The sequence below is a fragment of the Massilia sp. IC2-278 genome (genome assembly GCF_020708045.1).
Taxonomy (GTDB): domain Bacteria; phylum Pseudomonadota; class Gammaproteobacteria; order Burkholderiales; family Burkholderiaceae_D; genus Telluria.
In genome coordinates, this window is record NZ_JAJFES010000013.1 from 1 (window position 1) to 57,671 (window position 57,671).

The 57,671-nt window shown below is 68.0% G+C and carries 45 protein-coding genes (1 of these 45 running past the window's edge); 14 read left to right on the forward strand and 31 right to left on the reverse strand.

The features are described 5' to 3' along the window. Positions 1-193: 193 nt before the first annotated feature. The 5 genes from LK540_RS19530 to garD all read right to left on the reverse strand — a co-directional run bounded on the left by LK540_RS19530 (position 194) and on the right by garD (position 6,476). Entirely contained in the window at positions 194-646 is a 453-nt protein-coding gene (locus LK540_RS19530; protein WP_229438983.1) for an FKBP-type peptidyl-prolyl cis-trans isomerase, read from the reverse strand. Between the two features lie 80 nt (positions 647-726). Next, on the reverse strand, positions 727-3,210 hold the full coding sequence (locus LK540_RS19535) for an alpha/beta fold hydrolase (protein ID WP_229438984.1): 2,484 nt from the start codon (positions 3,208-3,210) through the stop codon (positions 727-729). Beyond that, positions 3,207-4,082 (reverse strand): aldose 1-epimerase, encoded by an 876-nt coding sequence (locus LK540_RS19540; protein ID WP_229438985.1) that lies wholly within the window; start codon positions 4,080-4,082, stop codon positions 3,207-3,209. The genes LK540_RS19535 and LK540_RS19540 overlap by 4 nt, the downstream gene beginning before the upstream one ends. A gap of 7 nt (positions 4,083-4,089) precedes the next feature. Further along, positions 4,090-4,914 (reverse strand): NAD(P)-dependent oxidoreductase, encoded by an 825-nt coding sequence (locus tag LK540_RS19545; RefSeq protein WP_229438986.1) that lies wholly within the window; start codon positions 4,912-4,914, stop codon positions 4,090-4,092. A 20-nt stretch (positions 4,915-4,934) separates the two neighbouring features. Beyond that, positions 4,935-6,476, reverse strand: coding sequence for a galactarate dehydratase (gene garD / locus LK540_RS19550; RefSeq protein ID WP_229438987.1), 1,542 nt, complete (start codon positions 6,474-6,476; stop codon positions 4,935-4,937). A gap of 204 nt (positions 6,477-6,680) precedes the next feature. Here garD and LK540_RS19555 point away from each other — a divergent pair, with 204 nt between their 5' ends. The 3 genes from LK540_RS19555 (at position 6,681) to LK540_RS19565 (ending at position 12,633) form a co-directional block, all read left to right on the forward strand. Further along, entirely contained in the window at positions 6,681-8,090 is a 1,410-nt protein-coding gene (locus LK540_RS19555) for a glycoside hydrolase family 105 protein (protein ID WP_229438988.1), read from the forward strand. A gap of 10 nt (positions 8,091-8,100) precedes the next feature. Further along, positions 8,101-9,315: a DUF4861 family protein gene (locus LK540_RS19560; RefSeq protein ID WP_229438989.1), complete on the forward strand. Its 1,215-nt coding sequence runs from the start codon at positions 8,101-8,103 to the stop codon at positions 9,313-9,315. A gap of 321 nt (positions 9,316-9,636) precedes the next feature. After that, positions 9,637-12,633: a TonB-dependent receptor gene (locus LK540_RS19565; RefSeq protein ID WP_229438990.1), complete on the forward strand. Its 2,997-nt coding sequence runs from the start codon at positions 9,637-9,639 to the stop codon at positions 12,631-12,633. Between the two features lie 77 nt (positions 12,634-12,710). Here LK540_RS19565 and LK540_RS19570 read toward each other — a convergent pair whose 3' ends face one another. The 10 genes from LK540_RS19570 to LK540_RS19615 all read right to left on the reverse strand — a co-directional run bounded on the left by LK540_RS19570 (position 12,711) and on the right by LK540_RS19615 (position 25,241). Then, a complete protein-coding gene (locus LK540_RS19570; RefSeq protein WP_229438991.1) occupies positions 12,711-13,670 on the reverse strand; it encodes a glycoside hydrolase family 43 protein in 960 nt (319 codons plus the stop codon). A gap of 63 nt (positions 13,671-13,733) precedes the next feature. Then, positions 13,734-16,655 carry a TonB-dependent receptor gene (locus tag LK540_RS19575; RefSeq protein ID WP_229438992.1) on the reverse strand — a complete coding sequence of 974 codons (2,922 nt, stop codon included), beginning with the start codon at positions 16,653-16,655 and terminating at the stop codon, positions 13,734-13,736. 167 nt (positions 16,656-16,822) lie between these two features. After that, positions 16,823-17,962 (reverse strand): ABC transporter ATP-binding protein, encoded by a 1,140-nt coding sequence (locus LK540_RS19580; protein ID WP_229438993.1) that lies wholly within the window; start codon positions 17,960-17,962, stop codon positions 16,823-16,825. 18 nt (positions 17,963-17,980) lie between these two features. Next, positions 17,981-18,829: a carbohydrate ABC transporter permease gene (locus LK540_RS19585; RefSeq protein ID WP_229438994.1), complete on the reverse strand. Its 849-nt coding sequence runs from the start codon at positions 18,827-18,829 to the stop codon at positions 17,981-17,983. After that, on the reverse strand, positions 18,826-19,731 hold the full coding sequence (locus tag LK540_RS19590) for a carbohydrate ABC transporter permease (protein WP_229438995.1): 906 nt from the start codon (positions 19,729-19,731) through the stop codon (positions 18,826-18,828). The genes LK540_RS19585 and LK540_RS19590 overlap by 4 nt, the downstream gene beginning before the upstream one ends. A gap of 9 nt (positions 19,732-19,740) precedes the next feature. Next, a complete protein-coding gene (locus tag LK540_RS19595; protein ID WP_229438996.1) occupies positions 19,741-20,946 on the reverse strand; it encodes an extracellular solute-binding protein in 1,206 nt (401 codons plus the stop codon). A gap of 170 nt (positions 20,947-21,116) precedes the next feature. After that, the gene (locus LK540_RS19600; RefSeq protein ID WP_229438997.1) at positions 21,117-22,085 is read right to left on the reverse strand and encodes a glycoside hydrolase family 43 protein; all 969 of its coding nucleotides are present in this window, start codon (positions 22,083-22,085) and stop codon (positions 21,117-21,119) included. Positions 22,086-22,241: 156 nt separating this feature from the next. Continuing rightward, the gene (locus LK540_RS19605; RefSeq protein ID WP_229438998.1) at positions 22,242-23,192 is read right to left on the reverse strand and encodes a LysR substrate-binding domain-containing protein; all 951 of its coding nucleotides are present in this window, start codon (positions 23,190-23,192) and stop codon (positions 22,242-22,244) included. A gap of 82 nt (positions 23,193-23,274) precedes the next feature. Then, the gene (locus LK540_RS19610; protein ID WP_229438999.1) at positions 23,275-24,612 is read right to left on the reverse strand and encodes a VWA domain-containing protein; all 1,338 of its coding nucleotides are present in this window, start codon (positions 24,610-24,612) and stop codon (positions 23,275-23,277) included. Between the two features lie 50 nt (positions 24,613-24,662). After that, a complete protein-coding gene (locus tag LK540_RS19615) occupies positions 24,663-25,241 on the reverse strand; it encodes a TerD family protein (protein WP_229439000.1) in 579 nt (192 codons plus the stop codon). Between the two features lie 411 nt (positions 25,242-25,652). Here LK540_RS19615 and LK540_RS19620 point away from each other — a divergent pair, with 411 nt between their 5' ends. Genes LK540_RS19620 through LK540_RS19645 form a run of 6 tightly spaced genes read left to right on the forward strand, consistent with a single transcriptional unit; the run spans position 25,653 to position 31,976 of the window. Further along, positions 25,653-26,291 (forward strand): VWA domain-containing protein, encoded by a 639-nt coding sequence (locus LK540_RS19620; protein ID WP_229439001.1) that lies wholly within the window; start codon positions 25,653-25,655, stop codon positions 26,289-26,291. Between the two features lie 27 nt (positions 26,292-26,318). Then, positions 26,319-26,927 (forward strand): TerD family protein, encoded by a 609-nt coding sequence (locus LK540_RS19625; RefSeq protein ID WP_229439002.1) that lies wholly within the window; start codon positions 26,319-26,321, stop codon positions 26,925-26,927. Continuing rightward, positions 26,924-27,565, forward strand: coding sequence for a VWA domain-containing protein (locus tag LK540_RS19630; RefSeq protein ID WP_229439003.1), 642 nt, complete (start codon positions 26,924-26,926; stop codon positions 27,563-27,565). The genes LK540_RS19625 and LK540_RS19630 overlap by 4 nt, the downstream gene beginning before the upstream one ends. 25 nt (positions 27,566-27,590) lie before the next feature. After that, positions 27,591-28,637 carry a TerY-C metal binding domain-containing protein gene (locus LK540_RS19635; protein ID WP_229439004.1) on the forward strand — a complete coding sequence of 349 codons (1,047 nt, stop codon included), beginning with the start codon at positions 27,591-27,593 and terminating at the stop codon, positions 28,635-28,637. Positions 28,638-28,650: 13 nt separating this feature from the next. Then, a complete protein-coding gene (locus LK540_RS19640) occupies positions 28,651-30,462 on the forward strand; it encodes a PP2C family serine/threonine-protein phosphatase (RefSeq protein ID WP_229439005.1) in 1,812 nt (603 codons plus the stop codon). Between the two features lie 14 nt (positions 30,463-30,476). Next, on the forward strand, positions 30,477-31,976 hold the full coding sequence (locus LK540_RS19645) for a helix-hairpin-helix domain-containing protein (protein WP_229439006.1): 1,500 nt from the start codon (positions 30,477-30,479) through the stop codon (positions 31,974-31,976). 14 nt (positions 31,977-31,990) lie between these two features. Here LK540_RS19645 and LK540_RS19650 read toward each other — a convergent pair whose 3' ends face one another. From LK540_RS19650 to LK540_RS19690, 9 genes are all read right to left on the reverse strand, one after another. After that, positions 31,991-32,680: an SOS response-associated peptidase gene (locus LK540_RS19650; protein WP_229439007.1), complete on the reverse strand. Its 690-nt coding sequence runs from the start codon at positions 32,678-32,680 to the stop codon at positions 31,991-31,993. A 12-nt stretch (positions 32,681-32,692) separates the two neighbouring features. After that, a complete protein-coding gene (locus tag LK540_RS19655; RefSeq protein ID WP_229439008.1) occupies positions 32,693-32,992 on the reverse strand; it encodes an antibiotic biosynthesis monooxygenase in 300 nt (99 codons plus the stop codon). A 300-nt stretch (positions 32,993-33,292) separates the two neighbouring features. Next, positions 33,293-34,738 (reverse strand): NAD-dependent succinate-semialdehyde dehydrogenase, encoded by a 1,446-nt coding sequence (locus LK540_RS19660; RefSeq protein WP_229439009.1) that lies wholly within the window; start codon positions 34,736-34,738, stop codon positions 33,293-33,295. Positions 34,739-34,831: 93 nt separating this feature from the next. Then, the gene (locus tag LK540_RS19665) at positions 34,832-36,496 is read right to left on the reverse strand and encodes a mechanosensitive ion channel family protein (RefSeq protein WP_229439010.1); all 1,665 of its coding nucleotides are present in this window, start codon (positions 36,494-36,496) and stop codon (positions 34,832-34,834) included. 37 nt (positions 36,497-36,533) lie between these two features. Next, positions 36,534-38,366 carry an amidohydrolase gene (locus LK540_RS19670; RefSeq protein WP_229439011.1) on the reverse strand — a complete coding sequence of 611 codons (1,833 nt, stop codon included), beginning with the start codon at positions 38,364-38,366 and terminating at the stop codon, positions 36,534-36,536. Then, on the reverse strand, positions 38,363-39,964 hold the full coding sequence (locus LK540_RS19675; RefSeq protein ID WP_229439012.1) for an NAD(P)/FAD-dependent oxidoreductase: 1,602 nt from the start codon (positions 39,962-39,964) through the stop codon (positions 38,363-38,365). Before LK540_RS19675 ends, LK540_RS19670 begins: the two co-directional genes overlap by 4 nt. A gap of 123 nt (positions 39,965-40,087) precedes the next feature. Further along, the gene (locus LK540_RS19680; protein ID WP_229439013.1) at positions 40,088-40,615 is read right to left on the reverse strand and encodes a hypothetical protein; all 528 of its coding nucleotides are present in this window, start codon (positions 40,613-40,615) and stop codon (positions 40,088-40,090) included. A 102-nt stretch (positions 40,616-40,717) separates the two neighbouring features. After that, the gene (locus tag LK540_RS19685) at positions 40,718-41,245 is read right to left on the reverse strand and encodes a hypothetical protein (RefSeq protein WP_229439014.1); all 528 of its coding nucleotides are present in this window, start codon (positions 41,243-41,245) and stop codon (positions 40,718-40,720) included. Between the two features lie 106 nt (positions 41,246-41,351). Continuing rightward, entirely contained in the window at positions 41,352-41,759 is a 408-nt protein-coding gene (locus LK540_RS19690) for an HPF/RaiA family ribosome-associated protein (protein ID WP_229439015.1), read from the reverse strand. A 186-nt stretch (positions 41,760-41,945) separates the two neighbouring features. Between LK540_RS19690 and LK540_RS19695 the strand changes: the two genes are divergently transcribed. Continuing rightward, on the forward strand, positions 41,946-43,559 hold the full coding sequence (locus tag LK540_RS19695; RefSeq protein WP_229439016.1) for a HAMP domain-containing sensor histidine kinase: 1,614 nt from the start codon (positions 41,946-41,948) through the stop codon (positions 43,557-43,559). Then, complete coding sequence (locus LK540_RS19700; protein WP_229439017.1) at positions 43,556-44,167, forward strand: response regulator transcription factor; 612 nt, start codon at positions 43,556-43,558, stop codon at positions 44,165-44,167. Before LK540_RS19695 ends, LK540_RS19700 begins: the two co-directional genes overlap by 4 nt. Before the next feature lie 31 nt (positions 44,168-44,198). Here the strand turns inward: LK540_RS19700 and LK540_RS19705 are convergent, their stop codons facing one another. The 5 genes from LK540_RS19705 to LK540_RS19725 form a co-directional block, all read right to left on the reverse strand. After that, the gene (locus LK540_RS19705; RefSeq protein WP_229439018.1) at positions 44,199-44,399 is read right to left on the reverse strand and encodes a hypothetical protein; all 201 of its coding nucleotides are present in this window, start codon (positions 44,397-44,399) and stop codon (positions 44,199-44,201) included. A 97-nt stretch (positions 44,400-44,496) separates the two neighbouring features. After that, a complete protein-coding gene (locus LK540_RS19710) occupies positions 44,497-47,055 on the reverse strand; it encodes a prolyl oligopeptidase family serine peptidase (protein WP_229439019.1) in 2,559 nt (852 codons plus the stop codon). Positions 47,056-47,328: 273 nt separating this feature from the next. After that, on the reverse strand, positions 47,329-48,693 hold the full coding sequence (locus LK540_RS19715; RefSeq protein ID WP_229439020.1) for a DUF3526 domain-containing protein: 1,365 nt from the start codon (positions 48,691-48,693) through the stop codon (positions 47,329-47,331). Further along, on the reverse strand, positions 48,690-50,132 hold the full coding sequence (locus tag LK540_RS19720; protein WP_229439021.1) for a DUF3526 domain-containing protein: 1,443 nt from the start codon (positions 50,130-50,132) through the stop codon (positions 48,690-48,692). The genes LK540_RS19715 and LK540_RS19720 overlap by 4 nt, the downstream gene beginning before the upstream one ends. Next, positions 50,129-50,878, reverse strand: a complete 750-nt coding sequence (locus LK540_RS19725; RefSeq protein WP_229439022.1) for an ABC transporter ATP-binding protein — start codon at positions 50,876-50,878, stop codon at positions 50,129-50,131. Before LK540_RS19725 ends, LK540_RS19720 begins: the two co-directional genes overlap by 4 nt. 272 nt (positions 50,879-51,150) lie before the next feature. Between LK540_RS19725 and LK540_RS19730 the strand changes: the two genes are divergently transcribed. The 3 genes from LK540_RS19730 (at position 51,151) to LK540_RS19740 (ending at position 54,569) form a co-directional block, all read left to right on the forward strand. Beyond that, positions 51,151-53,259: a TonB-dependent receptor gene (locus tag LK540_RS19730; RefSeq protein WP_229439023.1), complete on the forward strand. Its 2,109-nt coding sequence runs from the start codon at positions 51,151-51,153 to the stop codon at positions 53,257-53,259. Between the two features lie 67 nt (positions 53,260-53,326). Beyond that, positions 53,327-53,758 (forward strand): Fur family transcriptional regulator, encoded by a 432-nt coding sequence (locus LK540_RS19735; protein ID WP_229439024.1) that lies wholly within the window; start codon positions 53,327-53,329, stop codon positions 53,756-53,758. Positions 53,759-53,807: 49 nt separating this feature from the next. Next, positions 53,808-54,569, forward strand: a complete 762-nt coding sequence (locus tag LK540_RS19740; protein ID WP_229439025.1) for a DUF1080 domain-containing protein — start codon at positions 53,808-53,810, stop codon at positions 54,567-54,569. 17 nt (positions 54,570-54,586) lie between these two features. Here LK540_RS19740 and LK540_RS19745 read toward each other — a convergent pair whose 3' ends face one another. Next, the gene (locus tag LK540_RS19745; RefSeq protein ID WP_229439026.1) at positions 54,587-56,902 is read right to left on the reverse strand and encodes a xanthine dehydrogenase family protein molybdopterin-binding subunit; all 2,316 of its coding nucleotides are present in this window, start codon (positions 56,900-56,902) and stop codon (positions 54,587-54,589) included. After that, positions 56,899-57,671: the 3' portion of a xanthine dehydrogenase family protein subunit M gene (locus LK540_RS19750; protein WP_229439027.1), read on the reverse strand. Its footprint extends 220 nt past the window's final position; 773 of the gene's 993 nt are visible here — the last part of the coding sequence; its start codon lies beyond the right edge, outside the window — the gene reads right to left on this strand; the stop codon is at positions 56,899-56,901. Before LK540_RS19750 ends, LK540_RS19745 begins: the two co-directional genes overlap by 4 nt.

A 57,671-nucleotide genomic window follows, 5' to 3' on the forward strand; every position in this document is an offset into this window, starting at 1 on the left:
ACCGTGCTACGGCCTGGCGCTTGAACTCGTCGGAAAAGGTGGCCCGCTGTTTAGGTGTCGAGTCCGATGAAGCGGGAACGATCTCCCGCTTCGATGGCAACTGCTTATTTGTCATGTAAATCCTCCAAGGACATATTGTCCACTATTTGGATGTCCATGAATCCCGGACCCTCTCAACCTGACCCCGGCTGTTTTATTGCACGTCGAGCAATTCGACTTCGAACACCAGGGTGGCGTTCGGCGGGATCGGGCCTGCGCCGCCTTCGCCGTAGCCCATGCTGGCCGGGACGATCAGGGTGCGCTTGCCGCCGACCTTCATGCCGGGCACGCCCTCGTCCCAGCCGGTGATGACCTGGCCGCCACCGACGTTAAAGCTGAACGGGGAGCGGCCGACCGAGGAGTCGAACTGCACGCCGCGCTGCTGCGGGGCGTTCGGCTCGTACAGCCAGCCGGTGTAGTTGACGACGGCGGTAGCGCCCTTGATGGCTTCCTTGCCGGTGCCGACGACGGTGTCGATCTTCTGGAAAGCGACGGCGGGAGCAGGCGCCGAAGCCTCGGTGGATGCAGGCGTCTCGGCACGCTTGCAGCCGGCCAGCGCAAAGGTGAGGGTCGCGCCAATGACGCAGCAGGAAAGCAGTTTGTTCAATGTAGTCTCTCGTGAAGGATGCCCGTATCGGGTGCCGCCGCAGCATACATGGCGGCCGATCTTGTGACAACTGTACACGCTCAGGGCGTCACCCGCACGTGGTCGACGTCGGCCCAGGCGCCGGGCGCGCCGGTGGCGAACATGCCGATCTGCGCACCGACCCAGCGCCCCATGGCCGCCTCGAACGGCAACCCAAGCCGTGTGTAGCGCAGGCCGTCGGCACTGTACGAGAACGACACCATCGCGCCATGCGTCACCTGCATGCGCAGGTGGGCCGCGCCCTGCGGCAGTGATTCACCCACCTCCTGTGCGCACGTGCCCTCCGCGCCGCAATGCACGCTCACCACGCGCGGCTGGCCGTCGACTTGGCGGATGCCGAACCAGCTGCTCGACAAGCCCATCATGCCGAGACCGGCCGCATCGCCATTACGCTGCGCATGCAGTTCGACCCTGGCGGTCACCGTGAACGCCGGCGCCGGGAATTTCTGGGTCAGGAAGGATGCCAGGCTGCGCACCGGCATTTCAGGCTGGGCAAACAGGCGCAAGTGACCAGGACGGGCATCGAGCGCATACCAGCCCGGCTGCGGATTGGCGGCCCATTGCCACTGCGGGCCGAGGGCCGGGCCATCGAATTCGTCGCCCGTCACCGGCACCTGCTGCGGGAAGCTGCCAGCCACCGGCTTGACGTGCTCCAGCACCGGCTGCCCGACGCCGGGCGTGGCCGACGGTTCGCCGATCAGCGGCCAGCCATCCTGCCAGCGCATCGGCTGCAGGTGCACCACGCGGCCATAGGCGCGGCGGTCCTGGAAGTGGAAGAACCAGTCGCTGCCCTGCGGCGTGCGCACCCAGGCGCCCTGGTGCGGGCCATTGACGTCGGTGCCGCCCTGGGCCATCACGATGCGCGCCACGTACGGCCCTTCGATGCGGCGCGAACGGAACACCGATTGCCAGCCATGCTCGACGCCGCCGGCCGGTGCGAACACGTAGTACCAGCCTTCATGCTTGTACAGCTTCGGTCCTTCCAGCGTGCGGTAGCCGGGCAAGGCGTTGCCGTCGATGACGACCCTGCCTTCCCGGTCCAGCAGGCTGCGGCCGTCCGGCGCCATGCGGCGCAGGGTGAGCACGTTGTTGAAGCCGGCGCGGCTCCTGGCCCAGGCGTGGATCAGCCATGCCTTGCCGTCGTCGTCCCACAAGGGCGCCGGGTCGATGATGCCCTTGCCCGGCAACAGCAGGTGCGGGGTGCTCCAGGGGCCGGCAAAGTCGGTAGCCGTGGTGACATAGACGCCCTGGTCCGGGTCGGGATAGAAGATCCAGAAGCGGCCGGCGTGAAAGCGCAGGCTGGGCGCCCACACGCCCTTGCCGTGCCGGGGCGCCGCGAATTGCGCTTCCGGCGCCAGGCGCGGCAAGGCATGTCCCTGCAGCGCCCAGTTGACCATGTCTTTCGATGCCAGCAGCGGCAGGCCCGGCGCGTTGGCGAAGCTCGACGACACCATGTAATAGGTGTCGCCGACGCGAATCACGTCCGGGTCCGAATAGTCGGCATGCAGGATGGGATTGCGGTAGCGGCCGTCGCCCAGGTCCGGCGACCACGGAGCCCGTGCCGGCATCGGTCCCAGCACGCGCTCCAGGAAGCCGCTCATCGCCTCCACCGTCGGCGCCAGCCACGGATCGAACAGCCAGAACGAATGCGGCGTGCCGGGCAGCGCCACGGTGTCGGTATGGACGCCATACCGCGCGAGCTTGTCGGTCATCGCCTCGCGGCCGCTTGAGAAGCGCGGCACGCCGCTGACGATGAACAGCAGCGGCGGGCTGTCCTTGCCGGCATGGGTGAGCGGTGATGCGTCGTGCCACAGTGCGGCTTTCTCCGCATAGCGCCCGCCGAACCAGGCGCCGGCGGCGGACGGGTTCTTGGCAGGGTCATCTTCATGGCGCAGCGCTTCCGGCGACGTGAAGTCGGACAGGCCGTCGATGTTGACCACGGCGCGCACCGCGTCCGGGCTCGTCACCCCGACCAGGGCCGCGATCTGCCCGCCGGCCGAGCCGCCGGCGACCGCCACGCGCGCCGGATCGAGGCCGAAGGCGCCGGCATGCGTGCGCAGCCAGCGCAGGGCTTCCTTTACGTCGTCGATGGCGGCCGGGTAGCGCGCCTGGCCGGACAGCCGGTAGCTGACGGTGGCCGCCGCATAGCCGCGCGCGGCCAGCCGTGCGGCCAGCGGCGCCATCTCGGTGCGGTCGCCGCTGCCCCAGCCGCCGCCGTGCACCAGCAGCACCAGCGGCGCCGGCTGGCCGGCCGAGCCGGGCAGGTAGAGGTCGAGCCCCAGCGCCATTTCGCCGCGCTGGGCATAGACCAGGTCCTTGCGCACCTGGACCGGCGCCGGTGCGGCGGCGCTCGCGACGCGGATGAAGGGGTAATCGCGCACCAGCTTGCGGTAGGTGGTCTCGGCGTTATACGGCGTTTGGGCGGAGGCTGACGCCGCAGCCAGCGCCAGCAGCAGGCCACCGGCAAGGGCACGAGCAGCGCCACGAACAACGCCACGAACAACGCCACTAAGCAGGCGCCTCACAGCGCCGAGCCCCGGAACACGCAGCGCCGCTCGAGCGTGGCGCCCGGCGCGAGTACCGTCAGGCCGGGATAGCCCGGCAGGTTGTGCGCATTCACCGGATGGTCGACCGGCTCGAAGCAGAAGAAATCGCGCCCGGGCGGCACGTACAGGATGAAGTAATCCATGTCGGCCTGCACCTGCAGGGAAACACCGCGGCGCGGCCAGGCGATGCGCGCGGCGCCGTTCCAGCCCTCGAAGGCGTGGTCGACGCCGTCCCAGGGCAAGGAACGCAGGCGCTCGAAGCGCCAGTAATCGGGCACGGGCTCGCGCCCCAGCGGCAGCTTGTCGGGGCCCGACAGCCACACGCCGGTGGCGCCGGCCTGCAGGAAGGCGCCCTGGGGATCGGGCATCCACGGGTGCAGGCCGATCCCGAACGGCAGCGCGACCGCGCCGGCATTGCGTACCGAGAGTTCGACGACCAGCGACTCGCCGGCCAGCGTGTAGCGCAAGGTGGCGCTGTACGAAAACGGCCGGGCGTCGGCGCGGTCGAGCGTCAGGGTGAGCGAGGTCCCGTCATGCGCCGCCGGCGTCCAGGCCTGCTGCCAGCCATCGCCGTGGATCGGGCACGGTTCCCCTGCCCGGTTCGGCGCCGGCACGTGGTGCACGCCGCCGAACTCGAAGCCCGTGGGCGCCATGCGGTTCGACCAGGGCAGCAGCGGGAAGCAGGCCAGTTGGCCGGGCAGCGGCGTGCTGGCAAAGTCCTCGGGCAGCGCGCGCAGCAGCGGCACCGGCTCCGCGCCGCCGAGCCAGTCCAGCCGCGCCAGGCCGCCGCCGATGTCGGGGACGACCTGCGCCAGCAGGCGGTCGTTCTGCAGCGTGAGCCGGTGCAGCATGACTGGATTACGAGGTGTACTGCGGGCCGTCGAGCAGGAACTTGCCGCCCTGGTACATCGTCGTCACATCGTCCGGCGCCGGGAATGCCGACGTGTCCGGGAACAGGTGCGCAAACTGAGCGGAGCTGTCCTTCGGCTTGTAGCCCAGGTGCGAGGCCAGGCGGTTGTCCCACCAGACGCTGTCGTTATCGGACATGCCGTAGACGATGGTGTGGCCGACGCGCGGCGCGAACAGGGCGCAGCGCAGCAGCTCGGTCAAATCGTCGTACGAGAACCAGGTGCTCATCATGCGTTTGTTCGCCGCCTCGGGGAAGCTGGAGCCGATGCGCACGCACACGGTCTCGATGCCGAAGCGGTCGAAGTAGTAGCGCGACATCTGCTCGCCGAACACCTTCGACAGGCCGTAGTAGCTGTCCGGGCGGGTCGGCGAGTTCGCGTCCAGCACCGTGGTGACCGGATGGTAGCCGATGGCGTGGTTCGAGCTGGCGAAGATCACGCGCCGCGTGCCCGCCTTGTGCAGGGCTTCGTACAGGTTGGCCACGCCCAGGATATTCGCCTGCATGATCGGCTCGAAGGCCTTTTCGGTGGAGATGCCGCCGAAGTGCAGCACCGCGTCCACGCCGTCGAGCAGTTTCAATACCGCTTCCTTGTCGGCCAGGTCGCACTGGACGATCTCTTCGCCTTCGCGCGCCGGGCCCAGGTCGGCGATGTCGGACAGGCGCACCACCTCGGCCCAGGGCTTGATGCGGTCGCGCAGCACCTTGCCCAGGCCGCCGGCGGCGCCGGTCAGCAGGATGCGTTTGAAGGGTTTTCCCTGTGCGGGTTGGGTCATGACACGTCTCCTATTTTTGTTCAGGTCACCGGCGCCGGATTGAACAGCGCCAGCGCATTATGCAGTTTCCAGTGCTCGGCCCAGGTCTTGCGTCCGCTCGCCACGTCCAGGATCAGCTGGAACAGCTCGAAGCCCACGTCCTCGATGCTCGCTTCGCCGCTGGCGATGCGCCCGGCGTTCACGTCCATCAGGTCGTGCCAGCGGTTGGCCAGCTCGGTACGCGTGGCCACCTTGATCACCGGGACGGCTGCCAGGCCATACGGTGTGCCGCGGCCGGTGGTGAAGATGTGCACATTCATGCCGGCCGCCATCTGCAGCGTGCCGCAGATGAAATCGCTGGCCGGGGTGGCGGCGTAGATCAGGCCCTTTTGCTGCAGCTTGTCGCCCGGCGAGAGCACGCCGGTGATCGCCGTGCTGCCCGACTTGACGATCGAGCCCATGGCCTTTTCCACGATGTTCGACAGGCCGCCCTTCTTGTTGCCGGGCGTGGTGTTGGCGCTGCGGTCGACGCCGCCGCGCACCAGGTAATCGTCGTACCACTGCATCTCGCGCACCATGGCCGCCGCGATCTCCGGCGTGGCGGCGCGCGCCGTCAACTGGTCGATACCGTCGCGCACTTCGGTCACTTCCGAGAACATCACGGCGGCCCCGGCACGCACCAGCAGGTCGGTGGCGTAGCCGACCGCGGGGTTCGCGGTCACGCCGGAAAAGGCGTCGCTGCCGCCGCACTGCACGCCGACCACCAGGTCGGATGCCGGGCAGGTCACGCGCTGGCGCGCGTTCAATTCCTGCAGATGCTTTTCGGCGGTCGCCATCAGCGAATCGATCATCGACATGAAGCCGACGTGCTGGCCGTCCTGCAGCGTCACCACCGATGGCTCGGCGTTACCGATCGGGATGGCGCCGGCCGGGAACAGGCGCGCCGGCGGCAGCTTTTCGCAGCCCAGGCTCACGACCATCACGCTGTCGCCGAAGTTCGGATTGCGCGAGAGGTTGCGGATGGTCTTGATCGGGATCTCGGCGCCGGGCGCGTCGATGGCCACGCCGCAGCCATACACGTGTTCGAGCGGGACCACGTCCTCGACGTTCGGGTAGCGCGGCAGCAGCTCTTCGCGGATGCGCTTGACGGCGTAGTCGATCACGCCGGACACGCACTGCACGGTGCTGGTGATGGCCATCATGTTGCGGGTGCCGACCGAGCCGTCCTTGTTGCGGTAGCCCTCGAAGGTGTAGCCTTCGAGCGGTTCGACGTCGCGCACGGCGCGGGTGCCGATCGGCAGGTCGTCGAGCGAGCGCGCGGCCGGCATGGTCAGTACGCGTTCCGACACCCAGCTGCCGCGGGCGATGGCGCCGTTCGCATAGCCGATGACCACGCCGTAGCGGACCACGGCCTCGCCGTGCGCCAGGTCTTGCAGCGCCACCTTGTGGCCTTGCGGGACGCCTTCGACCAGGGTCAGCCCATCCGGGAAGACGGTGCCCGCCGCCAGGCCGCCGTCGTTGACGACGATGGCGACGTTGTCGCTGGCCTGCATGCGGATGGTACGTGGAACTTGGGTGCTCATATGCGTCGCCTTGTGCATTACCTTGTGTGCTGCCTTGATGTGATGCCTTGATGTGAAGCCTGATTCGGCAGGGTCGAGCGCAGTATGCCATACAAACTTGAAAGGTGGCTAGTCCACCTTGCGATTTTGGCCTGACCAAATTAGAATGGCCTGACCAAATACGCAGTTCCACGCATTCAAAATACGATAGAGGACTGGAGACACATGAAGAAGACCCTGCTGGCAGCATCCGCTGCCGCTTTCCTCGGCTGCGCGCTCGCCTGCAGTCCCGCCCTGGCCGACGGCCCCTACCGCAATCCCGACAACAAGAACCCGAAGGACCCGGGCGAAGGGACGTATCCGGTTCCCTATAAAAAGCCGGTGGTGGCCGAGGTGACGGCGCAGCTGAAGGCGATCCGCGACTTCATGGACGGTGCCACGCCGACTCGCATCGTCGACAAGCGCAGCGGCGCGCCGGTCACCGACTTGTCGAAGCCGAACCGCGACGCCGTCTTCCAGCCCAGCGCCGGCGACTACGGCATCCAGGTGTACGAGATGGGCGTGGTCCATTCGGGCCTGTTGAAGGCGGCCGAGGTCACCGGCGACGCCGGCTTCACGGCGATGAGCCGGCGCCACTTCGATTTCTTCGCCCAGACGCTGCCCTACTTCCGCGCACAGGAACAGGCTTTCCACCTGGAGCGCGGCAATAGCTTCTCGCGCTTCCTCGACCCGCGCTCGCTGGACGATGCCGGTTCGATGTGCGCCGCCCTGATCCGCGCGCGCCTGGCCAAGGTCGGTCCCGACCTGAAACCTATGATCGACACCTGCAGCGACTGGGTCGCCAACAAGCAGTTCCGGCTCGAGGACGGCACCATGGCGCGCAAGCGTCCGCAGGAAGTGTCGCTGTGGGCCGACGACATGTACATGAGCATCCCGGCCCTGGCCGAGATGGGCCGCCTGAGCGGCAACCGCAAGCACTTCGACGATGCGGTGAACAACGTAATCGGCATGTCGAGCCGCATGTTCAATCCGCAGCTGGGCCTGTACACCCACGGCTGGCACGCGAACCACCCGGACGCGCCGCGCTTCTACTGGGCGCGCGCCAACGGCTGGGCGGTGCTGGCGATGTCCGACCTGCTCGACGTGCTGCCGAAGGACCACTCGGGCTATCCAAAGGTGCTGGCCCAGCTGCGCGCCTCGATCAAGGGCATCGCCGAGCTGCAGTCGGGCAGCGGCCTGTGGCACCAGATGATCGACCGCAACGACTCCTACCTCGAGACCTCGGCCAGCGCCATCTTCACCTACGTGATCGCGCACGCGGTGAACCAGGGCTGGATTTCGGCCACCACCTACGGCTCGATCGCGCAGGCCGGCTGGGCCGGGCTGTCGACCCGCATCACGGCCCAGGGCCAGGTCGAAGGCACCTGCGTCGGCACCACGCTCGCCAGCGACATGGTCTATTACTACCACCGCCCGACCAGCGCCGATGCCCTGCACGGCTACGGCCCGGCGCTGCTGGCCGGCGCCGAGATCATCAAGCTGGTGACGAACCCCGCCTTCGAGGTCCAGCACAAGGTGCGCACCTACCACTACCTGCCCAAGGGCGGGCAGACCGACTACCGCGAACATCACTGAGGAGCCGTAGATGAAACCCATGACCCTGGCTATGTCGCTTGCGGCGCTGTTCGCGTCGACCATGAGTGCGCAGGCCGCCGAGCGCCTGGCCGTCACCGTCGAACACGACCTGGCAATCGCCCGGCCGTCGGAAACCATCTCGATTCCCTGGAGCGAAGTGAACGCGGTGCTGCCCGGCGCCCTGATCCAGAAGATCGCGGTGAAGGATGCGCAGGGACGCGTGTTGCCGCACCAGGTGACGAACGTGGCGCCGCTGGCCAAGGATCCGAAGAACGTCGGCATCGCCTATGGCGAACTGCTGTTCCAGCACAGCTTTGCGCCGGGCGAGAAGCGCGCCGCTTTCACGGTGGAGAAGATCGACACGGTGGCGCCGGTGTTTCCGGTCAAGGCCTTTGCGCGCTACGTGCCGGAACGCCTCGACGACTTCGCCTGGGAAAACGACAAGGTTGCGCACCGCACCTACGGCCCGGCGCTGGCCGCACCGAGCCCGCCCGACGTGAAGAAGGAAGTGCTGGTGACGAGCGGACTGGACCTGTGGTTCAAGCGCGTCGACTATCCGATCGTCGACCGCTGGTACAACAAGGGCCACGACCACTACCACCATGACGAAGGCGAAGGCATGGACATGTACAACGTCGGCAAGTCGCGCGGCGCCGGCGGCACCGGCGTCTGGGACGGCAAGCAGCTGTACACGGGCGTGAACTACGCGTCGTGGAAGGTGCTGGCAAACGGCCCGGTGCGCGCGGTCTTCGAGCTGCACTATGCGGCATGGGAAGCGGGCGGCAGGCAGGTCTCCGAGGTCAAGCGCTTCACGGTGGATGCCGGCCATTACCTCGACCGCATCGACAGCACCTTCAGCTACGCCGGCAACGAGCCGGTCACGGTGGCCGTGGGCCTGAACCGCACGCCGAGCGACAAGGGACAGAATCCGCAGATCGCCACCAGACGCGAAGGCGCGGTGCTGCTGCAGTGGGTGCAGCAGGCCAGCAACGACGCCTTCGGCACGGCGGTGGTGCTGCCGGGGGCGGAAGGCTTTGCCCAGGATGCGCTGAACGACCTGGTGCTGGCCAGGGCCACGTCTGGCAAACCGCTGCGCTACTACGCAGGCGGCGCCTGGAGCCGCGCCGGCGAGATCACCTCGCTCGATCAGTGGCTGCGCCTGGCGCAGGACACGGCGGCGCGCGACGCCAGCCCGGTGCGGGTCACGCTCGGACGCAAGCAGTAGTTTTAGCTGGTGGGTTCGAGCCGCACGCGGACCGACCCACCCAACGTTGACGGTAGGGTGGGTTCTCGAACCCACCACTTGTGACGGGCGCACACGCACGCTGTGCGCCCTTACATGCGCGTCGCTCCGTGCCGCCCGCATTGCTCGCTCGCTGCACCTCTCCCGCACAGGCCAGACCAATTACTGTATTTATTTGTATTGGACTGACCAAAATTACAAATATTGCCTTAGAATTCCGGAACCGGCCTGACCAAATCTAATATTGCCGTAGCGGTGGGCGCGCAATTGGCACCTGCCTCGATAAAAACGTATGGAGACAGCATGACCAACAACCAGCACAGCGCAGCCTTACGCAAACTCACCCTCTGCCTGCTCGGCACGGCCTCCGTGTCGGCGATGTCGATCGGCGTGGCTTATGCGCAGACCGCGGCGCAAACCGCGGGTCAAACCGCAGAGCAGCCCGCCGCGCAAACCACCACCCAGGCCGGGGCGCCCCCGCAGATGCAGACCGTCCAGGTGACCGGCCTGCGCGCCTCGCTGGAGAGCGCGCTGAACGCCAAGCGCCAGGACAATGGCATCGTCGACGTCATCAAGTCCGAGGACATGGGCAAGTTCCCAGACACGAACCTGGCCGAATCGCTGCAGCGCGTGCCGGGCGTGGTGATCGACCGCGACGCCGGCGAAGGCCGCAACATCACGGTGCGCGGCCTGGGCCAGGACTTTACCCGCGTGCGCATCAACGGCATCGAGGGCCTGGCCACCACCGGCGGCACCGACAGCTCGGGCGGCACCAACCGCGGGCGCGGCTTCGACTTCAACGTGTTCGCCTCGGAACTGTTCTCCTCGCTCACCGTGCGCAAGAGCTCCTCGGCCGACGTCGACGAAGGCTCGCTCGGCGCCACCGTCGATTTGCAGACCCTGCGCCCCTTCGACCTGCGCGGCTTCAACGCGACGATTGCCGCCAAGGGCAAGTACAACGACGGCTCGGAAAAAGTCGATCCGCGCGTCGCCTTCATGGTGTCGGACACCTTCTTCGACCGTAAATTCGGCGTGCTGGTCTCGGGCGCCTTCTCCAAGCGCCGCGTGCTGGAGGACGGCTTCAGCACGGTGCGCTGGGACAACGGCCCCTCGTCGGGCGGCTGGTGCGCGCCGCAGGGCGTGACGGCGAATCCATCGAACTCCACCGCCACCACCTGCGGCCCGGCGGCCCAGGGCGTGGCGCGCCTGCCGAACACACCGGAAAACATCGCCGCCTACAACGCCGCCAGCGACCCGAACAACTTCCACCCGCGCCTGCCGCGCTACGGCCGCCTGACCCACGACCAGGACCGCCTGGGCCTGACCGCCTCGGCCCAGTGGCGCCCGCAGAAGGGCACCCTGCTGACCTTCGACGTGCTGTACTCGAAGCTCGACGCCACGCGCCAGGAAGACTTCCTGGAAGCGATCTCGTTCAGCCGCAGCGCCAGCCAGGGCGGCAAGCCGCAGATCAGCGTGGCCGAAGCCCAGTACGCACCGAACGGCGCCCTGCTCTACGGCCGCTACAACGGCGTCGACATCCGCTCCGAGTCGCGCTACGACGAACTGACCACCACCTTCACCCAGCCGACCCTGACGCTGGAACACAAGTTCACCGACACCCTGAGCATGAGCGCCAAGGTCGGCCGCGCGAATTCGAAATTCCGCAACCCGGTGCAGACCACGGTCACGCTCGACGCCCTGAACGTGAACGGCTACACGCTCGACTTCCGCCAGGACGACCGCGCCGCCATCATCGGCTACCCGTTCGATCCGGCCGCGCCGAACGGCGCGCTCGGCATCATCGGCGTGCCGCAGGTGGCCACCGGCACCCAGCCGACCACGGTGACCAACACCACCACCAGCGAAATCCGCATTCGTCCGCAAGGCGCGACCAACGTCAACGACGTCGGCCAGCTCGACCTGGCCTGGGAAGCAGTCGACGGCTTCACCATCAAGGGCGGCATCAACCGCAAGAAGTACGAGTCGGACACCTACGAATACCGCCGCGTGAACCAGAACGACACGATCTTCGCGCCGCCGGCGGGATCTACCGGCCTGACGAGCACCATCACCGGCTTCGGCAAGGGCCTGGATATGCCGGGCGGGAACGTGACGAGCTGGGTGATCCCGAACCTGAAAGCCATCTCGGCCGCCTACGACATCTACTGCAACTGCATCAAGGCGGGACCGGCCGGTGGCCCGGGCGACTTCACCCTGTCCTCGATCACCAACGGCAATGCACGCGGCAACAACCGCACGGTGAAGGAGCGCGACGACGGCTTCTACCTGATGGGCGAGTTCAAGTACGATCTGTGGGATATCCCGCTGCGCGGGAACGTGGGCGTGCGCCACGTGAAGACGGAACTCGAAGCGATCGGCTACCAGGCGGCCGGCGGCGGCACCGCAGTGCAGGTGAACCACGACTACAAGGACACACTGCCCTCGTTGAACATCGCGGCCAACCTGACCGACAACTTCATCGTGCGCTTCGGCACGGCGAAGGTGATGACGCGTCCGCAGCTGGGCTTCCTGTCGCCGGGCGGCACCATCTCGACCACCGGCACCTTGACCATCAACACCGGCAACCCGCTGCTGAAACCCTTCCGCGCCACGACCTTCGATTCGAGCTTCGAGTACTACTTCGGCAAGAACGCCTTTGTCGGCCTGGGCCTGTTCCAGAAGAACATCGACACCTATATCCAGAGCCTGCGCACCAACGTGCCGTTCCGCGATACCGGCCTGCCGCTGAACCTGCTGCCGTCGAACTTCACGGGCGAGGAAGTGTTTGCGGTGACGGCGCCGATCAATACCGACGGCGGCAAGCTGAAGGGCTTCGAGCTGAATTACCAGCAGCCGTTCACCTTCCTGCCCGGCTGGGGCAAGAACTTCGGCACGGTGCTGAACTACACCAAGGTCAGCTCGACCATCGAGTACGCGATTTCGCCAACGAGTACCGACCGCATCGTCGACGACTTGCTGAACCTGTCGCCAAAGTCGTGGAATGCCACGCTGTACTACGACGACGGCAAGTTCAGCGCGCGCGTTTCCGGCGCCAAGCGCTCCGGCTTCCTGACCCGCGTGCCGGGGCAGAACAACAACGACGTCGAAGGCAAGAACGGCACCTTCAACGTCGATTTGTCGGTGACCTACAAATGGAACGACAAGCTGGAATTCACGCTGGAAGGCGTGAACCTGACCAACGAGCCGAACGACCAGTTCATCAGCCGCGCACGCAACAGCGTGGTGGTGAACAACGTGACCGGGCGCGAGTACCTGGCGGGCCTGCGCTACAAGTTCTGATTGTCTCTTGCAGTCCTTTGGAGCCCGCGTTCGCGCGGGCTTTTTTCATGGGCGGACGCCGCTATCCGGTGCGCACCCTACGCGGCCGGCGCCTCTTGCGGTCCGTGGCTGGGTCCTGCGGTGAAGGGGCGCGCACCCTCCCAATCGAGACGGTCGATGCACATGCGCCGCGTGGTCTGCGCCACATCCCAGGCGTGGTACACGATCCAGGTCTGGCTGCCGTCCGGCGAAGTGGTGAAGGAATTGTGGCCCGGCCCGATCACCGCGCCCGGCACGCTGCGCATCAGCAGCGCTTCTTCCCCGCCTTCGGGACGGTGCCACGGCCCGAGCGGATGCTCCGCCACCACGTAGCTGACGCCGTAGTTGTCGCGCTCCCAGGCGCCGCCGCTGTAGAAGCAGTACAGCTGCCCGCCGTGCTCCTGCACCGACGCGCCCTCCACCGTATGCCAGTCATACACGCTGCCATACATGGTGCGGTCCTTGCGGAAGATGTGCCAGTCCTGGTGCGGGCGCACTACCATCTGCGGCGCGCCGGCCAGCGTTTCCATGTCGAGCAAACGATCGACGACGATGCCGGTGCCGACCCGGTGGTCGTCCGCCACGTGCAGGAAGTCGACGCAATAGAACAGGTACCACTGGCCGTCGCTGTGGCGGTAAGGATGGGCGTCGATCGAGAACGCCTGGTCCGGGACCAGGATCTTGCCGCTGTCGACGAAGGGTCCGGCCGGATCGTCGGAGACGGCCACGCGCAGCTTCTGGTCGGTGCCTTCGTCGGCCGAACCCGACGAGTAGTACATGTAGAAGCGGCCTTCGTGGAAGGCGACCTCGGGCGCCCAGTAGTGGGCGGCGCCAGTGGGCTCGAGCGCGTGGCCGAGCGCTTCCCAGTCGACCAGGTCCGGCGAACGCAGTACGGGAATCTGGCGGCCGTCGGCGCCGCCGGGCGCGGTGCCGTAGGCGTAATAGAAGCCTTCGTGTTTCAGGACGAAGGGGTCGGCCATGGTGTGAGGATAGACCGGGTTCTGGTAAGTGCGGGGCACAGCGTGTCTCCTGAAAAAGCGAAAGGCCGCCCACGCATGCGGGCGGCCTGTCTTGCCGGGGTCTTACATCTTGTAGCGCAGGCTCAGGCCATACGTGGTCATGTTGTAGCGGATGTCGCGCGGCTGGTAAGGGCCGAGCTCGCTCTCGAACTTCGCCTTGGTCAGGTTGATCGCGTCGAAGTGCAGCGACACGTTCGGGGTCAGCTCGTAGCCGATGCTCAGGTCGACAAAAGTCGTGGCCTTGACCACGCGGTCCTGGTCGTAGGGCGGCTCGGCGATCTGCTCGACGTAGTCGCCGCGGCGGGTCGCGGCCAGGCGGCCGGTGATGCCATGGCCTTCATACAGCAGGGCGACGTTGTAGTTCTGCTTCGCCACGCCGACCAGTGCCGTCTTGGTGAACGCACCGCTGTTCAGCGACGTCCTGGTTTCGTTGTCGCCGTCGATCCAGGTGTAGTTGGCCTGCACACCGAAGTCGCGCCAGAAACCAGGCAGGAAGTCGAAGAACTTCTGCGCACTCAGTTCGGCGCCGCGCAGCGTGCCCTTGCCCGAATTCTGCGGCCGGTTCACGCGGTAGGTGACGCCGTTGATGCTCTCGTCCTGGGTAAAGTTCTGGAGGTAGCCGTCGATGTCGCGGTGGAACAGCGCAACCTGGGCATAGCCGTTCTTCGCGAAATAGTATTCGAGCGTGGCGTCGATGTTCTTCGACTTGGTCGGCGACAGGTCGGGGTTGCCGGCGCCGCCGGTGCCCGGCGCGTTCACGGTCGGCGGCACCAGCGACAGTGCCGGGTTCAGCTCGCGGAAGCCCGGACGCGTCAGGGTCTTGCCGGCCGAAAGGTGGGACTGCCACTGCTCGTTCCAGTTGACGATCGCCGAGATGCTCGGCAGGACGTTGGTTTCCGACGTCGAGAGGTCGACGTCGGTCACCACGTCGCCGATGCGGTTCTGGCCGCGCAGCTTGCGCTTGTCCTTCAGCACGCGCGCACCGGCCTCGCCGCTGACCTTGATGCCGCCGATGTCGGTTTCCCAGCGCCCGGACAGGTAGAAGGTGGCGTTGCGCTCGCGCTGCTCGAACAGGCGCGTGGGGTCGTCCGGCACCCGGCCACTTGGCTGGCCGTAGGCATTGCGCACCACATCGGGGTTCTCGATCAGGTAGTTGGCCGAAGGCGTGTACCAGGGGCCGCCCAGGCGGTCCAGGCCGGGCACCAGTTCCTCGAAGGATGGTCCGAACAGGCCGATCGGGGTAGGACGGACCGCCGAGCTGAAGTCGGACGCGCGTTCGGCGCTGTGGTTGCTGACTTTGCGTTCGGACAGGCGCACGCCCGCCAGCACGGCCTTGACGAAACCGTCGCCGCCGAGCCGGTAGGTGGCGTCGGAACGCCATTGCGCCTGCTTGCCGGCCTGTTCGCTCCAGTTCTGCACCATGCCGCGCAACACGAACTGGTTCGGGTCGCGCAGGGCGTTCGCGCTGCCCGGCGTGGTGACCGTGTTGTAGCCGCCGTGGCCGTCGCGGCCGTAGGCATACACGCTGGAGCTGGCGCCCGGCACCTGCTGGTCGACGATAAGGGTGTCGTTGACGAACTTCGACTTGGTATAGGCCAGGTGGTTGTTCACCGTCAGCGGACCATCGTTGTAGCGCAGGGCGAGGTTCAGGAAGTGGGTGTAGGTGCGTTCCTTCTGGCCCCAGGTGCTGGTTGCCATGTACGGGTCCCAGTCGTAGGGGCTGGGGCTGAACTGGGCGGCCGGCGCATCGGCCGACATGATCGGGCAGATGACCCCGCGCGGCGTGTTGCAATGGTCGCCCTGCGGCGCCAGCACGACGTTGTTCAGGCGCGGCGCCCAGGTGACGATGTCGAGGATGTAGTTGACCGCATTGCGGCCCTGGTAGCCGGTACCGAGGTATTGCGCGGTCGCCTGCAGGCGCGGGCTGATCTTCCACTGGAAGGCGCCGTGGATGCTCTGGCGCTCGCGCGTGCCGCTGTTGTAGATGCCGCCGATGTTCGGCAGCTGGCCCAGCCTTTCGCCGGGGTTCAGCGCGAACGGTCCGGTATTCCCGAGCCGCCGGGCGCTGCCGTCCGTGCCCACGGCGAACACGTTCTCCGGCCGGTCGACCCATTGCACCGGGAAGGTCCAGTCTTCGCGGTTGACGGCGACGTCGAACAGCGCGCCCATTTCGCCGACGCCGGTATCCCAGCGATTGCTGACCGAGAAGCCGCCGCCCGGATTATGCGTGTCCTTGCTGGCGTCGCTGCCGTTGGTCTTGTTCATGCGGTCTTCGACGTAGCCGGTGAAGCTGTAGCCTTTCGAATCGAACGGCGAGCGCAGGCGCACGTTGACGCCGCCGGCGATGCCGCCTTCGAGCTGGTTCGGGGTGGCCGATTTATACACTTCCAGGCCGCCGATCGACTGCACCGGCAAGTCCTCGTAGGACAGGCGGCGCGCTGCCGCCGTGAAGATCTCGTTGCCGTCGATCGTGGTCACCACGTCCGGCAAGCCGCGGATGATCACGGTGCTGGTCTGGCCACGGTCGCGGCCCACCTGCACGCCCGCTACACGCTGCAGGGCGTCGCCGGCCTGGCGGTCGGGGAACTTGCCGATGTCCTCGGCATTGATGGCGTCGACCACCTGCAGCGAATCGCGCTTGATGGCCTCGGCCGAGCGCAGGCTGCCGCGCAGGCCGGTCACCTGGACCACGGCCGGCGCCGCCTGCGAAACCTCGGGTGCGGGCTGGACGGTGGCGGGAACGGATTGCCCGGCTTGCTGGGCTTGTGGGGACTCGGCGCCCGCGACGGTGCTGCCCGCCGCGCTGGCGCCCGCGCTGGTGCTCTCGCTGGCACTGGTACTGACGCTGGCGCCGGTACTGGCGCTCGTGCTCGTGCTGGTGGCAGCAGGCGTGTTATCGGTAGCGGTTTGCGCCAGCGCCGACGCGCTGGTTGCCGTCAGCAACATGATCGCCGCGCAGATCGGCTTGACTTCGAATCGTGTCATGCATGTCTCCTGAATTTATTATGAGAAACCACGTGCCCGCCGGTCGTTGCCGGCCTCAGGCCTCATCAAATAGTAAAAGAGCAAGCAGGGCGCCACCAATAACGAAACACGCAAGAGCTATCTGAAAACGTCATGGCTGACGCACGAATGACACAGTTCTAGCCGCCTTATGGAATCTGTGCTACCGGTTCGGCCGTGCTGGCCACCCAGCCTGGCGCGAACACCCGGCCGTCGGCATCGAACAGGAAGGCGCGCGTGGCCGGGAACACCAGCTCGACCCGGCTGCCCAGCGCCGGCGGCGCGGAATCGGCATCGGTCTTCACCGCCACCATTTCCCCGCCCTCGCCCACCTGCGCATACACCAGCGTGACGTCACCCAGGTACTCGACCAGCGCCACCGTCGCCGCGATGCCGCCGCCTTCCAGTCCCGGCCGGGCCAGTTGCAGATGCTCGGGCCGCACACCCAGGGTGACGCGGGCGCCGGTGCCGGCACGCGCCACGTCGGCCGCCACCTCCACCCGCTCGCCGCCCGCCAGTTCCACGGTGGCGCTGCGCGCGCCCTGCCCGGCCAGCGTGGCGTCGAAGAAGTTCATGCGCGGCGAACCGAGGAAGCCGGCCACGAACTTGTTCGCCGGACGCTCGTACAGGTCCGACGGCGTGCCCACCTGCTCGATGCGCCCGCCGTTCAGCACCACGATCTTCTGGCCCAGGGTCATGGCCTCGACCTGGTCGTGGGTCACGTAGATCATGGTGCTTTTCAGCTCGCGGTGCAGGCGCGCCAGTTCCACGCGCGTTTGTCCGCGCAGTGCGGCATCGAGGTTCGACAGCGGCTCGTCGAACAGGAAGACCTCGGGTTTGCGCACGATGGCGCGCCCGATCGCCACGCGCTGGCGCTGCCCGCCCGACAGCGCCTTGGGCTTGCGTTCCAGCAGGTGCCCGATCTGCAGGATCTCGGCGGCGCGCCCTACCCGCTCGGCGATCTCGCTTTTGGGCACCTTGGCCAGCTTCAGGGCGAAGCCCATGTTCTCGGCTACGCTCATGTGCGGGTACAGCGCATAGCTCTGGAACACCATGGCGATGCCGCGCCGCGCCGGCTCGACGTCGTTGGCCACGCGCCCGCCGATTTCGAGCGTGCCCTCGGTGATGTCTTCCAGGCCCGCGATGATGCGCAGCAGGGTCGACTTGCCGCAGCCCGAAGGCCCGACGAAGACCACGAATTCGCCGTCCGCGATCTCCAGGTCGACGCCCTTGATGACGCTGTTCTTTTCGTACTGTTTCTTGATGCCGCGAAGGCTGACCGATGCCATGATGACTCCTTTATGTTCTTATCCCTTGAGCCCGCTCGCGGCGAGGAAGCCCTGGGTTACCCGGCGCTGGAACACCACGTAGGCAAGCGCGACCGGCAAGGCGCCCAGCAGCGCCGCCGCCATCAATTGCGCGTAACGCACGCCAAAGGCGTCGTAGGTCTGGGTCAGGCCGAGCGGGATCGTCATCATGTCGTTCGAAGTGACGATGATGAAGGGCCAGAGGAAGTTGTTCCAGGCGCCGATGAAGGTGACGATCGCCATCGCCCAGACGATGTTCCCCGAGATCGGCAGATACACGCTCCACAGCACGCGCAAGGGGTTCGCGCCGTCCATCACGGCCGCCTCGCGGAAGTCGGCGGGAATCGCATCGAAGAACTGCTTGAACACATAGATGACGACCGGCGACACCACCTGCGGCAGCACCAGCCCGGCGTAGCTGTTGATCATGCCCAGCTGATGCATGGTGCGGAACAGCGGCACCAGCAGCGCCTCGAACGGCAGCAGGAAGGCGAGCATGGCGGCGCCGAACAGCAGCGCGCGGCCGCGGAAGCGCAGCTGCGAAAAGGCGTAGGCGGCCATCAGGCTGATTGCCATCGTCACCACCGTCACCAAAAAGGCGACCAGCGCGCTGTTGAACAGCCAGCGCGGCACGTTGCCGGCGCTGAGGGTCTTGGCAAACGCGTCCAGGGTCCAGGTCTGCGGCAGCCAGTGGAACACGGCGGACACGGTTTCGTGCTCGGGCCGCAGCGCCGTCGACAGGGCCCACAGCAGCGGGAACAGCCAGAGCGCCATCAGCACCACGCTGGCCAGCACGGCGGCGACAGTCCAGCCGACCTGGGAGCGCATGATATGGAAGCGCACGCTCATGCCGCCCTCCTTGCCACCATGCGCGCCAGCAGCGACAGCGCGATGACCACGAACATGAAGGCCATGGCCACGGCCGCGGCGTAGCCGGCGTCGCTCTGGGTGAATGCGGTTTCGTACATATAGTGCAGGGTGACACGGCTGGTGTTGTAGGGTCCGCCGCTGGTGAGGATATAGGTTTGCCCGAACACCTTGAGCGAGGCGATCAGCTGGATCAGCAGCGCCGTGCCGACCACCGGTTTCAGGGACGGCCAGGTGATGGCGCGAAACAGCGTGAAGCCGCTGGCGCCGTCCAGGGCCGCGGCCTCGTACAGCTCGCCCGGGATGTTGCGCAGGCCGGCCAGCAGCATCAGCATGTTGAAGCCGACCGTCCACCAGATGGTGCCGATCGCCACCGCCGGCAGCGCCCAGTGCACGTCAGAGAGCCAGGCATTCTGGCCGCCGACGATGTGGTTGATCACGCCCGACGAAGGCTGCAGCATCCAGTCGGCGATCAGGGTCATCACCGAGATCGGCAGCACGTAGGGCAGGAAGAAGGCGCCCTGCAGCCAGGACTGGATGCGGACAAAGCGGTTCACCAGCAGCGCCATCACCAGGCCCAGCGCCGTGAGCGGGATCACGGTCAACAGGGCGAAGTAGAAGGTGTTGCCGAGCGAGGACCAGAACGAGGGATCCTGCACCAGGGTCGCGTAGTTGGCCAGGCCGACGAAAGCGCTGGTGCGCGTCAGGCTGCTCTCGGTCAGGCTCATGTAGAAGGTATGCAGCGCCGGCAGCAGGAAGAACAGCAAAAAGGCGGCGGCGAACGGCGCCAGCAGCAGCGCGGCGGGCATGCTTTCCCTGCGGCCCTCGGCGTGTTTCCTGGTGCGCGCCCCGGTGGCGGCGGGTGTCAAGGTCGTGGTTTCCATGGGTGGCAATCAGTAGCGCGGCGGGCGTTTACGCAGCAGGCGCGAAGCCTCTTTTTCGAACATGTCCAGCGCTTCAGCCGGGGTTAGCTGGCCGGACAGCGCGCCCGGCATGAACTTCGAGGCCATGGCCTCGACCGGCCCGGCCGCACCCATGTACCAGCCGTCGGGGTCGTAGACCACGTTCTGCGCGGCCTCGGCATACAGGGCGTTCGGCATCAACGCCCTGGCCGCGGGCGATTCGGCCACCGGGCGGTAGGCCGGCACGTGGCCGCCCTCGGCCCAGCCCATCGAGTGGCGGCTGACGTAGGCCATGAAGGCGAGCACGCCCTGCAGCTTGGCCGGGTCCATGGGTTTGCCCTCGTTCGAGGGAATGGCAAATGCATGCGAGTCGGTCCAGACACTGGCGTCCTGGTACAGGCGCGGCAGCGGCACGATGCCGTACTCGAAGCCGAGCGTGCGCTGGCGCGTGGCGCGCACCAGTTCCGGCACTTCCCACACGCCGTTGAGCATGAAGCCGGCGCCGCCGCCCATGAACTGGCTGGTCGAGGCCGGGTAATCGAGGCCGGCCGGGCCATAGCCGCGCGTGAACCAGGCGCTGACCTTGGCCAGTTCCTCGACGCCGGCGCGGCCGTAGGCAAAGCGTCCGTTCTCGATCAGCGTGGCCTTGCGCTGGTTCAGCAGCGACAGCCACAGGCGCCAGATGGCGTACGAACCCTGGCTCGCTTCCATCGCCAGGCCGGCCTTGCCGCTGCGCTCGCGCACGCCGGCAAAGGCGGCCGTCAGGGCCTCGTAGCCGACGATGGGTTTGAGCACACCGGCGCCGTCGAGCAGCCCCGCCTTGCCGGCCAGGGTCTTGTTGTAGTACATGACCATGGGGTGCATGTCGAGCGGGATGGCGTAGTTGCGGCCTTCGTAGCGCGACTTTTCCCACTGGCGCGGGAAGTAGTCGCTGCCGCGCAGCCCGGCCGCGGCCAACTCGGCATCACTGATCGCGCGCAGCACGCCGCCGCCGGCCAGGTTGGGCAGGCGCGACAGGTGGACGGTGGCGATGTCGGGGCCGGCGCCGACCACCGACGAGGTGATCAGCTTGGTGTAGAAAGGCTCGCCCCACTTCAGGGTGGTGCTGGCCACGCGCACGGCGCGCTGGCTGGCGTTGAAGTCCTCGACCATGGCGCGCATGCGGGCGCCGTCGCCGCCGCTGAGCAGGGTCCACATCCGTATGTCGATAGGTCGCTGCGTGGGCCGCTGCGCCCGCGCCACCAAGGGGGCACCCATGCCCAGCAGCAGGGAAGCCGCGATAAAACGTCTGCGTTGCGCCACGATGTCTCCGTTTTTCTCCGCTTTTTTCTTGCGCCCGGCCTGTGCCGGCCGGTGCGCCATGTCTGTTACCTGATCAGGGTCGTGCCCTTCACCACCGGTTTGCCGTCCACCCAGTCGAGTTTGTCGATGTAGAGGAAGCGCCGTTCGGCGCGGGTGCCGTCAGGCTTCAGTTCCCACGCATGATAGGCGATGAAGTCCTGTTCGCCCACACGGAACACCACCTGGTGGCCCGGGCCGTACAGGTTGCGCTCGGCGCGGCTCTTCAGGAAAGGCGAGTCGTCGGCTGGCTGGCAGGGGCCGACCGGGCCGGCGCAGGTGGCGTAACCCACCGCGTAGGTGCCGTTGCCGAAGTCGTTGGCCGAGTAGAACAGGGTGTACTTGCCGCCGCGCTGCACCATGGTCGGCGCCTCGATCACCTTGCCTTCCCAGCTGCGGCCGTTCGTCAGCAACCGGGTCGGCTGGCCGGTCACGGCCAGGCCGTCGGGCCGCAATTCCTGTACGAAGATGTGGGTCGGCTGGTTGCAGCAGTTGCCGTCGCTCTTGAAGTACAGGTAAAGACGGCCGCCTTCGAGGAAGGGGCTGGCGTCGATGGTGCCGCCCAGTTCGGCCTGGCAAATCAGCGGCTTGCTGGCCTTGTCGACGAAGGGGCCGGCGGGCGACGCCGACTCGGCCGCGCCCACGCACTGGCGGTCCGAGGCCAGGTCGTGCGCCGTGTAGTACAGCACGTAGCGCTCGCCCAGCTTGATGACTTCCGGCGCCCAGACGTGCGGCACTTCCTTGCGTACCCAGCTGGCCAGTGCGGGCATCGCGTCCGGCAGTGCGCGCCAGGATTGCAGGTCGCTCGAATGCAGGGTCGGCAGGTTCTTGCCGTCGCCGTTGGTGGCGTAGGCATAGTAGCCGCCGGCGTCGGGCAGCACGAAGGGGTCGGGGAAGTTGCCGATCGAGCTCGTGACCGGCGAGGTCGGCGCCGGCGCCGCTGCGCAGCCACCCAGCACTGCAAGAGACAGGGCAAGCGGCAGTCCCGCCCAGCGCATCACGCCCCGCCTCCGCGCAGGTTCGCCGTCCGCAAAAAGTCCGTCATCGTCCCCTCCTCGTCTTGTCATTGCTGAGATCATACGGCGCGCAACCCGTGCTCTCCATAACGAAACACGCGCGATGTATGCCAAATCCGTATTCGTCAGGTATGTACGTCAGGTATGCACGGGCGGCGTCAGCCCGGCCGCTTCGCGCAGGGCCGCCAGCATTGCCTCGGCCGAGGGCGGCAAGTGATGGCGCTTGCGGGTGACGATGCCGTAGACGCCGGCGCGCAGGTCGACATCGAGCGGCAGCACGGCCAGCGTGCCGGCGTCCAGCGCGGACTGTACCAGTTCGAGCGGCAGCGCGACCACACGGTCGCTGTCGGCCAGCAGGCGCATTACCAACGGCAGCGAAATGGTTTCGACCACATCGGCGGGCTGCGGCAAGCCCCTGGCGATGAACAGCGCCATCAATTGGTCGCGCAGGCGCCCGGCCAACGGCAGGATCCAGGGCGCCTGCGCCAGGTCTTCGAAGCCGAGGTCGCTGCGGTTCAACCAGGGGTGGCCGGCGCGCACGATCAGGCTGTGCGGCTCGTCGGCCAGCGGTTCGAATTCGAGTTCGGCGGCGGCGCCGGGGTCGAGGATGCGGCCGATTACGATGTCGAGTTCGCCGGCGCGCAATCCCTCGATCATGGCCTGGCTGGTGTCGCTCGCCACCGCCACCTGCACGCGCGGATTGCGTTCCTTCAGCAGCCGGATCGCCTGCGGCAGCAGGGTCGCCGCCGCCGCGCGCACGCTGCCGATGGCCACGCGGCCGCCGAAGCCGGCCTGGCCCTGCATGATTTCCTGGTGCGCCGCGTCCATCTCGGCCAGGGCCGCGCCGGCGCGCCGGATCAGCACCTGGCCGTACCAGGTCGGCACCACGCCGCGCGGCAGGCGCTCGAACAGCGGCACGCCGAGCGCGTGTTCCAGCTCGCCGATGAGTTTCGAGGCCCCGGGCTGGGTCAGCCCGGCCGCTTCGGCCGCGTGCAGGATCGAGGCGTGGCGGCCCAGTTCGACCAGCAGCACCAGGTGGCGCGTCTTGAGGTGAAAGCGGATGAACCTTGTGGACGATGAATCGCGCATGCCGCTTTGTGAAATTTTTGTTAAGAAATCTTACGGCATGCGCGGGCCGGGCGTCAATGTCGTTCCGGCAAAATGTTGTTTATCAGGAAATGAGAGCCTTGGCCTTTGCCTGTTTAACCCAGTCCGGATACTCGTCCATCAGCAGGTCGTACAGGGCTGCGTCCGCATGCTCGTCGGGGCGTTCGACCGAAAAGAAACCGGCATTGTCGATCAGGCGACCGTCGAGTTCGTCCAGCTTTTCCAGGAAGGGGAAGTCGGAATCGGCGAAGTTAATCAAGCGCTTGCTCTTCGATTTCTTGCCCTTGCCGATGCCCATGAACTGCCAGAAGATCGGCTCGCGGCTCGACCAGCGCAGCTGGCGCTCGGTGAGCGGCTTGTCCGAGGTGCTGCCGTCGGTGACGAACATCACGTACACCGGCAGCGCGGCCTGGCATGGCGTCTTGCGCTCGCCGCCGCGGGCATCGGGGAAGTAGTGGCGGCGCACGGCTTCCATCGCCGCGCCATAGCGGGTGTCGCCTTCCAGCGGGTGGCGCTCGATGATCTCGCGCACGTAGTTGGAGAAATTCCCCAGGCCCATGGGTACGCCGCGGTGCACGTTGCGGCCGAACAGGAAGACGTCGATCTCGCCGTCGTCGTCGAAACGGCAACCCAGCGCCAGGATGCGCTCGGCAAAGCGCTGCACCAGCCCTTTTTTATACAGCGTGCCCATCGAACCCGAGATGTCCAGCACCAGGCAGACGCGGGCGCGGTGCTCGGCCAGGCCGACCTTCGCCAGCGACACCCCGGCCGACTTGACCAGGCTGACCAGCTGGGGCGCGGCCTGCTCGACGCGCTTTTCCAGGTTGATCGCGGCCGGCTTGGGCGGCGGCGCAGGTGGAGACACAGGTGGTGGCGCAGGCGTATCGGCGACGTCGGCCCCGAAGTGCTTGACCAGCGCCGCCAGCCCGCCATTGAAACCCTGGCCGACCGCCATGAAGCGCCAGCCGCCGTCCTTGCGATAGAATTCGCCCAGCATCACGGCCTGCTCGGCGGCGAAATCGCGCCCGGCGAAATCGAAGCGGGCGAACTCGCCCTGCGCGCTCACCAGGCGTAGGGCGCCGGACTGCAGTTGCGCCATGGTGCCGCCGCCGTCGATGCTGGCGGTGATGGTCACGCGCTCGACGGAGGCCGGCAGGCGGCCAAGCTGGAACAGGAAGCCGTCGCGGTCGGCGCCGACCGCTCCCACGCGCACGCCGCCGCACGGGCTTTGCGGCTGGTTGAAGAACGTCATGTAGCGTTCCTCGACCAGCTTGCCGCCGGCATCGAGGGCGAAGCAGGCGAAATCGAGCGCCAGGCCCTGGGCGGACAAGCCGGCCTGGATGGCGCCATCCGGCGCATGCGCTGCCAGCGCCAGGCGCTCGCCGCGGGACAGTTGTTTCATGTTTTACCTCGTGTCTGCTTGCTCGTATGTCAGTCCGCCGGCCCGGCCGCTCAGGCGATGTCGACGCCGTGCTCGGTGGCGAGCGCCGCCAGGCCGCCGGCATAGCCCTGGCCGACCGCGCGGAACTTCCATTCGCCGTTGTGGCGGTAGATCTCGGCGAAGATCATCGCGGTCTCGGTCGAATAGTCTTCCGACAGATCGAAACGCACGATCTCGGCGTTATTGTCGAGGTTCACCACGCGCACGAAGGCATCCTGCACCATGCCGAAACTCTGGCGCCGCGCCTCGGCGTCGTGGATCGTGACCGCGATCACCAGGCGCTTGATCTCGGCCGGCACGTCGGCCAGACGGATTTTCAGTGCTTCGTCGTCGCCATCGCCGGCGCCGGTCTTGTTGTCGCCGGTATGCTCGACCGCACCGCAGGTGGAGGTCAGCTGGTTATAGAAAATGAAGTCGTGGTCACCGCGCACCTTGCCGTTTTCCTGGACCATGAACAGGCTGGCGTCGAGGTCGAAATCCGCGCCGGTGGTGGAACGCGCTTCCCAGCCCAGTCCGACCAGCACCTCGCGCAGGCTCGGGTCCGTTTTCGATAAACTGAGATTGCCGCCTTTTTGCAGACTGATTGCCATAATCGTTTTCCGTCCTGGTTGATTCGGGCGGCGGGAATGTTTTCAACCGCCACAATTATTTATACAGAATAAACCCGTCATCGCGGTGGATTGCAAAACCGGCCGTTATCGGGAATTGGCGCATCTCATGCCGCTTGCATAGGACTTGCCCGGCGATGCACGCATTTGTGAATATTCACGCTTCCACACAATATTCCGACCCACAAAAAGCGTGAATATTCACATTTGGAATAGGAGCGTAATTAATCGAACCGAATAATCGACGCTGATGACAGATCTATTTCCAAAATTCAAGGTGCTGTGTAATATACATTAATCGTTTTGGATATTGAAGATGCCCGCGCGAGCTTCGGCATTGAATCCCGGACGCCCTGAATCATTTCCCAACCGTCTATTTGGTACGAAAGAACAATGCGAAAACTTCCCGTCTACCTGTTACTCGACACCTCGGGATCGATGAACGGCGAGCCGATCGAATCGGTGCGCAACGGCATGCAGACACTGCTGTCGGCGCTGCGCCAGGATCCCCATGCGATCGAATCGGCCTGGCTGTCGGTCATTACCTTCTCCGACACCGCGAAACAGGTCACGCCGCTGACCGAACTCGGCCAGTTCCAGATGCCGGCGATCACCGCCTCGGGCACCACCTCGATGGGCGCCGCGCTGTCGCTGCTGGCCGAGCGCGTGGGCCAGGAAGTGGCCAAGACCACCGCCGACCAGAAAGGCGACTGGAAGCCGATCGTCTTCATGATGACCGACGGCGACCCGACCGACGACCTGGCCGCCGGCATCGCCGCCATCAAGGCGGCCAAGCTCGGCACCGTGATCGCCTGCGCCGCCGGACCGAACGCCAACGTGCGCGAGCTGCAGCGCATCACCGAATCGGTGGTGCGCCTGGACACGGCCGACAGCAACACCATCCGCGCCTTCTTCAAGTGGGTCAGCGCCTCGATCGCCACCACCAGCCAGAAAATCGACCTCACCAAGAAGGACGCGAACGGCCTGGCCGATTTGCCGCCGCCGCCGCCCGAAGTCAACGTGGTCCTGTAAACCCCTCACCCATACTAGGAGAGCCACATGGCAGTCAGTCTGCGTAAAGGGCAAGGCGTCAGCCTGCGCAAGGAAGAAAACGACCTGTCCCAGATCACCATCGGGCTGGGCTGGGATGTGGCCGAAGAAAAGCGCGGCTTCCTCGGCTCGCTGTTCGGCGCCAAGCAGGAAGAGTACGACCTGGACGCCATCGCCTTTTTACTCGGCGCGAACGGCAAGCTGCCCGGCCCGGAAGACGTGGTGTTCTACAACGCCCAGCGCCACGCCAGCGGCGCGCTCTGGCTGACCGGCGACAACCGCACCGGCGAAGGCGATGGCGACGACGAGCAGATCATCGTGCGCCTCGACCAGCTGCCCGCCAAGTACGAGCGCATCCTGTTCGTGGTGTCGATCTACGAAGGCAAGAGCAAGCGCCAGGACCTGGGCAAGGTGGCGAACGCCTTTATCCGCGCGGTCGACAACAGGAACAAGGAGATGGTCCGCTTCGACATCAGCGGCGACGCCTCGATGGCCGGGCGCTGCTCGCTGACCTTTGCCGAAGTGGTGCGCGACGGCGGCGGCTGGAAGTTCAATGCGATCGGCACGCCGCACGAGACCGACCGCTTCGTCGACGTCATGCGGCCCTACATGCCATGAGCGTACGCCGCCTGCCGGTCTACCTGGCGCTGGACACCTCGGGCTCGATGCGGGGCGAGCCGATCCAGGCCGTGAACGTCGGCCTGCACGCCCTGCTCGCCTCGCTGCGCCAGAACCCGTTTGCGCTGGAAAGCGCCAGCCTGTGCATCGTCACCTTCGATGCGCGCGTCACCACCATCCTGCCGATGACGCCACTGGAAGACATCGTGCTGCCGGAAGTCGTCTGTCCGGACTCCGGCCCGACCTTCCTGGGCGCGGCGCTGCACGCCATCTGCGACATGCTGGCGCGCGACATCCGCACCTCGACCGTCGACCAGAAAGGCGACTGGCGTCCCCTGCTGTTCGTGATGACCGACGGTAAACCCTCGGACACCCAGGATTACCAGGAAGCGATCGTGCGGGTGAAGCAGGCCAACTTCGCCACGGTGGTCGCCTGCGCCGCCGGCCCGAAGAGCGACCCGGCCCAGCTGCGCCCGCTCACCGACCGCGTGGTCAGCCTCGACACCCTGGACAGCGCCAGCTTCGCCGGCTTCTTCCAGTGGGTGAGTTCGGCGGTCACGGCGGGCAGCGCCAGCGTCGGCGCGGTCGGCGCACCGGATTTGCCGCCACCGCCGCCCGAAGTGCAGGTCGTATTGTGAACACATAGGCACAGAGGAGAAGCCGATGCGGCGTTTACCCATCTTCATGCTGCTGGACGTGTCGGAGTCGATGGCCGGCGACAACCTGCGCCAGCTCCAGCACGGCCTCGAGCGGCTGGTGGCCGGCCTGCGCACCGACCCGCATGCGCTCGAAACGGTGCACCTGTCGACCATCGCCTTTGCCGGCAAGGCGCGCACGCTGGCGCCGCTGACGGAACTGGCCCACTTCTATCCGCCGCGGCTGCCGCTGGGCTCGGGCACCTCGCTCGGGCGCGGCATGCAGCACCTGATGGATGAACTCGACCGCAGCATCCAGCCGAACACGCCCGAGCGCAAGGGCGACTGGCGCCCGGTGATCTACCTGATGACCGACGGTAAACCCACCGACGACATCGAACCGGCCCTGAAGCGCTGGCGCGAGCGCTACGCGGCGCGCGCCACCCTGGTGGCGATTGCGGTCGGCAAGTTCGCCGCCATCGACGTGCTGCAGCGCTTCACCGACACCGTGCTGCGCCTGGATGCCCAGACCGAGCAGGACTTCCGGCGTTTCGTCGACTGGGTCACGATGTCGGTCGTGGCCCAGAGCCGCAGCGTGGCCGAGCCGCGCGCCGGCGTGAACCTGGCCAAGATCGACGAGTCGATCCTGAAAAAGATCGGCGATATCGAGAACGGCCTGAACGTCGACGAAGACCTGGTGGTCCTGACCGGCCGCTGCCAGAACAACCGCCTGCCCTACCTGATGCGCTACGAGCGGGTGCCGGCCGCCGCCCGCACCCGCCAGTTCGGAATGGCGCTCGACCTCTACCAGCTGGCCGGCGTGTTTGCGCTGGAAGCCGACTACGACGCGCTGTCCGACGACCGCGCCCTGGTGCGCACGGTCAGCACCGACGCCCTGATCGGCTCGCCGGGCTGCCCCCACTGCGGCAACCCGACCGCCTTTGCCATGTGCAGCTGCGGCGCCCTGATGTGCATCCGCGGCAGCGGCCCGGCGCTATGCCCGAGCTGCGACCGCGAATGCGATTTCGGCGAATGCAGCGGCGACGGTTTCGACGTCGCGCGTTCGCGCGGCTAGGAGAACCTTCACGATGGACCACAGTCTGCAGTCCTATGCGCGCGCCTACATCCTGCGTGCGCGCACCGAACTCGATCCCGGACGGGTCGACGAGTACGTGGCGAGCGAGGCGTTCAGGAACCTGGCGAACAAGTTCGCCGAAAAGATCGACCTGTCGCTGAATGCCTACCTCGGTGCGGCGCCGCCGCGGCCGGCGCCGGATGTCGGGGCACGCGCAGGCGTGCAGCCGGCCGCCGCGCAGCCGGCGAAGAAGATGCCGTTTGCCGAACTGACGCCGACACCGGCGCCGGTGCCTGCTGCCCGTACGGCCCCTGCGGCGACCGATGCCAAGCGCGGCGCCGCCATGCAGGGCGATGCCGGCAGGCCGGCGCCGGCCGCCGTGCCGCCGGCTCTTCCGCCTGCACCTCCCCTGCCTGCGATGCCCTTGACTCCGCCCATGCCGCCTACCCCACCGATGCCGCCGACGCCGCCCATGCCTCCTGTTCCGCCTTTGGCCGCCGCGCCTGCGCCTGCACCTGCTTCACCTGCTGCGCCTGCCTCGCCGCCCCCTGCTCCAGCCGCGGCCCAGCCTGAACCGGCCCCGGCACCCGTCCAGCCGCCGCAGCCCGACCTGCCCGACGCCGTTTTCCGCCTCCCGAACGCACGCGCCGGCAGCAGCTACGCGCACCGGCTCGCGCCAGCCGACGGCGAGGCGATCGTCTTCGAGGCCGTGCTGGTGCCCGAAGGCCTGGGCTGCAGCGCCGACCTGGCCAGCGGCACTGTCGCCGGCACGCCGGCCGCGGCCGGCGACTACACGCTGACGGTGCGCTACCACTACGCGCGCCAGCCGGCCCGCACGCGCCAAGCCCTGGTGCCGCTCGCCGTCATCCCCGACCCGCGCTCGATGTGGAAGAACCTGCCCTCGGACAAGACGGACCCGTACTACAAGGAAGACGAAGCCTGCGCCGGCATCGCCGGCAAGGATTACCGGATCGCCGCCGCCAGCAAGCGCGGACGCTCGCATGCGCACGTGGGGAGCTTCCGCGACGACGACTTCCGCATCGACTGCCAGGCCGCCGGCGGCTGGCACATCGCCGCCGTGGCCGATGGCGCCGGCAGCGCGCGTTACTCGCGGCGCGGCGCCGAGATCGTGTGCGAAGAAGCGCGCAGGCGCATCCTCGCCAGCCTGAGCGACAGCACCAGCGCCCAGATCGACGCCGCCGCCCAGGCCTATGCCGCATCCGGCGCGCTGCCGCCCGAGGAAAGGGCCGCCGTCGCCGACGAACTGCACACCCACCTGTCGCGCGTGGTCGGGAATGCCGCCTATTACGCGGCCCTCGCCATCCACGGCGAAGTCTCGGCACGCCCCGAACTGGGCGGCGCCTTCAAGGATTATTCGAGCACGGCGCTGATCGCCATCTGCAAGCGCTACCCCTTCGGCACCCTGTGCGCGGCCTACTGGGTCGGCGACGGCGCGGTCGGCGTCTACAGCCGGCGCGACGGCATCACCCTGCTCGGCGAAGTGGACAGCGGCGAGTTCTCCGGCCAGACGCGCTTCCTCGACAACGCGGCGGTGGACCACGCCATGCTGCGCAAGCGCACCCGCTTCGCCCTGGCCGAGGACATGACGGCGCTGGTGCTGATGACCGACGGCGTCTCCGACGCCAAGTTCGATACCGAAGCCCGGCTCGGGCGCGACGCCGACTGGCACGCCTTCTGGGAAGAGCTCGACCGCGCCGCCGGCTTCGGCGCCCAGGCGCCGGATGCCGAACGCAGGCTGCTCGACTGGCTCGACTTCTGGTCCCAGGGTAACCACGACGACCGCACCATCGCCGTCATCTACTGATCGAGACAAGACCCATGGCAAACACTGTCACCCTGAGCGCGGCCGACGGCAGCACCGTCCAGTTCATCGACGAAGTCAAGGCTTCCGGCGGCATGAAGGACGTCTACTTTTCCCCGAACCGGGACTACGTCGTGGCCTTCTTCCGCGGCAGCGCCGACGCCGCCACGCGCGAGCGCCTGTCGGTCATCACCACCGTCTACCGCGACCGCATCTTCAACCAGATCGGCGGCGACTACTGGAAGAACCTGTTCTGCTGGCCGACCGCGATGGTCGAGCACAACGGGCGGCTGGGCGTGGTCGTGCCCTTCTATGCGCCGGAATTCTTCTTCAAGCATGGCTCGCGCAACAACGACATGCTGGCAATTAAAGGGCGCGAAAAGGAAGGCAAGTGGTTCGCCTCGCCTTCGAACCGCAACAAGTTCATCGACCAGCGCGAACTCGGCAACTGGATGCTGCAGATTAAGCTGTGCCTGCAGATCGCGCGCGCCGTGCGCCGCATGCACTCGGCCGGCCTGGCGCACTCGGACCTCAGCTACCGCAACGTGCTGATCGACCCGTCCACCGGGCGCGCCTGCCTGATCGACATCGACGGCCTGGTCGTGCCCGGCAAGTACCCGCCCGACGTGGTCGGCACGCCGGATTTCATCGCCCCCGAATGCGTGGCCACGGCACATCTGCCGCGCGACGACCCACAGCGCAAGCTGCCCTCGATCGCCACCGACCGCCACGCGCTGGCGGTGCTGGTCTACATGTACCTGCTGCTGCGCCATCCGCTGCGCGGCGACAAGGTGCACGACCTGAACGACCCGCAGCGCGACGAGGAACTGTCGATGGGCGAGCGCGCGCTGTTCGTCGAGCACCCGGCGGACGCCTCGAACCGCATCAAGCTGGCCAACGTCAAGCCCTCGGAACTACCGTGGAAGGATACGGCGAAGCTGCCGTTCGGGATCGTCGGCCCCTATCTGGGCGAGCTGTTCACCAAGGCCTTCATCGACGGCCTGCACAACCCCAGCCTGCGCCCCAGCGCCGACGACTGGGAAACCGCGCTGGTGAAAACCGTCGACCTGCTCCAGCCCTGCCCGAACTTCGCCTGCGAACAGGGCTGGTACGTATTCGACAACAAGGCCAGGCCGCGCTGCCCGTTCTGCGGCACCGCCTTCTCGGGGCCGCTGCCGGTGCTGAATTTGTATTCGTCGCAGCGCGAAGGCAGCTTCCGGCCCGACAACCACCGCCTGATGGTGTACTCCGGCCAGTCGCTGTTCCAATGGCATACCAACCGCAACATCGTCCCCAACGAAAAGATCACCGAGACCCAGAAAAAGCGCGTCGGCTACTTCGTGCTGCACCAGGGGACCTGGTTCCTGGTGAACGAGGGGATGCCGGAATTGATGGAGCTGCCGGCCAAGACGCCGGTGCCGATCGGCGGCAAGGTGGCGCTCGAGGACGGCAAGCAGCTGCTGATGTCGCGCGAGCCGGGCGGCCGGCTGGTGGTGGTGCAGATGGCCAATCAGTAGGCGGCTGCCCTCGGTCAGAACAGTTCGAGATTCGGCGACGGCTCGGGCGGTTTGCGCCGCACCGGCGCCGGCGCCGCCGGCCAGTCGCGCATGCGCTCGGCGGGATAGTGGCGCAAGAAGGAATGGGCCATGTCCATGCTGCGGCAGGACAGCCAATCCTCGACCTCCTCATGCGGCAGGATCACCAGCGAGCGTTTTTCGTCGCCGGGCTTGTGCATGCGGTTCATCAGCGGGTGATCGTCGGCGTTGATCGTGATCTGGGTGAACGAGGACGCAACGCCCCCATCGGGCTCGGGCCAGTCGCGCCACAGCCCGGCCACGTAGAACAGCGATTCATCAGCCATGCCGATCGCATGGCGCACGGCGCGCCCGGTTTCGTAGCAGGGCTCGTAGAACCAGGCCATCGGCACCGCGCACAGTTGCAGGCGGCGCCAGGCCGGCGCAAACGAACGGCGCTCGACCAGCGATTCGGCGCGCGCGTTCATGGTGTCGAAGGGTTTCACGTCCGGCGGGATCTGGCGCCGCGGGACCATGCCGTAGGTGGCCAGCAATGCTTCCGGACGGCCGCTTGCGCCGCGGCGAACGATCGGCGCCAGGTAATCCTTCCAGGTCTCTTCGGGCCAGCGCCAGTCGGCGGGCAGTTCGCTGAAGGCGCCGATCGAGCCGAACTGCTCGGGCGTGGGCGGACGGTAGTTGACGCACATGGTGAACCCGCCTCAGAAACCTTCGAGCACCGTTTCCAGGTGGCTGACGTTCGGCGCGCCATCGAAGCAATGGCCGACCAGGCGGCGCCACTCCTGGAAATCCTCGCTGCCGCGGAAGTGGACGTTGTGGTCCTCTACCGTTGCCCAGCGCACCAGCAGGCGGTAGGCGCGCGGGTTTTCCACGCCGCGTTCCAGCCACATGCCGTGGCAGCCACGCGCGCGCTGGAACAGCGGCGTCGCCTGGCGCACGCCGGCTTCGAATTCGGCTACCATGCCTTCCTTGATCAACAGCTCCGCACTCTCGATTACCATCTATCTCTCTCTTTAGAAAAAAGGCCGGTTCGCGCCGTCATGCCCTTCAGTTCAACAGTGCTCCGTAGGGTGGACTCCCGAGTCCACGCGGTCATGCCTTTGCGCACTGCGGTGCTTGCGAACATCGTTGCAGAATGCATTCCAGGGCCAGGGTACGCGTTTCGATATGCCACGGTGGTACCGCGTGGACTCGGGAGTCCACCCTACCGGCTTTCATTGGAAGCGCCGCATGCTCGCGCACCATGTTCTCTCTCCTGAATTGAAAAAGGCCGGTTCGCACCGGCCTTCGTGACGGACGGCTCAGACGCCGACCATCGACACCGCCTTGGTGTTCAGGTAAGACTCCAGCGCCTCCGGGCCGCCTTCCGAACCGTAGCCCGAATCCTTGATGCCGCCGAACGGCAGCTCGGCGCTTGGCGTAGCCGGCTGGTTAATCCACAGCATACCGACTTCGACGCGGTTCATCAGCAGTTGCGCGTTCTTGATCGAGCGCGTGAAGGCATAACCGGCCAGGCCGTACGGCAGGCGGTTCGCTTCCGCAATCGCGTCTTCCAGGCTGTCGAAACCGCGGATCGCGGCCACCGGACCGAAGGGCTCGTCGTTGAATACGCTCGCTTCCAGCGGCACGTCGGACAGGATGGTCGGCGAGAAGAAGTTGCCGGTTTCGCCGACGCGCTTGCCGCCCAGCGACACGGTAGCGCCCTTGGCCTGCGCATCTTCCACTACCTTGGCCATGGCCGTCAGGCGGCGTGCGTTGGCGAGTGGCCCCAGGGTCGTGCCCTCTTGCAGGCCGTCGCCCAATTTGAGGCCTTCGGCGTGCTGCACGAAGGCGCGGGTGAATTCTTCCTTGATCGCGTTGTGCACCAGGAAGCGCGTCGGCGAAATGCACACCTGGCCCGCGTTGCGGAACTTGGCGGCGCCGGCGGCTTTCACGGCCAGGGCGACGTCGGCATCCTCGGCGATGATCACCGGCGCGTGCCCGCCCAGTTCCATGGTGGCGCGCTTCATGTGGGCGCCGGCGAGGGCAGCAAGCTGCTTGCCGACCGGGGTCGAGCCGGTGAAGGTGACCTTGCGGATGACCGGATGCGGGATCAGGTAGCCCGAGATTTCGGCCGGGTCGCCGAACACCAGGCCGACCACGCCCGGCGGCACGCCGGCGTCGACGAAGCACTGCAGCAGCGCGGCCGGCGAGGCCGGGGTTTCTTCCGGCGCCTTGCACAGGAACGAGCAGCCGGTGGCCAGCGCGGCGGACAATTTGCGCACGATCTGGTTGATCGGGAAGTTCCACGGGGTGAAGGCGGCGACCGGGCCGACCGGTTCCTTCAGCACCAGTTGCTGGGCTTTCGGGTTGCGCGACGGGACGATGCGGCCATACACGCGCATGCCTTCGGCAGCGAACCAGTCGATGATCTCGGCGCCGGCCAGGGCCTCGCCCTTGGCTTCGACCAGGGGCTTGCCCTGTTCCTGGGTCAGCAGGCGGGCGATGTCGCCGGCGCGTTCGCGCAGCAGGTTGGCGGCGCGGCGCATGGTAGCGGCGCGCTCGGCGGCCGGCACGTCGCGCCAGGTTTCAAAACCCTTCTGGGCGGCGGCCAGGGCGCGGTCCAGGTCGGCGATCGATGCATGCGCCACCGTGCCGATTTCCTGTCCCGTTGCCGGGTTCAGTACCGGGATGGTCTTGCCGCCGGTGGCATCTAACCACTCGTTGGCGATGAGGAGGCGGGTGTCGGGATAGCTGGACGTGGTCATGGCATGTCAATCCTGTGGTGGTTGAGACAAACATGATAACCGCTCTGCGCGCGGCGTGCAGGCGCGGCTGCGGGCCAGCCCCTGCACGGCCCGTTACCGGCCCGGCCGGTCTTCTTTCTCCAGGCGCGGCCGTTCGCTGCCCTCGCCCCGCGCCTCGCCGCGGTCCTTGCCCTCGCCCTGGCCGTCCCCATGGAACACGACGGTCTGGCTCGGATGGGCCAGCCGGATGCCCGCCGCCTCCAGCCGTTCGTAGATCGTGAACAGCAGGTTTTCGCGCACCACGACCTGGACGTCGAACTCCGGCGTATCGATGTAGCAGAATATATCGATGTTGAAGGCGCGGTCGGTAATGCCGCCCAGGCGCGCCCGCCAGCCCTCGGCGACTTTTTCCTCGTCCGCCAGCACCCCGCGCACGATGGCAAGCGCCTCCTTCAGCTTGGCCGACGGCGTGGCATAGCTCACCGCGATGGTCGGGTTGAACAGGAAGCGCTCGCGCGCCGCGAAGTTCTCGATCTGGCGCGCCGACAGGTCGCCGTTCGGAATGGTGACGACGGTGCGCTCCAGGGTGCGGATGCGGGTCGAGCGGATGCCCACGTCTTCCACGGTGCCGACCACGTCGCCCACCTTGATGAAGTCGCCCACCTGCAGCGGACGGTCTGCGATTACGGTCACGCTGCCGACCAGGTTTTCCACGGTCTTCTGGGCGCCCAGCGCCAACGCGATACCGCCGATACCGAGGGCCGCGATGCCGGTGGTGACATCGATGCCGAAGGTGTCGAGGATGCCGATGCCGGAGAACACCAGCAGCAGGATCTTGACGGTGCGGCGCAGCAGCGTGACCACCGAGACGATCTGGCGCCGCTGCCGCCGCTGCATGCGCGCGATCACCAGTTCCGACACGGCGTCGACCAGGCGCAGCCCGAACCACACCAGCGCGATGACGGTGACGATGCCGGTGTAGCGCAGCAGGGTCTGGCGCGCGACGATGGCCACCGCCAGGCGCTCGGCCCAGTTGTAGAAGATGGCCACCGCCAGCAGCAGGCTGGCCGGCGGCAGCGCCGCCTCGAAGAAGCGGTAGATGCCGCTGGCCGCTGAATCGGCCACCAGGCGGCGCATGGCGGCCACCACCAGCGCCGATACCAGCCACAGGCCGCCGAAGATCATCACGCCCAGGCCGAGCAGCATGCCCCAGTCCTTGACCGGCGCGCCGCCGACGAGGTATTCGTCCTGCGGCGCCTCGGTGCCGGCCGGCGTGCGGCGCGTGGCGGCCGCGATCTGGCCGAGCGTGGCCGAGGAAATGCGCCAGACCTGCTGGCCGTCGACCTCGGCGCGGGTGATCAGGATCGGGGTCTTCTTGTCTTGCACCGTGACTTCGCCGATGTTCTCCTGGTCCACAGGCAGGTCGTCGTCGACGCGCCCGCTGGCCTGGTTCGACAGGGTGGCGAAGGGTTTCAGGGAGCCGCCATTGTCGAGCAGCGCATGGAAGGCGCGCGCCTGGCTGACCGCGTTCATGCGCTGGCGGTTGCTGGTGGCGGCCGGCATCTCGAAGTACTGGGCGGCGCGGTCGTAATCGAGTTCGGCCAGGGCTTCGATCAGGCCCGACACCATCGAGCGCGGCGTTTCGCGGCGCAGCGGGTCGGGGTGGGCTGTTTCGGCCGCGGGCGCCTCGGTCTCGGGCGCGGCAGGCAGGGCGTGGACGGGGCCGGCCAGGGCGAGAATGAACAGGAAGAGGAAAGAGAAGGAAAGACGAAAGCGCAAAACGGCTCCTTGGATGCGAGTGAGCTGAACGCGAAGTCTAGCATCCGATCACGCAGCCCCCCGCACCGTTGCCGGACCGCGCCGGTTTGCGGCGCAAGGCGCGCGACTCGTATACGACCTTGCCGCCGACGACGGTCTGCAATACCTGGACCCTGGCGATGTCTTCATCCGGGATGGTCAGGACGTTACGGTCGAGGACGATCAGGTCGGCCAGCTTGCCCGTTTCCAGCGACCCGGTCAGCGTTTCCTGGCGCAGCGTCCAGGTCGCGTCGATGGTAGCGGCGCGCAGCGCGGCGGCGCGCGTCATGCCCGGCTGGGCGGTCAGGCGGCCGGCATACTCATTTCCCGCATCCGGCGCGGCGCTGCGGGTCACCGCCACCTTCAGCGCAAACCAGGCGTCGAGCGGATCGACCGGCCAGTCGCTGCCGTAGGCGATGCGCGCCCCGGCCTGCTGCAGCACGGCCTGCGGTTCGACCCTGGCGTAGCGCGCCGGACCCAGGTAATCGCGCAGCGCGCCGACCGTGTCCGGCGCCGGCTTGGCCCACTGGAAGGAGAGCACCGGCGTGACGTTCAGTTGCGCAAAGCGCGGATAGTCGGCGGGGTCGACGATCTCGGCATGCGCCAGCGCCGGCCGCACCTCCTTCCCCTCCGGGCTCGCGCGCAGGTCCGCGATGGCGTCCAGCGATTCGCGTACCGCGCGGTCGCCATCGGCGTGGATGTGCGGGTCGATGCGCGCCCGCGCGAGCTCCGCCAGCGTGCTGCGCAGGGCCGGCCCTGTAAAGTAGCCTGGCGGTCCCTTGCTCGGGCCAGGCTGCCAGTCCGGCCGCTCCTCGCTGCCCCGGTTCACGAGGTAGGGTTCGAGCATGGCGCCGGTGAACGCGGGAGCGGCGATCACGCCATCCATGAACAGCTTGGCGTGGCGCACCTGCATCGACGGCGCCGCCCGCGTCGGCCCCTGGTCGAACTGCCCTTGCTGGCGCAGCAGGTCGGCGACCGCGCCCTGCGGCGTGGCGCCCTTGTCGAGGTCGATCAGTACGGCGAAGTGGGCGCGCGCGGTCAGCTTGCCCTGGCGCTGCAGCGCCGTAAAGGCGGTCATGGTCTCCGGGTCGGTCCAGGCGTCGAGGAAGCTGGTGATGCCCTGGCGCCGCATCGCCTTCAGCGCCGCGCTCGACGCGGCCAGGTTCTCCCGTGCGTTCAGGGCCGGCACGAAGCGCATCGCCAGGTCCTGGGCGGCGTCTTCCAGCAGGCCTGTGGCGTTGCCTTGGGCGTCGCGCACGATCTTGCCGCCGCCTGGATCGGGCGTGTCGCGGTTGATGCCGGCCAGGGCGATGGCGCGGGAATTGAGCTGCACCGAATGCCCGAACGAGGAGCGCACGATGAGTGGGCGGACCGTTCTCAGCGCATCGAGCGTGGCCGCCGTGGTGCCGGCGCCGGCCGGCTCCATCCCCTGCTGGAACCAGTTCACGACCAACAGCGGCCGATCCGGCGGCTGGCCTTTGTCGCGGTCGATGCAGGCCTGAATGCGTGCCTGGAACTGCGGGACCGTGAGACGCAGGTAATCCAGGCTGCAGTTGAGCAGGCGGCTGCCGCCGGATTGCGGATGCATGTGCGCGTCGACCAGGCCGGGCATCAGCATGCGGCCATGCAGGTCGATGACGCGCGTGCGCTTGCCGGCCAGGGCCATGGCCCCGGCATCGCTGCCGACATAGGCGATGCGCCCGGCGCGCACGGCCAGCGCCGCGTGCACGCTGTCGCGCGCGTCGACGGTGTAGACGACGCCGTTGCGGTAGACCAGGTCGACCGCCGGGCCGGCCGCCTGCGCGCCGGCGCCGGCCAGCAGGAAGGCGACAACAACGAGGCGCCGCATCATGCGCGGCGCCGGCGCAGGTCGCGCAGGACTTCGCGCGCCGCGTTGTGCCCCGGCGCCCCGGTCACGCCGCCGCCCGGATGGGTGCCGGCGCCGCAGGTGTACAGGCCGGGCACGGGGCCGCGGTAGTCGGCGTGGCCCAGCATCGGGCGCGCCGCGAACAGCTGGTCCAGGCCGAGGGCGCCGTGGAAGATGTCGCCGCCGACCAGGCCGAAGGTACGCTCCAGGTCGAGGGGGCTCATGATCTGGCGGCCCAGCACCGCGCGCCTGAAATTCGGCGCCCAGCGGTCGACGGTATCGATCATCAGGTCGGCCACCTCCTCGCGGTGCGCATCCCAGCTGGCGCCGTCGGGCAGCTGGGGCGCCACGTGCTGGCAGAACAGGCTGACCACGTGCTGGCCGGGCGGCGCCAGGCCGGGGTCGAGCGTGGACGGGATCAGCATCTCGACGATCGGTTCGCGCGACCAGCCCCTGGTGCGCGCATCCATGTAGGCGCGCTCCATGTACTGCAAACTGGGCGCGATGATGATGCCGCTGCCGTGGTGTTCGGCGGCTGCGGTCGTGGGCAGGCATGTGAAGCTGGGCAGCTCCGACAGCGCCACGTTCATGCGGAAGGTGCCCGAGCCGCAGCGCCAGGCCTGCATGCGGCGCAGGAAGTCGCCGGGCAGCGCGCCGGGATCGACCAGCCTGGTGTACAGCAGGCGCGGGTTCAGGTTCGAGACGACCACGCGCGCGCTGAGGCATTCGCCGCTGGCGGTGACCACCCCGCTGGCGCGGCCCTTCTCCAGCACGACTTCGCGCACGCCCGCATCCAGGCGGATCTCGACGCCATGCGCCTGCCCCGCCCTGGCCATCGCCTGCGTGATGGCGCCCATGCCGCCCATGGCATGGCCCCAGGCGCCCTTCTTGCCGTTGACCTCGCCGAACACGTGGTGCAGCAGCACGTAGGCCGAGCCGGGCGTGTAGGGACTCGCGTAGTTGCCGACCACGCTGTCGAAGCCATACGCCGCCTTGATCGGCGCACTCTCGAACCAGCCGTCGAGGTAGTCGCCGGCGGACTTGGTGAACAGGTCGAGCAGGCCGCGCTGGGCGTCGAGCGACAGCGCGCGCATGCGGTTGCCAAGCTTGCCCGCCTTGATCAGTTCCGGCAGCGCGGCCAGCCAGCCGCCTTCGACCCGGTTTGGCGGCGTTTGCAGGACCAGTTCGCGCAGCAGGTCGGCGGCGGTGTCGAGGTGCCTGGCGTAGTCGTCGAGGCGGCTGGCGTCGCGCTGCGAGAATTTCGCGACCTCGCCGGCGGTCTTGCCGGCGCCGAGCTTCAGGTAGTTGCCATCGCCCAGCGGGAGGAAGTTCGACAGGGGCCGCTCGACGACACGCAGGCCGTGCTCGGCCAGGCGCATGTCGGCGATGACCCTGGGATTCAGGAGGGAGACGGTATAGGCGGCCACCGAATTACGGAAGCCAGGATGGAATTCCTCGGTCACGGCGGCGCCGCCGACGACCTGGCGCTGTTCGAGTACGGTGACCTTCAACCCGGCGCGGGCCAGGTAGAAGGCACAGACCAGGCCATTGTGGCCGGCTCCGACGATGATGGCGTCGCGCATCCGGTTCCTCCTCAGAGAACCCGGACATTATGCGCCTATGGAAGAGATTTGTAGCGGCTTTCTGCCGCTCTCGTGTCGAGGCCGTGTCCGGATGCCGGACCTGAGGTGACTCCGGCTGCTCGGCTACCCGGCATGACATCCCCGCGCTGCCGGAAAACCCGGTTCACGCATCAGTGTGGTGTTGTATTGTTCGGCAAAGTCAACCATCCCGTGATTGAGCTGGGAATGTGTTGCGCTGTAGAAGGCGTCGGTCCCGTGGAACCATATCGCGACATCCCTATCCTCGATCGCCTCGCATTGGCCTCCCTGGACCGACCAGAACCTTTTTAGTCCCGGTGGCGGCGGCCCACCGCCGACCACCGCCGCCAGGCGAAAATCGCCCCGCTGTGCTGCGGCACGCGCCTGCGCCACAGGGTCAAGGCGCGCCAGCGCGCTGAGAAATGCTTTCTGATCAGCCTCGTCGATCGTGCCGCAGTGTTTTTCAAGCAGCGGCCGGACAGGATGGGGGCCGAGTATCGAATAGTCGCCGCAGTTCGGCCGTCCGGCGCCCGGCGATACCGTTTCTGCCGCCGCCGCGTCCGTCGCATGGGAAACGATCGGCGCCATCGCCAGCACCAAACATATGTACTGAATACGCAAACATTTGTTCATCCGTATGGGGCTCCGGTTCGATGTAAAAAAAGCCCGCCCGCTTTGGGCGGGAGGGCCTTCGAATCATGCCGAAATGGGCGGCTGCCCGCAAGCGCCGTTGCTTCAGTCGCCGGTTTCGAGGAAGAAGATGGCGTAGGCTTTGGCCGGCGCGTGCTCGGTCGGCTTCTCGACCTGCAATTGAGCGCAGTCTTCGGCGACCAGGCTGCGCCAGTTGCGGATGCCGGCGTTGGCAAACAAGGGGTTGGCTTTGGCGCCGAGGCTGATGTCGAGGGCCAGGCGGGCGTTGCGCGGTTCGGTCTTGCCATAGCTGACGCCGCGCAGTTCGATGCCGAAGGCGGCCAGCCATGGCTCCCACAAACCGGATTCGGTCCCCATCACGATGCGCTCGAACATGTCGTTCAGCGACACGCCCTTCTTGACCACGCCGCGCAGCAGTTCCAGCGAAGGAGCGAAACGGGCGTCGGTGCTTTCCTTGCCGGCGCCGCGGTCGGCAATGGCCTTGAGTTCCTTCGAAAAGGTGGCGTCGCGTTCGGTGTAGTCGCGCACGCGGTCGTAGAACGCGCCGTCGATGAAGGGGTTCTCCGGCCGGCCGCCCTGCGCGCCCGCCGATTGCTGTTTTTTGTTCGTCATGGTGTCTGCAGCCTCGTGATAAGGGCGCGAGTGTAGCACCTCCGCCCCCCGGCGCGGACATGACGCTTGCCCGGCGCCGCGCCTCCTTTGCCGGCTTTCCCGGGCTTTAGCCTGCCGGGACTGCGCCGCCATCGAACGCGTCGGCCACGGCCAGCGCATCGGCCGCGGCATGGCGGGGCCGGGCCGGGTTGCGGTGGCCCCAGCGCTCGAGGTAGCGGCGCTGCATCACCGCCTGGCGCAGCGTGTGGGCGGCGCGCTTGACGGCGCGGTCGATGGCGCTGTACAGGTCGGCCTGGACGTCGCGCACCACCAGCGCCGGCTGCCCCGGCACCGCGATCAGGATATGGCATTGCTTGTCGTTCCCGCCGCGCGGCCCGTTGATGTCGCCGAGGCGCACCACGACGTCGCCGATCCGGTCGCGGGCGAACGACAAGCCGGTGCGCAGGCGCCGTTCGGCATAGCCGCGCAGGGCCGGCGTGAGGGGGAACTGTTTTGCAAGCAGATGGACTTTCATGGCAGGCTCCTGTCGTCGTTGAGATGGCGGGACCACATCCGTGGCCCGGCTCCAGTCTCGCCCATCCGGCCGCGCTTGACCATTCGCCACTTCCCCTAAGGGTTTCCCTTATAGGGTTTTCCCGATACAGCGCGAGTTGCCGCCGATGCGGCGATAATGCCCGCTCCACCATCGACGAAAGGCCATATGCACGGCACTTCCCCTGCCCGCCCGATCTGGCGCGGCTGCGCCTTCGTGGCGGCGTATGTCGCCTGCGACGTGCTGAGCGGCCCCGAGGCGCGCTACCAGGCCATCGCCCCGGTCTGGCATCCGGCTGCCGGGCTGGCGGTGTACGCGGCAATCCGGCATGGCAGGCGCGCCCTACTGCCGCTGGTGCTGGCGGCCCTGCTGGCGGCGAGCATCACGCCCGCCTTGCCGGCGCAGCCGCTGCCGTCGCTGCTGGCCGGGCTGTTGCCGGTGCCGCTGTACCTGGCGCTGGCGCTGTTCACGCGGCGCCGCCTGCCCGGCGGTGCGTTCTTCGCCAGCCACCGCGGCATGCTGCTCTGGGCCGCCCTGGCGGCGCTGGCCAGCCTGCTCGGCGCCCTGCTGTATGCCGTGACCGTGCGCGGCCCCGGGACGGCGGCCGGCCTGTCCTGGGTCGACGTCCTGAGCCGCTACGCCATCGCCGAGACCGCGGGCATGCTGGCCATCGTGCCGGCCGCCTGCTGCCTGTTCGACCCGGCGCTGCGCGCCGACTGCCTGGCCCGGATACGCAACTGGGACAGCGCCGCCTACACCGCGGCGATCGCCCTGCTGCTGGCCTTTGCGCTGCAAAGTCCGGCGCCGGCCTCGCTGGCCTACTACCTGTTGATGCTGCCGCTGGCCTGGGCCGCCTCGCGCCAGGGCATGGCGGGCGCCATCACCGCCGCCATCGTGCTCGAAGCCGGGGTGACGATCGCCGCGCTGTGGCCGGTGCTCCACCTCGAACGCATGCCAAATTTGCAGATGCTGGTCCTGAGCCTGATCCTGTCAGGCTTCCTGATCGGCATCGCGGTCGATATCGCGCGGCGCGCCAGCGACGACCTGCGCCAGTCGCTGCGCCTGGCCGCCGCCGGAGAAATGGCGGCCGCGGTGGCGCACGAGCTGAACCAGCCGCTGACGGCGCTCTCGGCCTACGGGAGCGCCTGCCAGCGCCTGGTGCTGCGCGATGGCGGCGATCCGCTGCTGACCAAAACCGTCGACGCCATGGCGGCCGAGGCGCAGCGCGCATCGAACGTGCTCAAGCGCCTGCGCGAATTCTTCCGCAGCGGCGCCATCGCCCTCGACACCCTGACGCTGGCCGAGCTGGTAGAGGACAGCGTGGCCGCGTTCGCCGGGCAGGCCGCCGCGGCGCAGGTGGAACTCCAGGTGCGCCAGGTGCCCGCCGCCGCCCTGCTGGGCGACCGCATCCAGCTCGACATCGTGCTGCGCAATTTGTTGACGAATGCGGTGCAGGCGCTGGCCGAGGGGCCGGGTAGCACGCCGTCCGGCACGCCGCGCCGCATCACGGTCGATGCGGGCGTGGACGGACTGTCGGTATGGGTCAGGATCGCCGACAATGGACCCGGCATCGCCGACACGGTGCGCAGCCGGCTGTTCCAGCCCTTCGTCTCGCTCAAGTCGAGCGGCCTGGGACTCGGCCTGGCCATCAGCCGCGCCATCGTCGAGGCCCACGGCGGCACGCTCACGGCGGCGCCGGGGCGGCACGCGGTCTTTACCATGACATTGCCGGCGCACGGAGTGCGTAGCGGAGCGGAGCGGCGAAAGGATGAAACGACATGAACACTGACAACACCGTCTACATCGTCGACGACGATGCGGCCGTGCGCGACGCGCTGGGCTTGCTGCTGAGCCTGAACGGATACAGGACGGCGTTCTTCGCCGATGCCGAAGCCTTCCTGCAGGGTTGGAGTCCGGCGCTGCGCGGCTGCATGCTGCTCGACATCCGCATGCCGGGCATGGATGGCCTGACCCTGCAAAAGACCTTGCGCGAACGGGGCTGCCGCCTGCCGGTGCTGGTGATCACCGGCCATGGCGACGTCGATTCGGCGCGCGAGGCGTTTCGCGCCCAGGCCGTCGATTTCCTCGAGAAGCCGCTGCAGGAGGCGCAACTGGTGCGCGCCATCGAAGAAGCCTTCGGGCGCCAGGCCAGCGACCTGCGCGCCAGCCCGGCCCAGGCGGACTATGCCCGGCGCCACGCCAGCCTGACCCCGCGCGAAGGCGAAGTGATGGCGCTGGTGGTGGGCGGGCGCCATAACCGCGAGATCGCGCGCGACCTGGGTATCAGCGTGCGCACGGTGGAAGTCCACAAGGCGCGCATGATGGAAAAGCTGCAGGCCGCCAGCGTGGCCGACCTGGTGCGCCAGCACCTGCAATACGGCGGCGGCTAGCGGGCCCCGCCTGCGATGCCGGCATCCCGCGCTACCAGAGCGCGGCTTCGAACAGGGTGGCGACGGTAGCGGCGGCCGCAATGGCGCCGCCTGACAGGACGACGCGGGCCAGGCCGCGGCGCTGGCGCTGGCCGCGCGCGACGATGTCCTTGGCAATCCGGCGCTTGCCGCGCCGTTCCATGCGCAACCTGGCATGGATGGCGGCGTCGGGTGGGTGGTTCGTTGGTTTCACTGTCAATCCCTCCTGTATAGGCGGCCTGCTGGCCTGCAGGAGGGATTATGGACGAGGGCGGCGCCAACCGAATCCGGGTCGCGCGTAAGGGTTTCCCTTACGGCGCGGCGGCTGCGGTTCCTGCCGCCGCAGTTGCCGCGGCCGGCGCCTCCTTCACGTACTTGTCGAACCAGCGCAGCATCTCGTAGATCAGCTGTTCGTTCGACTCGCGCGCCGCGTACCAGTGCGGCTCGTACGGCAGCATCACCAGGCGCGTGGTGCCGCCGTTGCCGCGGATCGCCTCGTACAGCTTGGTCGACTGCAGCGGCGTGGTGCCCGGGTTCGCGTCGTCGCCGCCGTGCACGATCAGGAGCGGCGTCTTGAGCTTGTCGGCGTAGAAGAAGGTCGAAGCCTTGGTGTAGACGTCCGGCGCTTCCCACACCGAGCGGCGCTCGTTCTGGAAGCCGAAGGGCGTGAGCGACTTGTTGTACGAGCCGCTGGTCGCCGCGCCGGCCTTGAACAGGTTCGAGTGCGCCAGCAGGTTCGCCGTCATCAGCGCGCCGTGGCTATGGCCGGTCACGCCCACGCGGTTCGGGTCGGTCACGCCCAGGCGCACGGCTTCGTCGACGGCCGCCTTGGCGTTCGCCACCAGTTGCTCGGTGTAGGTGTCGTAGGCCTTGCGCGGGTCGCCCACGATCGGGAAGGCGGCGCTGTCGATGATGGCGTAGCCCGACAACAGCAGCAGGCGGTACTGGCGCAGGCGCGTGAAGGTGGCTTGCGAACCGGTGGTCTGGCCGGCCTTGGACGCATCCGCGTAGTCGAGCGGATAGGCGTTCAGGATGGTCGGCAGGCGCGTGCCTTCCTTGTAGCCCGGCGGCGTGTACAGCGTGAACGAGAGGTCGACGCCATCGGCGCGCTTGTACTTCACCAGGCGCTTCTTGATCTCGCGTACCTGCGGCACCGGATCGGCAAGGCGGGTCAGCGCCACGCTGGTCGATGCGTACGACGGCTCGCCGGCGGCGGCCGAAGTGCCTGCGCCGACGGTGCGCACCATCGCGTTCGGCGTTTCGGCTGCCGACTGGTACCAGGTCAGCAGGCGGCGCGTGTCATCGTTGGCGAAGCCGAGAAACTGCTCGTAGGAGCTGTCGGTGCTGCGGTACAGGCGTTCGGCCTTCTGGGTCCCGAGGTCGAACTTGTCCAGGAAGGGACGATCGCCCGCCGGCGACGAGCCGTTCCCGGACAGGTAGATCGCGTTGCCATCCTGACGGATCACCGAGAAGCCGTTGGCCAGGGTGCGGCGCACCGGCGAACCCGGATCGGCGTATTTTTCGTCGGTCGACATGTCCCAGACCAGGCGGCGCGAGGCTTGCGCATCGTCGACGTTGATCTGCCAGGTACGGCGCCATTTGCGGTTGACGTCGTAGTCGGTCAGCAGGGCCGTACCGGGTTGCTCGCTCCAGGCCAGGCCGGCGTAGCGCTGCTCGGTGCGGGCGAATTCCACCGGCTCGCCCTTGAACGGGGCCTTCAGCATGACCAGCTTGTCGCGCTGGGCGGCCTGCACTTTCGGGTCGCCGCCGTCGAGCGCTTCGGCCCAGACCAGGGTCGCTGCATCGGTCGGACGCCAGGTGAAGTTGCGTGGACCGGTCGGCACGCCGCGGTTCGGCACGCGGTCGGCCAGCGGCAGCGCGGCGATTTCGCGCACGACCGGGTTTGCGCTCTTGCCCCTGGCTGCTGCCAGGTCCCACAGGTCGATCTGTTTCGGGAAGCGGTCGAAGGTGGTGACGTAGGAATACGGCGGGCGGATTTCGGTCACGACCGCATGGCGGCCGTCCGGCGCCACGTCGAGTTCTTCGTACAGGCCGGGCTTGCCGACCGGGGTGATCTTGCCGCTGGCGGCATCGACCAGCGCCAGCTGCGACTTGCCGTAGTGTTCGAACAGGGCTTCGTCGTGGCGGTTGCGCAGGGTGTCGCGGTTTTCGTAGGTGCTGCTCTGGCCGGTGGCGCCCAGGGATTCCTGGATGCCGGGGCCATCCGAGCCCGGCGGCGCGGCCGGCGGCGCCTTTTGCGCGTGCACCAGCTTCACCAGCAGGGTCTTCTGGTCGGGCATCCACTGCACCTGGTCGCCGAACATCTGGTTCAGGCGCACGCCGGGCAGGCGGCGCACGGCGCCGGTTTTGGCGTCGCCGATCCACAGCTCGACCGCTTCGTTCGTGATGTTCTCGAAGGCGAAGCGCTGGCCGTCGGCGCTCCACAGCGGGCGGCGCGGGCAGGCGCCGGCCGGCAGCTTGACGGCGGTGGTGGCGCCGTCGGCCACCTGCACCAGGTCGATCGCGCTCACGCAAGGCGGAATACCGTAGCCGCCCGGGGTATCGTGCTGGCTATGGTTGCCCGGCTCGATGCGCACGCCGGCCAGGCGCAGGAAAGGCGTGGCGACCTTGGCGATCGACGGGTAGTCGTCCATCGTCACCAGCATCAGCTTGTCGCGCTTCGGGCTCAGCGAAGGCGACGGCGAGGCCGGGGCGCGCATCACGTCGAGGATTTCCTTCGGCGGCTGGTTGTAGGCGCTCGTGGCCGGCGCGCTGGCCGCGGTAGCCGCCGGCGCCGCCACCGAGATGGACGTCATGCCCAGGGCGAGCGTGGTGCCCACCAGACCGCACAACAAGGATTTTCGCTGCATAAACATTCTCCGCTTTGTCGAATATGTGGAACACGAACTGGAGGAAACCTCACGCGTGATGACAAACATTGCCATAGAAATATTTCCCTAGCAACACTAAACGCTGGGCGGAAAACTTACGATACAAATATCTGTCACCGTCGCTGCAGGGCGGCGTTCCGGAACCGTCGCTGCAGGGCGGCATTCCGGACCGCCCTGCCCGTCTGCGCCCATTCCCGCCGGGTGAGCCGCCTTGTGCAGAAACGGGGGGCGGAGCGGCGACAGCAGCCGGCCCTAGCCGCGCGCCAGCAGCCGCAGCCGCCGCAACCGGGCCAGTCCCAGCCCCAGCACCGCCAGGCTCAGCACGGCCATGGCCACCGCCCCGCCCCAGGGCAGCGCCGGCTCGGCGACATGCGGCGCGAACGTCGGCCGCTTCGCGTAATCCGCCTGGCCGAACGGCCGGTCGTTGAACAGGTAGCCGTAATAAAAGGTCCGGATGGCGCGATGAAAATCCGCGATCCTGTCCTGGTAGGCCAGCTGGGCCGGCAGGTCGGTGCCGGCCAGGCGGTGCAGGATGGCTTGCGCGCCCACGCCCGGCAGGATCCATCCCAGGCGCCCGGTCCACGCCTGGCGCGCCATCAAGCCCGCGCGGTAGTCGCGCACCTGCGCCGCCACGCTTTCGTCGCCCAGCTGGTGGAAGGCGAAATACCATTTGTAGTGGAAGCCCGCCGGCAGCGGCGCCGTGCCCTGCCACTCGGGATGGCTGGCAAAGAACCTGCGCATGGTGACCTCGCGCGGGACTTCCCAGGCGCCGTGCACTGCCTGGCGCTGGGCCAGCATCAGGTCGACGCCCTGGTGCACGGGAATCGCGCGCGTCAACGCCACGTTGGCCAGGGCCGGCAGCACCAGGGTCAGGACCGCCCAGCTGCCCATCAGCGCCGTCGCATTCGCCACCGACTGCCAGCCGCGCGTGCCGACCAGCAGGCACAAACCGGTCCAGAAAGCGAGGTAAGCGGCGCTGACGGCCAACACCAGCGCCAGCCCGGACAGCGGCATGCCGGCCAGCGGCGCGGCCAGCAGCAACGGCAAGCCCAGGCAGGCGAAGACCAGCAGCGCGCGCAGGCCGACGCGGCGCCGCCACAGGCGCGCACCGCCGGGCAGCGACAGCAACAGGCGCAGGCGGCCGGACTGGCGCTCGCCGGACACCAGATCGTGCAGCAGCGCGATCACGAACAGCGGCGCCAGGTAGATCAGGACAAAGGCGTAGTCGAAGCGCCCGGCCAGCGCCAGCTCGGGATTGAAGGTCTCGCCTTCGTAGAGCTGGGCCTGCAGGCCGAGCGCGCGCACCCGCAGCACGTAGGGCGCGACGTCGCGCAGGCCGATGGCCAGGAAGGCGGCGTTCGAGGGCGCGTCCCAGGTCGTGTAGAAGGTGTAGTAGGCGGGCTGGCCGCCATCGGGACTGGCCGGGTAGCGCCGCGCGACCGAGGCCACGTCCTGCTCGTTCAGCGGCTGGACGCGGGCGATGGTCTGGCGCTGGCGCGCCACTTCGTGCAGGCCGGACCAGACGGCAAGCGCCGACAGCGCCAGCAACAGCAGCAGCGCCGCCAGCATCAGGCGCGCACGCAGGATCAGCTTCAGTTCGAATGCCAGGGAAGTCATCGCACGCTCCTTCCCAGGCGGCCGGCCAGGTGCCAGGCCAGCAGCGCCAGCGCGGCGATCCAGGCCAGCAGGACCAGGCCGGCCGGGGCGGCGCGGCGCAGGGTGTCGGCGGCCGGCGCGGCCTGGTAATGAAATTCCGGGAAGGCTTCCCAGTGCGAACGGGACACGCGGTTCTCCTTGTTCGGGGTGGTATCGTCGGTATAGGTCAAGGCTTCGGCCTGGAGCCGGTTCAGGCCCTGCACCAGTTCATAGCGGTAGCGTTCGCCCTGGTCGAGGAAGCGGCGGTAGCTGGCCAGGTCGGTGCTTGATGCCGCCATCGACAGGCGGCGCAGGGCCAGCGTGGGGCTGAGCCAGCCGAAGCCGTCGACGATGGCGTTCTGGCGCCCCTGGCGGTCGAACGCGGCTTCGGCATAGCCGTTGAACAGCTCGCTGGACAGGCGCTCGCCTTCCATGCCGACCAGGCCCTTGTAGTTCACCGGCAGGTCTTCCACGCGCGTCACGCCGTACTGCTTCAGCAGGTTGGCGCGGAAGACCGAGAACTTGGGGTCGTTCGGGTTGTGGGCGTCGCCCAGGGCCAGGTAGTCGCGCTGGACGTGGATGCCGTCCTCGAAGCGCGTGCTGAGCGCCACTGCGCTGTTCGCCAGGTCCGGCGCCCAGCGCGGCAGCAGGATCACGGCCAGCGCCCACACCGCGAGCAGCGCCAGCAGGGCGTCGCGCCCGCGCGCGGCCAGGGTCGAGGCCAGCACCACGGTCAATGCCCACAACAGCAGCCAGCCGGCATAGCCGGCGCCGAGCAGCAGCGCCAGCGGCCAGGGCGTGCCGCCCTCGAGCGCGAACCAGGCCAGCGCCGCCAGGGCCGGCAGCAGCGCCAGGCCGGCAAAGCCGCCCAGCGCCAGCAGCTTGCCGAGCACCAGCTGGCGGCTGCGCACGCCCTGGGCCAGCAGGATGCGCAGGGTGCCGCTCTCGCGCTCGCGCGCCACGCCGGCATGGCCGAAGAACACCAGCAATAGCGGCGCCAGCACCTGCAGCACGAACGCCGGCGACAGCTGGCCGAAGCGCAGCAGCAGCGAATTCTGGCGCACGTCGCCGAAGTTGGCGCTGTTCTGGCGGTGGCCTTCCAGGAACAGGGTGTGGCCGGTGTAGCCGTCGATGCCGGGATCAAATGCGGCTAGCGGGTTCAGGGGCCGGAACAGGAAGTGGCCGAAATGGACCACGCGGTGCGGGTGGCGGTCGGGCTGGGCCTGGAATTCGTGGTTGGCGCGGTCCTGATAGCGGGCGCGCTCGGCATCGGCGTTGCGCCGGTATTCGTGGGCGTTCAGCGCGGCCAGCAGGGTCAGCACGGTGAGCAGCACCAGGCCGAGGACGGCGGCGCGGTCGCGCAGCAGCGCGCGCCATTCTTCGCGCGCGATCCTGGCGACGATGGAAACCCGCGCGCTCATGTTGCCTGCCCTCCGTAGCGGCGGTGCAGCGCGCGCACGTCGAAGCGCTCGGCGCCGCTGGCCGCCACCTCTTCGCGCAGGCGGCCGCCATCGAGGAAGCCGATGCGGTCGGCGACGTCGGCGGCGCTGAGCAGGTCGTGCGTCACCATCAGGATGCCGGTGCCCTGCGCGCGCAGCTGCGCCAGCAGGCGGTTGAATTCTACGGTCGCCTGCGGGTCCAGGCCGGAGGTGGGTTCGTCGAGCAGCAGCGCCGGCACCCGGCGCATCGCCGCCAGCGCGATCGCCACCTTCTGGCGCATGCCCTTTGAAAAGCCGGCCACGCGCCGGTCGTGGGCCGCCGGGTCGAGGCCGCCGTTGGCCAGCGCGGCGCCGATGGCGGCGTTGGACTCGCGCTGCCCGGCCAGGTCGAGCAGGTAGGCCACGTTCTCGCGCGCCGTCAGGTGCTCGTACAGGGCCACGTTTTCCGGGATATAGGCCAGGTGGCGGCGCGCCTCGGCCGGCTGCGCGGCCGGGTCGGCGCCGTTCACCCGCACCTGGCCCGCCGAGGGTGCGACGAAGCCGAGGAAGAGGCTGAGGGTGGTGGTCTTGCCGGCGCCGTTGGCGCCGAGCAGCGCATAGATTTCGCCGGGGCGGATCGCCAGGTCGAGCTGGTGCAGGATGGTCTTGCCGCCATAGCCGGCAACGGCCGCACGCGCTTCGAGCACGAGGGGTTCGCCGGTGATGGCTGCTTGTGGATCGGTGGTCAAACGCGTCTCCTGAAGTGGACTAAGGCGGAACTATTGCAATACAATTGCAACACTAATGAGAATGCTATCTCATTTAATGCCGGGTTGCACTATCTGATTGCGAAAATACCGGGAACGGAAAAACTTGTTGCAACTGGCTTGCGTTTACGAAAAGGCACGACTATGATGCAAGCCGCTTGCAACAAGGGCCGGCATGCCGCCTGGCGCACGCCTGTTGCGCAGCGAGCGCTTCCCTTTACCGCTTTCCGATCACTCAGCCTGGAGTTCCCATCTTGTACCCCTCCCCTTGCCCGCTGCCCGTCCGCGCCATTTCCCACGCCGTCCTGCTCACCTGTGCGCTGGCCAGCCATTCCCCTGCTGCTGCCGCGCTGCCCGCTGCCGATGCGGCCGTGGACGACGCGCCGGTCCAGGTGGTCGAGGTCAAGGGCAGCCGGGAAGACGACAGCCGCCTGGCGCCCGGCAGCGACGCCCGCGCCCTGCCCGGCTCGGTGACCACGGTGACGGCCGCCGACATCGCCGGCATCAACGTCGGCCGCGACATCTCGAACATCTTCCGCCGCGTGCCGGGCGTGGTGGCCAACAACATCGACCAGGGCGACACCGGCAACGGCTTCCGCATGCGCGGCTTCGCCACCCAGGGCACGCACGGCGCCGACACCGCCATCAGCATCGACGGCGTGCCGCAGAACATTCCATCGAGCCAGGGCGGCGCCGGCCACGGCCCGGCCTTCCTGGAATGGCTGACGCCGGACATGATCGCGAACGTCGACGTGATCAAGGGTCCGGTCTCCGCCCTGTACGGCGACCAGAACCGCGCCGGAGCGGTGGTGATCGACACCCGCGAAGGCGGCGCGGCCACGCCGTCGAGCGCCGCCCTTACCCTGGAAAGCTACGGCGGCCGGCGCGCCTCGCTGACCCTCTCGAACGACTTCGGCGACGTGCGTTCGCTGCTGGTGGCCGACCGCTACCGCGTCGACGGCTTCCGCCACGGCGCCGGCAACGACCGCAGCAACGTGTTCTGGAAGCTCTCGCGCACCCTCGGCGATGGCGTCTACAGTTTGCGCGCCAGCTGGTACCGCTCCGACTATGCCGGCGCCGGCTACCTGCTGCTGCCCTCGCTCGAAACAGGCCTCGACCCGCACGCCACCCAGTTCGACCTGCCCGGCTTCGGCGACGCGCGCCGCGCCAGCCTGGTGTTCAACCGCCGTCCGGTTTCCGGCGACGCCGGCTGGTTCACCACCGTGTACGCCGAGGACTTCGAGCGCAGCCGCGCCATCACGACCAGCACCACGGCCCACACCTACGGCTACGACGACCGCGCCATCTACGGCGCGCGCGCTGGAAATACCTGGGCCTTCGGCGACGATGCCGTGCTGACGGCCGGCTTCGACGCACGCAAGGACAGCGGCGACGCGTACCGGCGCCAGTACCTGCGCCTGCAGCCGTCCGCCAACTACATCAACAACCAGGACCTCGACTTGCTGACCTATGGCCTCTTCGTGCAGGGCCAGTACCGCGTCCTGCCGACGCTCAAGCTGCACGGCGGCGCGCGCTACGACCGCTTCGACTACACCCTGGTCAACCGCAAGCTGCCGGCCGCATCGACCGGCTACACCGGCTCGGCCGTGACGCCGAAGCTCGGGGCGGCCTGGCAGGCGCTGGACGGGTTCGAGGTGTTCGCCAACGTGGCCGAGGGCTTCCGTTCGCCTGCGGCAGAGCAGATCAGCACGAGCGGGAGCCTGGGGCCGCTCGGCGCGCCGGGCGGTCGCATCAACGCCGGCATCGACCCGAGCAAGGTGCGCTCGCACGACCTCGGCTTCAACCTGCGGCCGGCCGCCGGGCTGGCTGTGTCCGGCGCCGTGTACACCATCCGCAACGACGACGAGATCGTCAACACCGCCCCCGACGTGTTCGTCGCCTCCGGCCAGACCACGCGCCGCGGATTCGAACTCGACGCGCGCTGGCAGGCCAGCCGCGCGCTGGGCGCCTACCTGAGCTATGGCCGCATCCTGCGCGCCCGGCTCGACAACCCGGCGCCGGGCACGGGTGCGCGGCTGTCGGTGCCGGAACATACCTGGAAGGCCGGCTTTCAACACCGCAGCGCCCTCGGCGCCGGCAACCTGGCATTGAACGGCGACGTGTACCTTACCGCCGGCAACCCGTACTACATGGGCACGCCGCTACGCGAGCGCGACATGCCGACCTATGTGCGCTACGACCTGAAGGCGACCTATGACCTCGGCAAGTTCCAGGGTTCGCTGTGGGCCACGCTGCAGCCGCACGCGTTCGCCAGCGACATCGCCTACGGCACCGCGGCCGGGCTGCTGGTGTCGACCGTGCCGCAGCGCCAGGCGGGAGCGTCCTTGCGCTACTTCTTCTGAGCCCCGTGCCCCCCTCCCGGTAGGCGCCGGGAGGCCATGCTAGAATCCGCGTGCAGAGGATGGAACCATGGAATCGACTACCGAACAGCGCGCGGAAACATTGATCAGGGCCACAGGTGCGCGCCTGACCCGTCCGCGCACCCGGGTCCTGAGCTTCCTGCTCGGGCACAGCCAGCCCCTGACCCACCACGAGATCCTGGCCCAGCTGCCGGGCGAGGCGCTCGATGCCGTCACCCTCTACCGCGTGCTCGACTGGCTGGCCGAGCACGGCATGGTGCACCGGATCGCCGGCGCCGACCAGGTCTGGCGCTTCGGCACCGGCCCCGCCGCCGGCGGGCAGGACCACGACCACGCGCACTTCCAGTGCACCAGCTGCGATTCGGTCACCTGTTTCAACGACACGCCCCTGCCGCGCCGGCTGAAGATGCCCGAGGGCTTTACCAGCCAGGAAGTCGATTTCCTGATCAAGGGAACCTGTCCGAACTGCAGCGGCAAGTAATCCACTGGCGCATGCTATGCTTTTCGCCTTTTCAAGCGGAATGCCAGGCATGACCAGCAGACTCAGCATTGCCCTGATCGGTCTCTCGATCGCGCTCCCAGCGGCCGCCCAGCAACAGCCGCAGCCCGACCCGAAAGACACCGAAGCCTGGGCGCCCGAGCCCGCCCGCGTCGTTCCCGCTTCCTCCAGCGCCGCGCCATCGGATGCGGTGGTGCTGTTCGACGGCAAGGACCTGCGCGAATGGGTGGCGGCAGCCACGCCCGACAAGCCTGCCGGCTGGACCGTGGAGAACGGCGTGCTGACCGTGCGCGGCGGCAGCGGCGATATCCAGACCCGGCGCCTGTTCGGCGACTACCAGCTGCACCTCGAATGGCGCGTGCCCGCTACCCTGGGCGGGACCGGCCAGGCGCGCGGCAACAGCGGCCTGTTCCTGGCCGCCACCGGCGCCGGCCGCGGCTACGAGCTGCAGATCCTCGACTGCGCCGCCAACAAGACCTATGTGAATGGGCAGGCCGCCAGCCTCTACAAGCAATTCGCCCCGCTGGCGAATGCCTGCGCCGCCCCTGGCGAGTGGCAGACCTACGACGTCATCTGGACCGCGCCACGCTTTGAGCCCGACGGCGCCCTGCTGGCGCCTGCCTACGTGACCGCGCTGCACAACGGCGTGCTGGTGCAGAACCACGCCGCGCTGCAGGGCGAAACGGTGTACGCCGGCAAGCCCTTCTACCGCGCCCACGGCCCCGCGCCGATCAAGCTGCAAGACCATGGCGACGCGGTCGGCTTCCGGAATATCTGGGTGCGGCCGCTCTGAGCGCACACGCCTTGCGCTCAGTCGACCAGCTTGTCCAGCGTAACAGGCAAGTCGCGCACCCGCCTGCCGCAGGCGTTGTAGATCGCATTCACGACCGCCGCACTCGTTCCCGTGATGCCGATTTCGCCGATGCCGCGCGCGCCCATCGGTGCGTGCGGGTCGGGGATATCGGTCCAGATCACCTCGATCTCGGGCACGTCCAGGTGCACCGGCACGTGGTACTCGGCCAGGCTGGGGTTCATGATGCGGCCGTTGCGCTCGTCGAATCCGGTTTCCTCCATCAGCGCCATGCCCATCCCCATGATCATGCCGCCGCGGAACTGGCTGGTCGCCGTCTTCGGATTGACCACGCGCCCGCAGTCGTAGGCGCCGAGCAGGCGGGTCACGCGTGTCTCGCCCGTGACCACGTTCACGCGGGCCTCGCAGAAGATGGCGCCGTAGGAATGCATCGACCAGTGCATGTACTCGAGCGGCGGCGGCGCTTCGCCCTCGGCGCTCAGCTCTTCCTGGCCGGCGCGTTCGAGCAGCGCCGCGTAGCTTTCGAAGCGCTGGGGTTCGTCGCGCTTGCACAGGCCGCCGTTGCGCGCGGCCACGTCGTCGGGCGCCAGGCCGTGCAGCGCGGATTCCTTCGGCGCGAGTTCGAGCAGCTTCGCCACCAGTGCACGCTGGGCCGCAATCACCGAATGGCCCACCGAGGCCGTTTGCTGCGAGCCGCCGGCCAGGATCATGCCGGGCAGCGTGGAGTCGCCGTAGGCCACCGTCACCTGCTCCAGCGCCAGGCCGAGGCGCTCGGCGGCCACCATCGCGTGCGTGGTGGAGGTGCCCATGCCCATTTCGTGGGCGGCGAATGCGACGTGGGCGCTGCCGTCGCGGCGCAAGGTGATGCGCGCCGCGCCGCCCGGCATGCGGTGATAGGGGTAGGTGGCGGCGGCGCAGCCCAGGCCGACCAGCCATTCGCCTTCCTGGCGCATGCCCGGCCTGGCCTGGCGCGCATCCCAGCCGAAGCGCTCGGCGCCCATGCGCCAGGCGGCCACCAGGTGGCGCGACGAGAAGCGCTTGCCTTCGAGCGGGTCCTTCTCAGGCTCGTTGCGAATGCGCAGTTCCACCGGGTCGATGTCCAGCCGCTCGGCCAGTTCGTCGACCGCGCATTCGAGGGCGAAGGTGCCGACCGCCTCGCCGGGCGCGCGCATGAAGGTATTCGCCAGCATGTCCATGCGTACCGCTTCCACGTCGAGCTTGAAGCTCTCGGCGCCGTACATGCACTGCGTCGCCAGGATGAAGGGTTCGGGGAATTCGTTATTCGGCGACATCGCCGTGGTCCCGGTATGGACGATGGCCTCGAACTTGCCGTCGGCGCTGGCGCCGATCGCGACCCGCTGCTCGGTCGGCGCGCGTCCACCGACGACGCGGTAGACGCCGGCGCGCGAGAGCATCAGGCGCACCGGCCGCCCCGCCAGTCTGGATGCGGCCGCCGCCAGCACCTGGTGCCGCCACAGGGTCTTGCCGCCAAAGCCGCCGCCGACGAAGGGCGAGCTGACGCGCACCTGCTCCTCCTTCAGGCCGAACACCTGGGCCAGCGACCAGGCCGTGTGGGCAACGGCCTGGGTGGCGTCGTGCAGGCGCAGGGTATCGCCTTCCCAGGCCACCGTTACCGAATGCAGCTCGATCGCATTGTGGCTGTGGCGCGGCGTGCGGTACACGGCGTCGACCTTGTGCGCAGCGCGCGCCAGCCGGTCTTCGGCATCGCCGACCTCCTTCTTGAGCGGCTCACCCATGAAGGCGCCCGGTTCGCTGCCGCGCGCCTTTGCCGCCTCCAGCGAGGTGACCGCCGGCTCGGTCTCGTACTTTACCCTCACCAGCGTGCAGGCATGGTCGGCCTGCTCCTGGGTCGCGGCCAGCACCAATGCCACCGGCTGGCCGTTGTAGCCGACGCGGTCGCCCTGCATGACCGCCGCTTTTTCGCCCGCCGCCGCCTTTTGCGCGCTCATGAAGAGCGGCATCGGCGCCATCTTCGGCGCGTTCTCATGCGTCATCACCAGCGCGACGCCGGGCGCTGCGGCGACCGCGGCCGTGTCGATGGTGGCGATGCGGCCCTTCGGCACCGTGCTGTAGACCAGGGCCGCATACAGCATGCCGTCCAGCGCGAACTCGGCGGCAAAGCGCGCCTGGCCCGCCACCTTGTGCGGGCCGTCGATGCGCGACACCGGCATGCCGATGTAGCCGTCGCGGCTGTCGCCCAGGGGATCGGGACGCCCGCCGGGCATCCACTTGTCGGGCGCGAGCTCGATCGCCTTCTTCATGACCTGCTGCGCTTTTTCCTTGACGATGTTCATGGCTGCTTCTCCTTCGCGCTCAAGCCCTGCAGGACAGCGACCATCGTGCGCTGTGCCAGGCCGATCTTGAAACCGTTGGCGCTTTGCGGACGGGCATCGGCCAGTTCCAATGCGGCGGCGGCGCGGAAGCTGTCGGCGTTCGCCGGCTGCCCCTTCAGCGCGCCTTCCGCCTTCCAGGCGCGCCAGGGCTTATGGGCCACGCCGCCCAGCGCCAGGCGCACGTCGCGCACGATGCCGTCCTGCACGTCGATGGCGGCGGCCACCGACACCAGCGCGAACGCATAGCTGGAGCGGTCGCGCACCTTGCGGTAGGCGGAGTGGGCGGCGAACGGCAGCGCCGGCAATTCGATGGCGGTGATCAGTTCGCCCGGCGCCAGCTCGGTCTCGTGTTCCGGGTGGTCCCCGGGCAGGCGGTGCAGCTCGGTCAGCGGCAGGGAACGCGTGCCTCCAGAGCCTTGCACGTGCACGATCGCGCCGAGCGCGGCCAGCGCCACGCACATGTCGGACGGATGGGTGGCGATGCAGGCGTTCGAGGCGCCCAGCACCGCGTGCATGCGGTTGAAGCCGTCGATCGCATCGCAGCCCTGCCCCGGCTCGCGCTTGTTGCAGCGCGAGCATTCGTTGTCGTAGAAATAGGTGCAGCGGGTGCGCTGCAGGAGGTTGCCGCCGACCGTGGCCATGTTGCGAATCTGGGCCGAGGCGCCGGCGACGATGGCGCGGCTGAGCAAGGGAAAACGCTCGCGCACCGCGCGGTGTTCGGCCACGGCGG

Excerpts from the sequence above, each read along its gene's own strand:
- LK540_RS19540 (WP_229438985.1), bottom strand. The coding sequence starts at position 4,082 with ATGCTGCACCGGCTCACGCTGCAGAACGACCGCCTGCTGGCGCAGGTC.
- LK540_RS19545 (WP_229438986.1), bottom strand. The coding sequence starts at position 4,914 with ATGACCCAACCCGCACAGGGAAAACCCTTCAAACGCATCCTGCTGACC.
- garD (WP_229438987.1), bottom strand. The coding sequence starts at position 6,476 with ATGAGCACCCAAGTTCCACGTACCATCCGCATGCAGGCCAGCGACAAC.
- LK540_RS19555 (WP_229438988.1), top strand. The coding sequence starts at position 6,681 with ATGAAGAAGACCCTGCTGGCAGCATCCGCTGCCGCTTTCCTCGGCTGC.
- LK540_RS19560 (WP_229438989.1), top strand. The coding sequence starts at position 8,101 with ATGAAACCCATGACCCTGGCTATGTCGCTTGCGGCGCTGTTCGCGTCG.
- LK540_RS19565 (WP_229438990.1), top strand. The coding sequence starts at position 9,637 with ATGACCAACAACCAGCACAGCGCAGCCTTACGCAAACTCACCCTCTGC.
- LK540_RS19575 (WP_229438992.1), bottom strand. The coding sequence starts at position 16,655 with ATGACACGATTCGAAGTCAAGCCGATCTGCGCGGCGATCATGTTGCTG.
- LK540_RS19580 (WP_229438993.1), bottom strand. The coding sequence starts at position 17,962 with ATGGCATCGGTCAGCCTTCGCGGCATCAAGAAACAGTACGAAAAGAAC.
- LK540_RS19585 (WP_229438994.1), bottom strand. The coding sequence starts at position 18,829 with ATGAGCGTGCGCTTCCATATCATGCGCTCCCAGGTCGGCTGGACTGTC.
- LK540_RS19590 (WP_229438995.1), bottom strand. The coding sequence starts at position 19,731 with ATGGAAACCACGACCTTGACACCCGCCGCCACCGGGGCGCGCACCAGG.
- LK540_RS19595 (WP_229438996.1), bottom strand. The coding sequence starts at position 20,946 with ATGTGGACCCTGCTCAGCGGCGGCGACGGCGCCCGCATGCGCGCCATG.
- LK540_RS19600 (WP_229438997.1), bottom strand. The coding sequence starts at position 22,085 with ATGCGCTGGGCGGGACTGCCGCTTGCCCTGTCTCTTGCAGTGCTGGGT.
- LK540_RS19605 (WP_229438998.1), bottom strand. The coding sequence starts at position 23,192 with ATGCGCGATTCATCGTCCACAAGGTTCATCCGCTTTCACCTCAAGACG.
- LK540_RS19610 (WP_229438999.1), bottom strand. The coding sequence starts at position 24,612 with ATGAAACAACTGTCCCGCGGCGAGCGCCTGGCGCTGGCAGCGCATGCG.
- LK540_RS19615 (WP_229439000.1), bottom strand. The coding sequence starts at position 25,241 with ATGGCAATCAGTCTGCAAAAAGGCGGCAATCTCAGTTTATCGAAAACG.
- LK540_RS19620 (WP_229439001.1), top strand. The coding sequence starts at position 25,653 with ATGCGAAAACTTCCCGTCTACCTGTTACTCGACACCTCGGGATCGATG.
- LK540_RS19625 (WP_229439002.1), top strand. The coding sequence starts at position 26,319 with ATGGCAGTCAGTCTGCGTAAAGGGCAAGGCGTCAGCCTGCGCAAGGAA.
- LK540_RS19630 (WP_229439003.1), top strand. The coding sequence starts at position 26,924 with ATGAGCGTACGCCGCCTGCCGGTCTACCTGGCGCTGGACACCTCGGGC.
- LK540_RS19635 (WP_229439004.1), top strand. The coding sequence starts at position 27,591 with ATGCGGCGTTTACCCATCTTCATGCTGCTGGACGTGTCGGAGTCGATG.
- LK540_RS19640 (WP_229439005.1), top strand. The coding sequence starts at position 28,651 with ATGGACCACAGTCTGCAGTCCTATGCGCGCGCCTACATCCTGCGTGCG.
- LK540_RS19645 (WP_229439006.1), top strand. The coding sequence starts at position 30,477 with ATGGCAAACACTGTCACCCTGAGCGCGGCCGACGGCAGCACCGTCCAG.
- LK540_RS19650 (WP_229439007.1), bottom strand. The coding sequence starts at position 32,680 with ATGTGCGTCAACTACCGTCCGCCCACGCCCGAGCAGTTCGGCTCGATC.
- LK540_RS19655 (WP_229439008.1), bottom strand. The coding sequence starts at position 32,992 with ATGGTAATCGAGAGTGCGGAGCTGTTGATCAAGGAAGGCATGGTAGCC.
- LK540_RS19660 (WP_229439009.1), bottom strand. The coding sequence starts at position 34,738 with ATGACCACGTCCAGCTATCCCGACACCCGCCTCCTCATCGCCAACGAG.
- LK540_RS19670 (WP_229439011.1), bottom strand. The coding sequence starts at position 38,366 with ATGATGCGGCGCCTCGTTGTTGTCGCCTTCCTGCTGGCCGGCGCCGGC.
- LK540_RS19675 (WP_229439012.1), bottom strand. The coding sequence starts at position 39,964 with ATGCGCGACGCCATCATCGTCGGAGCCGGCCACAATGGCCTGGTCTGT.
- LK540_RS19680 (WP_229439013.1), bottom strand. The coding sequence starts at position 40,615 with ATGAACAAATGTTTGCGTATTCAGTACATATGTTTGGTGCTGGCGATG.
- LK540_RS19685 (WP_229439014.1), bottom strand. The coding sequence starts at position 41,245 with ATGACGAACAAAAAACAGCAATCGGCGGGCGCGCAGGGCGGCCGGCCG.
- LK540_RS19690 (WP_229439015.1), bottom strand. The coding sequence starts at position 41,759 with ATGAAAGTCCATCTGCTTGCAAAACAGTTCCCCCTCACGCCGGCCCTG.
- LK540_RS19695 (WP_229439016.1), top strand. The coding sequence starts at position 41,946 with ATGCACGGCACTTCCCCTGCCCGCCCGATCTGGCGCGGCTGCGCCTTC.
- LK540_RS19700 (WP_229439017.1), top strand. The coding sequence starts at position 43,556 with ATGAACACTGACAACACCGTCTACATCGTCGACGACGATGCGGCCGTG.
- LK540_RS19710 (WP_229439019.1), bottom strand. The coding sequence starts at position 47,055 with ATGCAGCGAAAATCCTTGTTGTGCGGTCTGGTGGGCACCACGCTCGCC.
- LK540_RS19715 (WP_229439020.1), bottom strand. The coding sequence starts at position 48,693 with ATGACTTCCCTGGCATTCGAACTGAAGCTGATCCTGCGTGCGCGCCTG.
- LK540_RS19720 (WP_229439021.1), bottom strand. The coding sequence starts at position 50,132 with ATGAGCGCGCGGGTTTCCATCGTCGCCAGGATCGCGCGCGAAGAATGG.
- LK540_RS19735 (WP_229439024.1), top strand. The coding sequence starts at position 53,327 with ATGGAATCGACTACCGAACAGCGCGCGGAAACATTGATCAGGGCCACA.
- LK540_RS19740 (WP_229439025.1), top strand. The coding sequence starts at position 53,808 with ATGACCAGCAGACTCAGCATTGCCCTGATCGGTCTCTCGATCGCGCTC.
- LK540_RS19745 (WP_229439026.1), bottom strand. The coding sequence starts at position 56,902 with ATGAACATCGTCAAGGAAAAAGCGCAGCAGGTCATGAAGAAGGCGATC.